The organism is Paenibacillus sp. J31R30, assembly GCF_059692115.1.
Genome location: NZ_JCAUAV010000008.1, coordinates 115,344 through 172,267 on the forward strand (window position 1 = coordinate 115,344; position 56,924 = coordinate 172,267).

Below are 56,924 nucleotides of genomic sequence, written 5' to 3' on the forward strand. Positions count from 1 at the left end.
TTGGAATTTTCGCCCGATGCCAAGCTGGGCGATTTGGTGCTCTTGGTGCTTGGTGAGGTCAATGGATTCCTTGAAAAAGACGTGACCTTGCGAAGGTTTTACTTTGCCGCAGATCACATCGAGCAATGTGGTTTTACCAGCGCCATTGGGGCCGATAAGGAACCGGAGCTCGCCATATTTTAACGAGAAATCTAGATTTCGCAAGGCTTTGAAACCGTCGAAGTTCACCTCAAGTCCCTTGACGCTCAGGATTGTCTCGTCAGTTGTCGGTTGTTGTTTCGCTAATTGTCCTAGCATTGAAATGTTCCCCTTTCCGGTTTACATAAGCGGAGTTTAAGTTTCTATTGCTTCTTGTGATGATGAGATCTGCTTAGGGAGACTGGTTTTTTTCCAATTCGAGAAATAGTGGGTCAGTGTGCCGACGATTCCCTTAGGCAGTAATAAAACGACAATAATGAACATGGCTCCTAACATGATGGGCCACCAAGCGGGATAGGCTTCGCTGAATGTTGTTTTTGCTGTATTGGTCACTAAGGCTCCAAGAATAGCGCCGCCAATGGTTGAACGACCGCCAATAGCTACCCATAGCACCATTTCAATCGATGGCACGATACCCATTTGCGCAGGAGAGATGATCCCTTCTTGCAGTACGAAGAGCACGCCGGCAAGTCCTGCTAAACCCGCGGAAACGCAGTAGATGAACACTTTATATGTGACGGGATTATAGCCAATGAAGCGTACTCGATTCTCGCCATCTCGAATGGCAGTAAGAATGTTGCCAAGGCGGCTGGTCACAAGCAGGGTGCTAAGGATTAAAACAACAAGTACGACGGCTAGCGTGAGATAGAAAAACAGCAGCTTCGTTGATTGCAGTTGCAGGTTCAGACCGAGAAAGGTTGTGAAGTTGGTCAAACCATTCGTTCCGCCTGTGTAGCCCTGCTGTCCGACGAACAGCGTCACTGTTATGATGACTAAGGCTTGGGATAAAATGGAGAAAAATGCGCCTTTGATCCGATTACGGAATGTGAAATAGCCAAGGATGAAGGCAACAATCATCGGTACAATCAACGCCAATAGGAAAGCGAGTGCGGCGCTATGGAACGGTAGCCAGAACCACGGCAAGCTTTTGACACCGCTCCAGGACATGAAATCCGGCAATTGATTAGGCGTGGAAGCAAGCTTCAAATGCATGGCCATACAATAGGCACCGAGTCCGAAGTAAACGCCATGGCCAAGACTTAAAATGCCGGTATATCCCCAGATTAAGTCAATTCCGATCGCGATAATGGCATAAGCCAGGAATTTGCCGAGTAAGGATAAACGAAAGTCAGACAAGAATAGGGGGGCAAGCGCGATGAGCAGTAAACACAACCCATAGATGGATAGCTTGAGCTTAGATTGTCTGGCAAAGAGCATAGAAGAGGTCACTTCCTTTCTTCAATCTAAGGATCTCGAACGCATCGTTACAAGACCCATTGGCTTCCATTGTAAGAAGGCGATGATCAGTGTAAAGACAAGTACTTTACCAAGTGTAGCGCTGGTCGTATATTCCAAGGCGGTATTGAATACTCCGATCCCTAATGCACCAGCTACAGTGCCGATCAACTTGCCGATCCCGCCGAGCACGACGACCATAAAGGCATCAACAATATAATAGGTGCCAATCGTGGGTCCAATCGGTCCAAGTAGGGAAAGGGCACAGCCGGCGATCCCTGCCATGGCAGAGCCAAATGCGAAGGATTGCGCATCGACTCTGCGAGTTGATATGCCTAAGCAAGAAGCCATTTCGCGATTTTGCATAACGGCTCTCATCCTTCTGCCGCCAGCCGAGTGGTACAGATATAGGTAGATGATGAAGATACATAGCGCGACAAGTCCGATGATGAAGAGTCGCTTATAGGGCAGAATCAAATCCGCCGTTACATGCCAGCCGCCTTCCAACCACTGCGGCGCTTTAACAGCGACATTGGGAGCACCGAAGATGGATCGTGCAATTTGTTGTAAGGCGAGAGAGACTCCCCAGGTAGCCAATAAGCTATCCAACGGTCTGCCGTACATGAAGCGGATGAGTACAACTTCGAGCAGCCAGCCGATGGCGAAGGCGACGACAAAGGCAACGCCAAGTGAGACGACGAAGTACCAGCCAAATGCAGAAGTGGGCATATAGGATTGGAACCCTTTCTGCACGAGATAAGCCATATAAGCACCGATCATAATAAATTCGCCATGTGCCATATTCATCACATTCATGAGACCGAAGGTAATGGCGAGACCGATGGCGATTAAGAGCAGAATGGAGCTTAAGCTGAGTCCGTTAAATATTTGAAGCAGCAGCAAACTCATGACAGCCTCTCCTTTAAAAGGTTTGAGTTGTCTATGCAAGCGAAGCGGGATATTGAAACCTCAAAACTCGCATCGGAAGCATAGGCTCTGAAACCGAAGTAAAATGATGAAATCCAGGACTGCGGTTAGGCAGTCCTGGTTTCTGAATACGAAGCCCGTTACTTCGTTACTTCTGCGCCCCAAGGGTATGTTTTGAGGAATGGATCCGGTTTGAGTGCTTTGCCCGAATTCCATATTTCTTTGATTTGGCCATCAGCTGTAATTTGCCCGATACGAGCCGTTTTGAAGATATGTTGATTCTCACCATCAATGGTGACTTTCCCTTCAGGTGAATTCCACTCGATTCCTTTGGCCGCTGCTTTCACTTTCTCTACGTCAAAGGAACCAGCTTTCTTCACGGCTTCAGCCCAGAGATAAACAGCTGTGTATCCAGCTTCAATCGGATCATCCGTTACACGGTCCTTGCCGTACTTGGCTTTGTAAGCTTCAACGAATTTTTTGTTTTCAGGGGTATCCGTTGTTTGATAGTAGTTCCATGCTGTGTAATGACCATCGAGAACGGAAGCACCGATACCGCGCACTTCTTCTTCGGCGATACTTACAGACATGGTAGTTAAATCTTTAGACGTAATGCCAGCATCTTTCAGCTGCTTGAAGAAGGCAACGTTACTATCGCCGTTCAATGTGTTGAAGACAACGTCTGGTTTTTCCTTTTTAATCTTACTAATGATTGTATTGTAGTCCGTGTGTCCAAGCGGTGTGTATTCTTCAGCCACCAGTGTTCCGCCATCTGCTTTCAACTGCTCTTTAATAATTTTGTTGGCCGTTCTAGGGAAGACGTAATCGGAGCCGAGGAGGAAGAATTTCTTGCCTTTGTTTTGCAGGAGCCATGTTACTGCGGGGATGATTTGTTGATTCGTTGTTGCACCGATGTAGAAGATGTTAGGTGAGGATTCTACACCTTCATACTGAACCGGGTACCACAGTAAGCCTTTGTTTTGCTCGACAACTGGAAGCACGGCTTTACGACTAGCCGATGTCCAGCAACCGAAAATCGTTACTACGCTGTCTTTTTGCAGGAGCTTCTTTGTCTTCTCTGCAAAAGTTGGCCAATCCGATGCCCCATCTTCGATCACGGGTTTAATCTTTTTGCCCAATAGTCCCCCAGCTGCATTAATTTCGTCAATCGCCATGAGTTCAGCATCTCTAACAGATACCTCACTGATGGACATCGTACCTGTTAGTGAGTGAAGAATTCCCACGGGTACAGTATCGCCAGATGTTGTCCCAGCCACAGGTGCAGTCGTCGTAGAGGTGGTAGATTCTGTCTTCGCACAGCCGGCCGCAACTAACATCAAAGCCATACTTAGTGCAACTGTAAGCTTACCCTTGTTTCTTATCTCTCTCATTCACGTCCCACTCCCTTGACTTACAAGATTTGGATTACATGGCTTATGATAAATGGCGATACAAGTCAATGTCAATATACATGACACCATTGGAATGTTTTTTGTTTACTATGCACAAAGATGATCGGAAACCTTGTGAAAATCACATGAAAACGAAATATGGATTTAAAAATTAAGCTACATATGTCACTATATATAACATTAAAGATTTACAATCATTAAATACACGAATATAATGAGTGTAAAGGATTACCATTATTCGGTTTTTGAAGAGGTGAGTGTGTGCATTTAACGGAAAGAGAAAAAGAGAAGTTACTCATAACCGTAGCTGCTGACTTAGCTAGACGAAGATTAGCCAGAGGATTAAAGCTTAATTATCCAGAGAGCATTGCATTATTGACTTCCGAAATCATGGAAGGAGCTAGGGATGGCTTAACGGTCGCGCAGCTCATGGCGTTCGGTACGACTATTCTGAAGGCGGATCAGGTGATGGAAGGTGTTCCTCAAATGATTCATGAAGTGCAAGTGGAAGCTACTTTTCCCGACGGGACCAAATTAGTTACCGTACATGAACCCATTACATAATGACGCATGAAAGGGGCGAGAACATGGTTCCCGGCGAATATCGAACAGCTAAGGGCTTTATCGAAATGAATGTTGGCAGGCAGACGATTGAAATTATCGTTACGAATACAGGGGATCGACCAGTTCAGGTCGGGTCGCATTTTCACTTTTTTGAAGTAAATCGAGGTTTGGATTTTCCGAGAGAGTCAGCCTTTGGCATGCGCCTAGACATTCCGGCAGGAACGGCTGTCCGTTTCGAGCCTGGTGAGCAGAAGCCGGTTCAGCTTGTCGAATTAGGCGGAGCGAAGCTGTCTTATGGGCTTAATAATTTGAGTCAAGGTTTGGCGGAAAAAGACAACATGTCAGTCGAAACGCGAGAAAGATGGCAGGCTTGGGAGGGGATGCTCGGTGAGTCGAATAGATCGTAAGAACTATGCACTGATGTTTGGCCCTACAACAGGCGATGCCATTCGGTTGGCAGACACAGAGCTGTGGGCGCAAATCGAGCATGATTACACTGTTTATGGGGATGAATGCAAATTCGGCGGCGGGAAAGTGATCCGTGACGGCATGGGACAGTCTAGCGGCGCGACCCGTGCACAGGGTGTTTTAGATACCTTGATAACGAATGCTGTCATTATTGATCACTGGGGCATTGTCAAAGGCGATATCGGTATTCGTGATGGTCATATAGTTGGTATTGGAAAAGCAGGCAACCCGGATATTATGGATGGTGTGCATCCGAATATGATCGTAGGTGCAAGTACAGAGGTCATTGCGGGTGAGGGTAAAATCGTAACGGCTGGCGGAATCGACGCGCATATCCATTTCATTTGTCCGCAGCAAATTGAAACTGCGCTTTCCTCTGGCGTGACGACGATGATCGGCGGTGGAACGGGGCCGGCAACGGGAACGAATGCCACAACCTGCACACCTGGTGCATGGCACATGCAACGGATGTTGGAGGCGGCTGAAGCGTTTCCGATGAATCTGGGCTTTACTGGAAAAGGGAATTCCTCTTTCCTGGAGCCTCTGACGGAACAAATCGAAGCAGGCGCTATTGGCTTGAAGCTTCATGAAGATTGGGGAACAACGCCTGCGGCTATCGACATGTGCTTGGAAGCGGCAGATCGCTATGATGTACAAGTCGCAATTCATACGGATACATTAAATGAAGCGGGATTTCTTGAAGATACTTTGGCTGCGATCAAAGGGCGTACCATTCATACGTATCATACCGAGGGCGCAGGGGGCGGGCATGCACCGGATATTATCCGAGCAGCATCTGAATTGAATGTCCTGCCTTCCTCGACAAATCCGACACGACCTTACACAATTAATACGATCGAAGAGCATTTGGATATGTTGATGGTATGTCATCACTTGGATAGTCGAATTCCGGAGGACGTCGCCTTCGCTGATTCTCGGATTCGCCCTGAAACGATTGCAGCGGAAGATATTCTGCATGATCTAGGCGTGTTCAGTATGCTGAGCTCTGATTCCCAAGCGATGGGAAGAGTTGGAGAGGTCATTATTCGTACGTGGCAAACGGCGGATAAAATGAAAAAACAGCGCGGACCGCTAGCTCCTGATACCGAAGATAATGATAATTTTCGCATTAAACGCTACATGGCGAAATATACAATAAATCCTGCCATTACACATGGCATCTCGCATCTAGTTGGTTCCATTGAACCAGGCAAATTTGCAGATTTGGTCGTTTGGAGTCCGATGTTTTTCGGCGTCAAGCCGGATCTGGTGCTCAAAGGCGGCAGCATCGCGTATGCGCAGATGGGTGATCCGAACGCATCCATTCCAACTCCGCAGCCTGTCTTCGGCAGACCGATGTTCGCTGCTTTTGGGAAAGCGTTGACGCAAAGCTCGATAACGTTCGTCTCTCAGGCTGCGTATGACAGTGGAATCGCGGAACGATTCGGGTTGCAAAAGCGGGTTGAGCCGGTGAAAGGCTGCCGCAGCATTTCCAAGAAAGATATGATCCATAACAATGGAACACCTTCTATAGAAGTGAATCCTGAAACCTACGAGGTGAAGGTTGATGGTGAGGCTGTGACTTGCGAGCCGGCGACAGAGCTGCCTATGGCTCAGTTGTATTTCTTATTTTAAAAAGAATGGAAGACAGTCCCGATTGAGGTGACAGCAATGACAGCAGTAGAACATCCGCCGTTCCATTGGTTAGCCTATCAGCAGCTATTGGATTCGGCACTTCCAATTGGCGGGTTTTCACACTCATTTGGTTTAGAGACACTCGTTCAGCAAGGGAGATTAACGACGATCTCGGAGTTAGAAGCTTACATTCGCTCTATGTTGGCCAACAGTTGGGCATCCTCGGATGCCATGGTCATAAAAGCGGCATATATGCATATTCCTCGCGGGGAGCTTGGCCAGCTTTGGGACCTCGACCATATGCTGCATGTGCAGCGGGTAGGGAGTGAGACGCGGATCGGTGTTCAGAAAATGGGACGCAGACTACTACAATTATCACGTTCGCTGTATCCAGAGCTGAATTGGCAGCCTTTCGATGATGCTGTGAGCGCTGGGAAATGCAGCTCCAATCATCCAGTCGTTCATGGGTGGGTGAGCTACCATTTAAGCGTTCCTCTGGATCAGGCAGTAGAAGGCTATTTATACACATGCATCATGACGTGCATCAATAGTGCGCTTAGGCTGATGTCCATCGGGCAAACGCAAGGTCAGATGCTGCTAGCGAAGCTAGTTCCATTGACCGGAAGCGAATGGCAGCGGGTTTCGCACATGGATCCGTTGGAGGCATACTCCAATTCACCAGCGGCGGATCTCGCGATGATGCAGCATGAAACCTTATACTCTCGTTTATTCATGTCTTAATTTGAAAGCAGCACAATCATAGATCTGAGGAGGAATGACAATGTGTCAAGGTAACGGTCATCATCATCACGAATGGGAGAAACCTTCAGCAGATCGCAGTCGCCCGATGCGAATTGGTATTGGAGGGCCTGTGGGTTCAGGCAAAACAGCGCTTGTAGAGCGCTTAGCAAGGAAACTTAACAGCCGCTACAGTATTGCGGTCATCACCAATGACATTTATACGAAGGAAGATGCACGTATTCTAATTAGCTCTGAAGCGCTGCCAGAGGAGCGAATCATTGGGGTAGAAACGGGTGGATGTCCGCATACGGCGATCCGTGAGGATGCATCGATGAATTTTGAAGCGATTGAAGAGCTGGAGAAGAGGTTTGAGAATCTCGATATTATTTTTATTGAAAGTGGCGGCGATAATTTGGCGGCTGCCTTCAGTCCGGAGCTTGTAGATCGCTTCATCTATATTATAGATGTGGCCCAAGGAGAGAAAATCCCGCGCAAAGGCGGGCCAGGCATCATGCGATCGGATATGCTGATCATTAACAAAATCGATCTTGCTCCTTATGTAGGCGCCTCTCTGGAAGTGATGGACTCCGATACGAAAAAGATGCGCGGCGAACGCCCGTATATTTTCTCTAACCTGATGGGCGGTACAGGGTTGGATGATATCGTGTCCTGGGTGGAGACGGAGTTCAGCCATGCCTAAGCTGACTGGGGAGATCTCCGCACAATTTGCGGTACGCAGCGGCCAGACGCGGCTCGTACACAAATATCATGCCTCCCCGCTCAAAATCGCCAAAACGTTCCGTTATGAGAACGAAACGTTCATGGATGATGCCGCCCCTATGGATCAATTGGGCGTCTATATGATGGATTGCTCGCCTGGACTTATGTCCGGCGATCATTACGCAATTAACGTGCGCCTTGAAGAGGGCGCACGTGTTTTTCTAACGAACCAGTCGTTCACGAAGGTTCATCCTGCCTCAGGGGAGCAAGGAAGCACGCAGCATCAGATACTTCGATTGGCGACAGACGCGCTGTTGGAGTATATCCCCGAGCCATTGATGCTGTATAAGGACGCCGAATTGTTCGCGGAAACGGAGGCGCATCTAACTAAGGGATCCGTTTTGATTTTCTCCGATGTGATCTGTCCTGGACGAACACAACGGGGGGAAATATTTCAGTATTCGCGGTATGTGAATCGGATGAAGGTAAGGTATGAGGGGGAGCTGATATTTTATCAGAATCAGCGAATTGAGCCCGCCACCATGTTCCTAACTTCCCCAGGTTGCTGGGAAGGGGAGACGCACATGGGGAATTTGTTTATTTTCTCTGATCGCCTCAAGCAGCGACATCTAGAGTCAATTGTGGAGAAACTGAGCCAATTGGACGGCGGCAAGGTGCGTATGGGGGCGAGTCTAACGTATAAGCACGGACTCGTTGTGACCGTCATGGGAAGACATGCGTGGGAGCTGCAAGATGTTCTGACGAAGGCATGGCATCAAATCCGCCGCAGCTTATTGGAGTTAACGCCTTTGCTGGTGAATAAATAGAAAGAGGAGGCAGGTTATAACCTGTCTCCTCTTTCTATTTATGTGGCACCAGGCGGGAGAGGACTTTAACTCCTAAGATTTGTGGACACTATTCCATTGGCTCAGAAATGGGGGACTCTTTCTGAACTGAGCGATGGGGATAGTGGCGATAGGTAGCTTGATGAGTGCATGGATATGGGCGTTGAGGGTGTCCGACGCGTTACTCCCGACAACTTTTTCACGTGATCCCAAATGGAATCGAATGGTAAGTTCATTTTCCACGCATACTGGAAGGGAGAATCGACAATATGATGACAACTGCCCGCGCTTCATTGTCAAATGATGTAGGGGTTGGTATGATGAGAATGTTCATTAAGAGGTAGGATCGGAAATTCTACATAGAGGAGGTCAATATACATGGAAAATCAAGTCACTTACGAAACCGTTTCGAAAGGCTCGTCCCAAGAGTCCGTTGGAAACGATTCTATACAAGCCAGCCTTACCCAAGGTGCGGCAGAACCTGTGACCCTGAAAGAATTTTATCGCCTGGTGAAGCCGGGTATTATTTATTCGAATCTTATGACGGCTTTTGCTGGTTATTGGTTAGCGGCTAAGTGGGATGTGGACTGGATTCATCTCATTATGACGATGCTGGGCACGGCACTGGTGATGGCTGGAGGTACGGTACTTAATAATTATCTGGACCGTGAGATGGATGCGAAGATGGAGCGTACGCAGAATAGAGCACTTCCAAGTGGAAGACTAAGCGCGAATTTCGTGCTCTGGTACGGTATTATTTTAGGCACAATCGGTTTAGGTGTTCTGTACTTTGGAGCCCAGTCACCTTTAGCAACGTTGATCGGTTTACTTGGATTGTTCTTATATGTTTGGCTCTATACGGCTTGGTTCAAAAGGACTTCTGTCTGGAGCACGTTCGTTGGCGCGTTTTCAGGTGCGACGCCACCTGTTATCGGATATTGCGCAGTTAGCGGGACGGTTGATTTAGGAGCGATTCTGATCTTCCTCTTCTTATTTCTGTGGCAGCCACCGCATTTCTGGGCACTTGGCATTCGTCGTATGGAAGAGTACCGTGCTGCGGGTTTTCCACTTTTGCCGGTAGTCAAAGGGACGTTCGTTACGAAAATCAGTATGGTACGCTACGTGGTTCTATTAGTACCGGTTACTGTTATGCTAACGGCTTACGGATATGTTGGAACGATCTTCTTGATCGTATCTACGATTCTAGGGTTAACGTGGGTTTTCATGAGCGTCAAAGGGTTCAAAGCAAATGGGGAAGCGGAAATTGTATGGGCTAAGCGTATGTTCTTGTTCTCCCTTCTCTATTTAACGCTGTTATCGATCTTGATGGTCATTGATACAACAGCGAAAATCTAGTTCGTCTGGGGGACAAAAACGATGGGGACGTTTTTCGAGAAAAACTGGTTTAAGCTAGCGCTGGGTGCGATTTTAATTGCGATGATCGCCTCATTTGCTTATAAATTGTGGGCGAACGGCAGTAAGCCGGATGAAAGACTTACAGCTATGAAGGCAGCGCCTGCGTTTACACTTCAGGATCTAGATGGTAAAACCGTTACCTCCCAAGATATGGAAGGTAAAGTGCGGCTTGTTTATTTCTTCTTCTCTTATTGCCCGGATGTGTGTCTGCCGACAAGCGCCATACTTTCAAGGGTACAAGATGAATTGAAAGAGAAGAATTTATTAGGTAACAAAGCTGAAATCTTATCTATTACCGTAGATCCGACGAGAGATACACCTGAGGTGTTGAAAGCATTCGGAAATCGCTTCGAATCGAAGCCGATACCAGGCGGATGGACGTTCCTTCGGGGAGAGGAAGCGAAAGTTCATAAGCTTGCTGAGGAGTTCGGAATCATGGTAATCAAAGAGAAGGATGGCAATTTCTCGCATTCCAATGCGATTTTGCTAGTGGATCCGAAAGGTCAGCTGCGAAATTACTATGATGCAAGCAATCCAGAGCTGGATGCAGAACATATCGTCAAGGATGTCGTGACGCTTTCTAAAGGGAAATAATTTGCAAATCGTTATTCATAAGCAGGGTTGGGCGCAGGGTAGATAATATACGCGTCCAGTCCTGCTTTTTCTAATTGCTGGATGATATATTCTTCAGGCGTTCCTTCTACACCAGCATAGCCTTTACGTGTGTAAATCTGTTCCGCGTCTGGAAACGTATCGCGCAGTAAATAACGGATTTTTTTGCCGGATGCATCATTATCGGTGAAAATATAAACGGGCAGATCACCCACTTTTTTTCGCAATGCATCTAGGGTTATTGAACTGGGCGTTCCGAACGTGCAATGGATGCTGACGGTATCGTCAACCACGCGTTTTAAACGGCTTTTATCATTTTTCCCCTCAACAATAATGGCAATGGACATGGGCTCACTTTCACTCCTCTTTAGAGTAGTATACCCCGTTTGGAGCAGTGATCCAAGTCTCTCGAAGCTGCGTTATTTCCTGGGAAATGACAAGGATTTACAGCGTGTGACACATGAAAAAAGGCTTGAGGACATCAAGCCTTTCCATGAAGCCTTATTTATGAAGTAATGACAGGTGATTTGAACGTACGAAGCGGCAATAGAGAAAGAGCTAACATGAGAATGAAGAACGCGATGAAGTACGAGGAAATATGATCGCGAAGCTGACCCGCCATCATGGGGCCGATAAAGGCGCCAACTGAATACGAAATCGATAACAAAGAGAAGACACGCCCATATCGAGAGCTGCTGGTTATACTGGCAAGCAACGCTGCAAGCGCCGGATAAATAACGCCTTTCGCCATTCCGATGATGAAGAGGGACACCGTAAGTGGAATCGGCCACTGGACAGCTAATCCGAAGAAAACGACGGCAAGCCCGATACTGCCGACTATGGTCCGAAGGAAGGGGGATATTTTATTCAAAAACCAAAAAGAGATACTAAGCAGTGCACCTAAGCTGACTAGCGTGAAAAAGACGCCAGAAGTAAGGATGGACTCTCGTGCGGACTTCATTAGAGGAAGCTCAAAGAACAATATTCCCTGGGAGCAAGAGAGTGCCATGGGAATTAAAAAGAAAAGCCAGGGGATAGAAACAATGTTTGAAATATCATTGCCGTCCTGTGAGAGATTATGGCCGTGAGGGTCTAGGATGGCGGTGGAGCTCCCTTGCTTCCCTTTATGGGCGAGTAGTTCCTTCTCCTTGACGCCGAAGATCGCAAGAACGCCTGTAATAATAAGGATCCAGCCCAGCACGGAAAAGGCGGTGGTAAAACCGATTTTGGCCACTAGAATAGCCCCTGCCGCAGGAGAAACAACAGATGCAAGGGTGTGAACGAGGCCATTGCCTGCCATGAGTTTGCTTTGATGGATGCGATCTCGCGCTATTCGTGCAAGTAAGGAAAGACAAGCTGGCGATAAGAAGGCAAGGACAAAACCGCTGATGGAACGAATGTAAAGCAGATGCCAGGGATCTTTGACGTTCGATTGAAATAATAAGATAATCCCTGCTACAATTAAACTTAAGACGATGAACATCTTGCTGCCGTATTTGTCCACACCGAACCCTGCGATCAGATTGCCAGGTAGATGCGTAAGCGAGTATACGCCCATAATGAGCCCTATGAATGAGGGAGCAGCTCCCAGTGATAAGGCGAAAGGGGATAAAATGGGGTATTGCGCGTGTAAATCAAAGAACGCAACAAACATAAATAAATACAACCATATGGCTGTTCGCACGGTCTCACCACCTCGATCAATTAGTCTTGTCTTCTTAAGTTTTACGCCGCTCGTCCCACGGATATGACCTTTCGGGGCAAATGACACAATTTCTTAGGTAGGAGGAAGCATGGACCCTATTGTTTTTATACTTTTGGCCGCAGTCGGCATCTTCCTTATTTTTCGTTTAAGACAATCCTTTCGCAGAACAGGAAAAAGCATCGATAAAACCAAAGAATTTGAACAGAAGCTAGCAGAGTTAAGGAAAAAAAGAGATGAAGATTAAGGAGTCCATGTAGTATGATAGGAAGGGACTTTTGGATAATGAGGAGGGGTTAGAGATGGATCAGTGGATTTCGTTTGCACAGGATCGTTGGTATTTAATTGTAGGGGCTATTATTGTTCTTTTTATCGTGATTGGGATTGTCAAAACCGTAGTAAAATGGGTAGTAGTCCTTGCCATTGTAGGAGCACTTATTGTTTATGGAGCTAACTATAAGGATAAAATAAAGGATATTGGGGCAAGTGTTGTAACCCAAGTCAGCGATGATATCAAGGATAAAGCGGTGAGTGCTTTGACATCTGAGGCCAAAGAAGCCAAATTTAAGGCCAATGCAGATGGTTCCTTTTTGATAACAACAAAAAGCTTGAAAGTAGAAGGAAAGACAGGATCGGACGAGGTTCAGGTCACCTTTCTCGGAAAAACATTTAAAATGCATGGGAATTCCGCTGTGAATGCTTTTATTGAGCAAGCAAAGAAAAATGCCTAGCGAGCAGCTGGAGTAGCCTACCAAAGGAAGGTGAGCACGCATGACGGATAACTCGTGGTTTTCAACCTCTTCAATTAATCTCATATCCATCTTGATTGTGCTCACGATTGCAGCTTCAGTGCTGCAAGGCTTCTTTCGTGGGGGATCCGGTTCCGCAAAGCATTTCGTCGCTATGCTGGTGGAGGCCGTGCTTGCCATCGTATCCATGTTTATTGCGTGGAAAGGTGTGCAGCTGGTATCACCATGGATTCAGACGTGGTTGAGAGGACAGGATTTGCAAATTCCGCCGGTTGAACTGAGCACGCTTAAACAAGCGTACTATACCGTCATTACTAGCCTGAGGGATTTTCCATTGCTTCGTTTCGGAGTTTTATTTATCCTTGGGTATGTCATTATCAAACAAATATTGAATCACTTGGTTGATGTTTGGCTTGGGCGTTGGTTGGCAGAACGGTATGCCACGACTAATCAGAGCCAATCCATTCTGAGTTCCGTTTCGGGCGGAGCGATTGGTTCCATTGCTGGATTTGTCAGAGCACTCATGCTAATCGCTATTTTATTCATCTATGTCTCCCTGTTCCCGCACTCGATGGTTACCCCTTATATTGAATCCTCGCAAATGTATCAAAAAGGTGCTAAAGAAGTCATTTCACCATTCACGGGTGATTTTATTGCAGAGAAGGCACCTGTTTTCACCCGTGCGGTAGAGCAGGAATTCACGAATATATTACAGCGTAAATATGAAGTGCTCGATGCGAAAATCCCAGGCAATATTGCAGATGCCGCCAAAGAAATTACGGCGAACGCGAAGACGGATGAAGAGAAGGCCAAGCTGCTGTACAGCTGGGTGGGAACCAGGGTCCAATATGATTGGAACAAAGTGAAATTATACGAAGAACAGCGGATTTGGAAGGAGCAATCGCCGGAAGACACGTTCAATACCAAAGAGGGCGTTTGTATTGATTATTCTAGGTTATACGCACAAATGGCGAGATCCATTGGACTCGATGTCAAGGTTGTCACGGGTCTAGGGTATGATGGACAAGGAGGATATGGTCCTCACGCTTGGAATGAAGTGTATCTTAAGGAAACCAATAAGTGGGTGCCTCTGGATTCTACTTGGGTTGCAAGCGGAGCGAATTGGTTCAATCCGCCGAATTTTGATCAAACCCATGTGAGGGACGTTTAGAGGAGAAGATATGCGAAAAGAATTAACGTCATACAAGATGATATACTTAGATGCGGGCGACACGTTAGTAACCATTCCTGCAGCACAAACGATTCTAAAGCAGTACTTGCAATTGCGCTCCGTTGACCGAGATGAAGCTCATATTCATGAACTTTTTACTGAGGCATTTCGTCTATTTTATTATGTTGAGAAAAAAGATAACTTCGTGGTGTGCACTCCAGAGTCAGATCGTGAATTCTGGGTTAACCTATATCACTATGTGCTGAATAAGCTAGGTGTTCATGAGGAATGGACAGAAGAAGAGATTTTCAACTGCTGTCACGAGTTATATGACATTTACACAGCACCTGAGTATTATGATTTGTTTGATGATGTGAAGCCATTTCTAGAAGATCTGCGAGCACGAGGCTTCAGAATCGGTATTATTTCTAATTTTGCTCCCACGCTGAAAGCCATTCTGGCGGACAAAGGGGTATTGCATTATTTTGACCCAGTACTCGTATCCACAGAAGTTGGCTTGGAGAAACCTGACCCGGCTATTTTTCGGCTCGCTTTACAGATTGCTGGCGTTGAGGCAGAGGATGTGCTGTATGTCGGGGATCATGAGACGAATGATATTTGGGCCCCTAATCAAGTAGGAATTGATGCTGTTCGTATCATTCGGTACCCTTATCACACGGGAGATGGGATCCATTCCCTGCTCGAACTGATTCAGGAGCCAGCCGGCGATTTAAGAGCTAAGTGAGAAAACCTCTATCGGTGCAAATTCAAGATGAGCGACCGCGTTAAGATGTAAGTTTTATCGCCAATAGGAAAGCAGTTTTCGGGGAACGAAAACATATTAGTTCCTATGTGGAGAGAAAGGATATGAACCGCATGAAATCATCCATAATGGATGATCCGAAGAAAAAAGAAATCACAAAAAAACGGCACTTTTCGTTTCGGATCAATATATTTTTCTTCGTTACCTTTTTATTGTTTTCCGTGCTAATCGTGAGGTTAGCGATTCTTCAATTTGTTCAAGCCAAGGATCTGAAGGCTGCAGAGAATACCAATACGAATCAAACCAACAAGATCGCCCCGATTCGCGGCAATATTTATGATTCAACGAAATCCCCGCTGGCGTATACGATTCCCGTACAGTCCTTATTTTTCCGTATTGAACCAGGTCAGCAGGATAAGGATGCCATTATTAATTTAGCGCATCGTCTCAAAACCGATGTTTTTGACAAATTTGCCAAGCCGAATACAGTCAGTCCGACCCCTGAAGAGATTGTCCTTGCGATGGATTTAGGTTACGACATTAATAAGAATAAAGTGAAAGATCCGAGCTACTACTATGTGCCACGCCGTATTAAGGCGGATTTATCCAATGGCGAAATTGCTTATTTACTCGAGCACCGCGATGAATTCAAGTGGTTGGAAGTGACGGAAGAAAGTATCCGTACCTACGAGATGGACGATGACAACAAGACGACAATTGCCACGCAATTGGTCGGGTATACGAATGCCTTTTCGACCCAAACAGCGAAAGAAATCTATAAGGATAATCCGAATAGTGAAGAATATTTAAGCAACGAGAATGTCGGTTTCGATGGCATCGAGCGGATGTATCAGGATGAGCTGCGCGGCAGGAATGGCAGTAAGAAATATCCGGTAAATGCCGCGATGAAAATCATTGGAAGAGCAGAAGTCACAGCCCCAATTAAGGGAAATAATCTGTACCTGTCCATCAACAAGGACATTCAGAAGACGACGGAGAAATTCATCCAGGATCATATTCAATATTTACGTGATCCCTCTCATGCCAATGATCTCTATATGAAAACGGGAATGAAAGCTTCTTCTGGCTTCGCGGTTGCCATGGAAGTGGATACGGGGCGTATCGTCACCATGGCTAACTATCCGGACTATGATGCCAATGTGTGGACGGGTGGTATTTCGCCAAGTATTTATAAGGAGATCAGCACCTATATTTCCAATGGTACGATTATGACGGCGAAATCAAGGTTTCCGGATGAGAAAGAAAATGCGAAGCATCCTTCCTCCATCGTTTTCATGGGTTCTACGATTAAGCCATTATCGGTGTTAATTGGTTTGAAGGAAAAGTTCTTTACAGCGGGGCAGACGTATTATGATTCTGGTTCATTCAGCTTCGGTAAGGATGGGAATAGTACCATCTCAAACTCAGGCAAAACCGCATATGGCTCCTTAAATGCAGCGGGAGCGATCGAGCACTCCTCGAATACGTATATGTCTGCAATGGTTGGAATCCCTTTCTGGAGCAAGTATGGAAGAGAGAATTCTAAAGTAACGGCCAAATGGGCTGAGTATCTTGCGAAATTCGGTATGGGTGTGAAAACAGGAAGCGGGTTGCCAGGCGAATTCGCAGGCTCCAATGACTTTATTAAAAATGCCGAGAAAGACAGTTATCAATCGGCGATGGTGTACGCATCTTGGGGTCAGAATGAGAAAACGACAACGCTGCAGCTTGCGCAATACACAGCAACACTGGCCAGTCGTGGTAAACGGATGAAGCCCTTGTTTGTCGATGAAATTAGAGATTTTCAAGGTGAATTAGTGAAAAAGGTTGAGCCAGAGGTTCTGGAGGATTTCTCGAAGGAGTTCGCTCAAGCCGATTGGAATACCATTATTCATGGCATGAAAAGTGGCGCCGAAGGCATCGAAGAGCTGCCGTTTAATGTCGCTCGTAAGACAGGTACTTCGACACAGGTAGTCGCTGGCGGATCTGTTGAGAATGCGGTGCTTATCGCTTTCGCTCCCGTCGAGAATCCGAAGTTGGCTGTTGCGGTCGTTGTGCCTGAAGGTGGATTCGGACGATACGGGGCATCCCCGATTGCTGCGAAAATCTTCCAAGCGTATGACGCGGCGAATGATGGTATTTTAACGAAACTTGGCGGCGGAAAGAGGCCGTGGTAATGGAGGGAAAGAGCTTGCTGCGGCAAGCTCTTTTTTTATGTGCGATTAAGCACCAGAAATAAAATCCACAGCGAATCTTGTCCTATTTTTAGCTGGAATCACCAGTTACTAGACGGCAGCATATCCTATCTCAAGGGGGAGAAATCTTCTTCACCCTAAATGTTGCCTCAGGTAAACTTTTGTGCGCGAAGGAAAGGTGGTCGAACCTCATGAAAAAAAGCCGGTTATCTGCTTCTTTAAAACGACTTCTCATTTCCATCATTTTTCTATAGGATACTGTGATTCTCGTACACTCATGGTATTTCCAGAATGACGGGCTGATATGGTATACTAATATATCGGTTGTCTAAGAGAAAGAATGATGAGAGTACGGAGGAGTGAGTCTCACCATGTGTGGTATTGCGGGTGTAATGTATTTTGAAGATAGAGAACCAACTGAGGCGATGCTTCAGCAAATGACAGATTTGATTGTGCACCGAGGGCCAAATGATGTCGGCTTCTGGACAGAGAATCGGATTGGTTTGGGCTTTAGACGATTGTCCATTATCGATATCAAAGAGGGCCATCAGCCATTAACGAATGAAGATGAAACCGTGTGGATTATTTTCAACGGTGAAATTTATAACTACAAAGAATTACGCACGATGTTGAAGGAGCGCGGTCATATTTTCCGTACGCAGAGTGACACAGAGGTCATCGTCCATCTGTATGAAGAATTCGGCGAGGATTGCGTGAAGCACATGCGCGGGATGTTCGGTTTTGTCATCTGGGATCGTAAGAAAAAGCAGCTGTTCGGCGCGAGAGACCACTTCGGCATTAAGCCGTTTTACTATCATGTGAGTGACCGTCAATTTTTGTTCGGCTCCGAAATTAAGAGCTTGCTTGCGGCGGAAGGCATGAATCGGTTGATCCATACGGACAGCTTGCTGAATTATTTGACCTTTCAATATGTGCCCGAGCCGAATACCATGTTCGAAGGCATCTATAAGCTGCCGCCTGCGCATTCGGTTACAATCACTTTCGACGGCAAAATGACCCTACATAAGTATTGGGATCCGATGTTTGAACCGGAAGAGAAGCCATTCGATTATTATGTGGAGGAAATCCGTGAGGGGTTAAAAGAGTCCGTTAAGCTCCACATGGTCAGTGACGTGGAGCGCGGATGCTTCTTGTCGAGCGGGATCGACTCGACGGCAATTGCAACGCATATGCGGAATATTGAACCGATCCGCACGTTCTCTGTTGGCTTCGAAGGCGCCAACAACGAGACGCCGATTGCCGCTCAGACCGCTGCGACGCTCGGTACAGATCACTACGACAAAATCATCACGCAGGATGATTTCTTTGCAACCCTGCCGAAGGCGATCTGGCACCAGGACGAGCCTGTCGCCGATCCTTCGGCCATCGCGCTCTACCACGTGGCGCAGCTTGCGCGCGAGCACGTGACGGTTGTGCTGTCCGGCGAAGGCGCGGACGAGCTGTTCGGCGGCTACCGCATCTATCGCGAGCCGCAGTCGCTCAAGCCGCTGGATCAGCTGCCGCCATCGGTGAAGCGCATGCTGAACCGCTTCGCACGCATACTGCCAAGCGGAGTGAAGGGTCGCAACTATGTGTTGCGGGGGACGACTCCGCTGGAAGAACGCTTCCTCGGGAACGCCAAAATCTTCTCCGAGGATATGAAAGCGGAAGTGCTCCGTCTCGATAGCGAGATGCTGCGCGTCTACAAGAATCCTGTGCAAATTGCCGGCGATTACTATAACAAAACGAAGCATTTGGATCCGGTAAGCCGGATGCAATACATCGACATGAATTTGTGGATGCCTGGCGATATTTTGATGAAAGCGGACAAAATGACGATGGCGCACTCTCTAGAGCTGCGTGTTCCCTTCCTAGATAAAGAGCTGTTCGAAGTGGCTCGCCGCATTCCAGCGAAGTATCGTATTGCGAACGGCACAACGAAGTACATTTTCCGTAAAGCGATGGAAGGAATCATTCCAGATCCAATTCTGAACCGTCCGAAGCTGGGCTTCCCAGTACCACTCCGTGATTGGATGAAAGGCGCCATGGGCGATATGGTTATGGAGCAAATTAAATCCAGCGGGATCGAAGATTATATTAATATTGCAGCGGTGGAGAAAATGCTGCATAAGCATCGTATTGGTCAAGGCGATTATGCAAGACGCTTGTGGACCCTCTATATCTTTGCGCTATGGCACAAAACATTTATGGAAGAGCTGCCTAAGAAAGTACTTACTGCTTACTAGGTCGACAAGACAAATGACGGCATAGAGACAGGAGTTGACGAGTTGTGGGAAACTATAAATTAATCGCGCTCGACATGGATGGGACATTGTTGAACGAGGACAAACAAATATCTGCTGAGAATCAAGCGGCGATTCGCGAAGCCACTTCACAAGGGAAAGTCGTAATCATGTCCACGGGTCGCGGTGCCATAAGTGCAATGCCCTACATTAAAGAGCTGGGGCTTGCAACGCCCCTTGTTGTGGTAAACGGCAGTGAAGTATGGGCCTCGCCAGATAAGCTGTTGAAACGAACCCTAGTCCCCCTGGAAACCATACGCGAGTTGCATAAGCTTGCGGTGGATAATGACTGCTGGTGGTGGGCGTATTCGGTACAAGGTGTGTTCAACCGTGAAAGTGAAGGATTAGATATCGATCAGCATGAATGGCTTAAATTCGGCTACTTCACTGAGAATGCCGCAAAATTGCAACGAATTCGTGAGGTGGTGTCAAGCTGGGGGACACTTGAAATCACCAATTCGCATCCGTCTAACCTAGAGCTGAATCCGCTAGGCATTAGTAAAGCAACGGGTGTTGAAGCGGTGTGTGACCTTCTGGGTATCTCGATGTCCGAGGTTATTGCTATGGGAGACAGCGAGAACGATATCGCCATGATACGCGAAGCTGGTCTCGGAGTAGCCATGGGGAACGCGCAGGATGAAGTTAAGCGAATCGCTGATGTCACGACTGTAACCAACAATGAGCATGCTGTCGCAGAAGTCATTCGTACCTACATGCTCGCCTAATGAAAGTTAAGCTTCACATTCTCATTTGGATGGAGGAAGAGCGAGCATGATTACCTTAGGTTGGTTTGTCGTTATTCTTTTATTTGTCGTTGGCATGGTCGGTGCTGTGTATCCGATATTACCAGGCGTACTGGCCATTTATGCTGCTTTTTTCGTTTACGGTTGGCTGATCAGCTGGGAGCCCTTCGGCTTCTGGTTCTGGTTGATTCAAACCCTGGTTGTCATTATTATTATCGTGGCGGATTATGCGGTAAGTGCGTTAGGTGTTAAAAAGTTCGGTGGCTCCAAAGCGGCAGTCTGGGGCAGCACGATTGGACTGATTATTGGTCCGTTCGTGATCCCAGCATTTGGGATCATCTTGGGCCCATTCATTGGTGCTGTAGTGGGTGAATTAATTGCCGGATCATCTTGGCAAAATGCAGTACGTACAGGAATTGGGTCAGTGCTTGGTTTTTTTGCCAGCTCTGTGGTGAAAATCGTATTGCAGCTTGGCATGATTATCATTTTCTTCCTCTGGGTCTTTTGAGGTATAGAAGGTCGTACGAAAACTGTAAGAGAGAGAAGGAACGGACTTGACGAAGGTAACCAAAGATTCCCTTGTAAAAGGGACGCTCATTCTCACCGTGGCCGCGCTTGTAGCGCGGTTTCTCGGCGTTTTCCAGCGTATACCGCTGGTGCATCTGCTTCACGAGAAGGGAATGGGCAGTTATTCCATTGCTTTTAATCTATATTCGATTCTGCTCGTTATCGCAACAGCGGGTATTCCGAGTGCATTAAGTAAAATGGTTGCCGAGAAGAACGCGATCGGTCGACCGCAGGAAGCGCGAAGAATTTATCGGGCTGCGATTTGGTTCGCCGTCATTGCTGGGGTCGGAATGACGGTACTGTTGTATGTCTTCGCACCCATTTATGCGGAAAATATTTCGCACGGTGGACCCGATGCTACATTAGCGACAAGAGCGATCGCACCTGCGATGCTGTTCTTCCCGCTGATCGCCATCATGCGGGGTTACTTCCAAGGCAGACAGCATATGATGCCGAACGGGATTTCGCAAGTTGTGGAACAAATATTCCGATTGATCACGTCGATTGCTCTGGCATATTTTTTGCTCAATATCTCACTTGGCTGGGGTGTAGCAGGCGCTTCCTTTGGAGGTGTAGCTGGGGGTGTTGCCGCACTTGCCGTGATGTTGTATTATGCGCGGAAGCTCAAGCGAAATGATGCCCCGACCTGCTCTGCCGCAGCCGCTTCGCAAGCCGCGGCAGAGCAGGTCGGGGCAGCTCGGACAGCAGATCTACCTGTGGAAATGTTCAGATACCGGGATATTTATCGAAGCTTGCTGAAGCTTTCGATCCCAATCGTCGTTTTCTCAGTCACGGTTACGCTTGTGTACGCCATCGATACCTCGATGATTATCCCCTTGCTTGAAGATTCTATAGGTGCCATTGAAGCCCTAGGCTTAGTGGGGATTATCGGTGGGCGTGCACAATCGCTTGCGGGGATTCCTATTATTTTGGCCATCGCGTTGAGTCAATCAGTTGTGCCTATTATTTCGGCTGCTTATTCGCGGAAGGATTTGAAGCAGGTCGGACAGCAGACGACACGTGTGATGCAGCTAGCTATTCTTTCAGGTCTTCCTGCCGTACTCATGATCAGCATTGCAGCTAGACCGCTCGATTTCTTCCTATTTGGTCTTGAGGACTCCGCCTACGGAATTGCGCATGGACCTGCCATGATTTCCTTGCTGACAGCTGGTGCCATGTTCCAGATCGTGATGCAGACCTCAGGAGCGGTTCTCATGGGCATGGGGCGGATGAAGCCATTGATGGTCCATGTAGCTGTCGGCATCGCTATCAAGCTGCTTGGCAGCTTCGTGCTGGGGCAGTTGTTCGGCATCTATGGCATCATCATCTCAACGGGGCTATGCTTCATCGCCATGTCGTGGCTGAACTTACGTTCCCTTCGCAAGGAAATAGCGTTCACGATTCTAGGACGTCGCTTCGTCGGGCTCATTGTGACGATCCTTGTCATCAGCGTACTTGGCTTTGCAGCGGAATGGCTGACGCACACGTATGTGCTGCCAACTCCTTGGTTCCGCTTGAATCAAGGTATCCAAGCGGTGTTGATTTGCGGATTTACAGTGGCATTGTACCCGCTTATGCTCATGGTAACTCGCGTGGTGACGAAGGATGATGTGACAAGCTTTCCTTCACCTGTACAGAAGATCATTGCGAGAGTGAGTCGTGTGTTGAAACGTTCTTAGTAATAATGGCTTTAGGGGATGAATTTCTTAATCGCCTGAGCGCCAACGACAGCTAATTCAATCTTGCTGAGCCCAAGACACATATCTTGTGTCAAGTCGTAAGCATCCGGAACGGAAATGGAACGCATATGCTTTAATGGTTCCTCCACACTAGTAAACCAATCACCTCGTTCTACTGGCGCTAGCGGCCGATCTGGCCACGCTGAGCGAAGAGGTGGACTATAGAACGGCGCTGCTCCTTTCTTAAGGCTGTAGCCATCGAGCCTCTCCTGATATTTAAGATCAGGAGGGGTTTTTCGTATGGGCGCGAATAGATGCGGCCAGTAATCTGAGCGTGATGCCGTATGAGGAGTTGAAGACGCAAAAGCAAGGACACCTTGCAGCATGCTTGGCACTCCGAAGAGAATCGCATACAAGGTTTTGCCGAATTCAATGCGTTCAGTGAGATTCTTGAAATTTTCAAGAATAAGACCAGCAAGACGAAGTTGAGGCAAGGGTGCATCCGTCGAAGTGGATCGAAAAGGGAATCCAACCTGATTTAACTGCAGCCAAGCCTGTGTTTTGAATAGCGGCGTGTCTAATACGGTTTGTCGATAAATAGGATTGTGCACAATACGTTCTTCAACGTAGCTCTGCTCATTGACAATTAGCCCTAGGGTAAGCAGCGCGGTATCTTGGAAATGCCAGAAATCCTGCCAGATCGGGAGCATCCAAGCGGAAATGTGCAAATAAGGGAGAAGATGAAATAAACTGACTTTCCTCCGTTTACTTTCGGCATACAGCAGCATTTGCGGATATGCATCTTGGAAGATAAGGGCATTCGCGCGTTCCAGAAAGGAAAATAAGTGATCTGTGGATTTATTGCTCATTAAGTGAGGCAGCAGTTCCCCGCGTAAATCCGTCATACACCACCCCCCATTGCGGGATACCATGTGAGCTAACAATGCCCAATGAAGCTCAGGGAAGTCGCGATAGCAAGCCCAATAAGCTTGTGTGCGTGTCACATTATTGCGATTATTCGACTTGGTTTTGGCGATGATCTGTTGAAGAATTTGTAGTTCGAGAGCGGTAGGAGAAGGAGGAATGACACCGCCTTGCTGTAAAGCTAGCTGTTGATCGAGCCCCTTTGCTATTCTTGCAATCGCTGTGGGGGAGATCTCGATTCGCATAGGCAATCCGTGAACTGGTTCCGAAGAGCTTGTTAACTTCGCGGTTTGCTGTTTAACAAGTTGAACAATTGCGCCAGGAAGTCCTCTGATTTTGTAATAAAGTCCCTTATCGTCCTCGTTATCGGGTGGAAGATTTACTCTCATCATGGCCTCCTTACTAGAGCGAAATCCTTCTTTCTATTATTTGCATGTTAGCTTAGGGGTATGTCAAATGGTTGGAATAAATGTGTTGATAGCGGAAAATGATTGATCAGCGACAGTTTTTCTATATAAATGGGGAGAAGCACCGAGTCTAATATCCAATTAAAGGTGAAATTTTTTAAGCTAAATATGTATCGAAAACTTTTTTACTATGTGATGTCAGATGGAGACAAGTCATTACTGCGCCAACGATTACGGTTACAACGTAAGAAAATGCAAAAACCATCTTACAGGCGGATGCCATGTAAGATGGTTTTCGTTATTTGTCCAAATCTTCGTTCGTTCGCTGTGCGGCAACAGATTTGGAGAGCCTTCCTGAACGGAGGAGCGCTTCGCGTAGTAGATATTCAATGTGTCCGTTAACACTTCGGAATTCGTCCTCAGCCCACTGCTCAAGAGCTTGGTGCAGCTTCGGATCTAATCGAAGCGGGAAGTTTTTCTTGGGAGCCATAACATAGCTCCGTTAGTACAACGATCCGGTATTAATGACCGGAGACGCTGAACGATCAGATACAATCGCCACGAGCAGATTGTTAATCATGGCAGCTTTACGCTCCTCGTCAAGCTGCACACCATTGGCTTCTAATTGCTCAACAGCCATTTGAACCATGCCAACGGCTCCTTCTACAATTATGGAACGTGCGGATAAAATGGCAGAGGCTTGCTGGCGCTGCAGCATCGCACTGGCAATCTCGGTGGAGTATGCCAGATGAGTCAGACGGGACTCAATCACTTCAACACCTGCGACGGAAAGACGATGTTGAAGCTCTGTACTGAGCTCAGCCGCAACCTCATCGGAATTGCCTCTTAGCGAATAGCCTTCCGTTTCGTAGCGGTCATAAGGATGTTTGCTGGCTACATGGCGAAGAGCAGTCTCACTTTGAATTTCAACGAATTTCTCATAACTATCTACATCAAACAAGGCTTTATACGTATCAACGACTTTAAACACGATCACAGCAGCAATTTCAATCGGATTCCCATCGATATCATTCACCTTTAATTTGACACTGTTAAAATTGCGAACACGCAGTGATATTTTCTTGTGTGAAGAAAAGGGAATAACGAGCCAGATACCGCTTTTGCGAATCGTCCCTAAATAGCTCCCGAAAAAAGTAATGACCGTGGCTTGATTCGGCTGAACAACAGTAAATGACGTTAGGGAGATAATGCTAACTACGATTAAAATAGCCCCAATCAGAAAGTTCTGTTGTGTGAAACTGTAAATGCCTAGCCCAAGAGCGGCGAAAAATAAGAGTAAGCCAATAAAGCCATTGAATGACCCCGCTTTAATTTCTTTCATGCATGTATTGCCTCCCTTTGCTGAAATATTACTTTGATATTTATATGATATCACTTTTTACTTTAATTGTAAAATTAAAAAAGGAGAAATACATAAAACGATACGATACTTGACACTCATTTTCACGCATGCTATAAGAGAGTAAATTCCAGAAGTGAAGAGGTGTCTCCATCCATGCGTAAAGTTTCAACGGAACAACAGTTTCAAGAGCAAATTTCACAAGATGGCGTGACGATTGCCATTTTCAAAACCACATGGTGTAAGGATTGCCACTATATTGATCCCTTTATGCCTGCAGTTGAACAAGCCTACGAAGGGCGTCTCACGTTCATCGAACTTGATCGCGATGAATTCCCGGATCTATGTGAGCAATTGAACATATTAGGTATTCCGAGCTTTATCGCTTTCCGCAGCGGCCAAGAGCTTGTTCGCTTCGTCAGCAAGCTGCGTAAAACGCGTGAAGAAATTGAGCAATTCCTTGATCGTGCGCTGGAAGTATCGAACGCGCTAGTCAAGTAGATTGGCCTATGGACACCGTCGTCGGATGAAATCCGATGGCGGTGTTTTTTTATTACATCACGCTCTAGCTCATCCCCCGATCAGCGTTAGTCCGATATAACCGAATTAAACGAGGATTACTTTCAAAAAAAGAACGGATAGTCAGACTGCCGAACTATCTAACCATTTTCCTTGTTTACGGGTTGTTTCGGACGATATAGTTCGGATTTTTAGGACTAATCACGTTTTAATGACACGGACAGTGAGATTATTTCGATAAAAGAGACTGTCGATTAACTCTATCCCTGATGCAACCATTGAAATATAGAAAAACAACCTGGAACTTCTGCAACTCCAGTTGACTTCTCGCTTCCATGACATAGAGCAGAGGCTATTTCGCAAAATTAGCGTTATGAAAACATCTTATTTGCTCGTCTGGTAGAGAGTTCGGAAGAATAGCGTTATCACATAGCGCTATTTCGGCCTAAATGGCCGGATTCGGCTCGTTTTGATCGAAATAGCGTTATTTCGTAACGCTATTTTTTTTCGTAGAACATGAATGTGGACCAAATAGCGTTATGGCAGACCCTTATTTGGAATTCGTATATGACCGCAACTATGTAAGTGGGGACAACCGCCTCTGAAATCGACCATTTGTATGAAATTTCACTAATTCATTAATCGACAGTCTCTAGAATCGGAGCCATCCATTCTGAGTAAGTCGAAGAAATCGAGTAACTCGTGCCAGATATTTTCATTTCCCGGCCCACGTACCGAATAAATGCTTCCGTACTGCACACACTATAATGTTTTTTCCATGTGTTGGGGATCTAAGCAATCAGCAAATAGCTGATTCCCTGTGGTTTCGGAGCTTTGTAACATTTGCGAATGGAAATGCCTTCATATTACAGCTATAATTGAAAGCGGAACAACAGTATTCGACAGATCCTCAGAAGATATGACATAAAGTAGGTGCAATCATGCAAAAATGGATCCAAAGATTAGCTAATTTATCCGCCATCGGCATGTTTCTTATTCTTGCTATGGGTGCCTTAGTAACCAAGGCTGACGCAGGTCGAGGCTGCGGAGATGAATGGCCGTTGTGTCATGGTAAATTCATTCCGGCGCATACCATTTCTTCTTTTATCGAGTACAGTCATCGCTTAGTTGTAGGTGTTGTAACGCTTATTCTTGTAGCAACGTTCTTCTTAGTTTTTCGTTATGTGAAACGTAAAGATGCTAAATTCTTTATCACAGCAACCGTGGTAATGACGCTCATTCAAGCAGCCATGGGTGCTTTGGCCGTAGTTTGGCCGCAATCTTCCCTTGTTTTGGCACTTCATTTCGGATTATCCTTACTTGCTTTTGCTTTTTCCTTGTTGCTTGCTCTTGTGTTTACGCCATGGGGACAATTTGTGCGGACAACGCAGATTCACACTAGCTTCAAAGTGATCGTCTGGTTTACCGCTATTTACAGCTACATCGTTGTTTATTTAGGAGCATTCGTGCGACATACCGTATCTTCAGGTGGCTGCTCGGGCTGGCCGTTATGTAATGGCGAAGTCATTCCAGAGCTCAGCGGTGCAACTGGGATTGTGTTTACCCACCGAATTGCTGCCTTGCTGCTGTTTGTCTGTATCCTATTCCTGTATCTACAAGCGCGACGCTACTATCAACCTACAGACAAGCTTTGGTTTGGGAGCAAATGGTCCCTCATTCTCGTGTCACTTCAGGTAATTAGCGGCGCTGTGGTAACCTGGTCCTTAGGGAATGAAGTCGCTTATTTATTTACAGGCATGATTCATGCCATTATTGTGGCTTGTATGTTTGGATTCTTATGCTATTTGTGTGTGCTTACCCTATATGACCGCAAAGCCTAGCAGCTGCCTGCGGCACAAGAAGGCCTTCTGACGGAAGGCCATTTCCTTTTTCATCCTCTCGAATGAATGGCAATATATCTCGCAGGTAAAGGTGGAAGTTCCAATGGTTCCAACGAATTTACGAGCGTTTCTTGAAATTTGGGGCAGCGAAAATGCTAGCCGACTGAAACAATGGCCAATGGTCATCCTTGTCGCAAGCGATATGTACGCGCAGTCTAGTGTGAATCGTCATCATATTGCTTATGAAGTTCCGATTGTGATTGATGCTCGGATGAAGCCTGGCTATCCTGATGAGCTGTTCCCACGCGAAGATATCGTAGAGCTCGTTGACCGCAGATGGAAGGAATACTTCGCGTGTTGAGCGCGGGACGATTGCGATCCCTCTATCCACATCTTGGATTTGTTCTTGTGTACCTGCTGTGGGGGATTAATTTGGCTTCTCTCAAAATTGGGGGCAGAGAATGGGACAGTCTCGTCTTCAATGGTCTACGCTTCGCGAGTATGATTCCAATCTTGTGGGTCTATACTTACTTTTATTATCGTAAACGGTCGCTTCGATTTCATATTGCGGGTCGAGATCTGCTGGTCATTTGTGGGTTAGGGATCCTCAATGCCGTAGGGATGGAAGCTCTGCTGCAGTATGCCTTGCAGTTCTCCAACACTGCGAATGGTGCCGTGCTTGGGCGAGGCTTTATGCCCGTTATTACGGTGCTCATTGCCGTCATTGCAGGCCAGGTGAGGGTGTCATGGCGAATCTTAATTGGGATCCCGCTAGCGCTTGGGAGTGTAATTCTCATTGTCTCAGGGGGAGCCGAAGGCTTTCATTTGGGCAATGAAACACTTCGAGGCGATATCCTGCTGCTGATGCGCAGCTTCATGGGTGCCATTTATCTGATTGGAATGAATCGATTAGTGAAGAAATATCCACTTCCGATCTTAATCTCATTTGAAATGACAGCGGGTGCCTTAGCCTTACTTCCGTTCGTGCTATTGCGGGCAGATGGTGCCTACTTCGCCGCCATCTCTCAGACGGGGTGGATGAGCTTAATTTATACTTCGTTGCTGGCAACAGCGGTTGGTTTCTCCTTACACAATTGGAGCTTGGCCAAGCTAGGACCTTTCAAATCATCCGCATATGGTTACTTACTCCCGGTTACAGCTGCGCTAGGAGGCTTCTTTCTCCTCGGTGAATCGATCTCGATGAGTCAGTATCTGGGTGGCGCTGGTGTATTGGCCGCGATGTATTTCGTACAGCGTGATCGAACATCTGAGGCCAAGAGATCACCCATGCCTGCGACAATGTCCAATTCATTTTCAAAAGTAACAAGGTGATCAGAGCATGATGTGAAAAGGAAGGTGATCTTATGCTGCGTGTGTTATTTAATGAGCCGAAACGTATCGACAGCGGACTCCTGCTGGAAGCAGGAAATGCGGTAAGAGCCTATATGAAACACATCGAAACAGAGCAGAGTTACCTATCCACGAAGTATTCGATCTTCCATCGTCAAGCGATTTGGAGTAAGGGCTTTATTGATGCGTTAGATGAGCTAGAACAGAGCAAATATTGCTGTGAGCGGTATGGCGAGCGTATTGTGAAAGCTTATCTGGAGGAAATGAATCCGCAAGAAACAGAGGCTTATCAACGATTTGTCTATTTCTACAAAAATGCGTTCATCCGTTTATTTTCCATTTTAGATAAGCTAGGAACCTTCATGAATGATCTCTTTGGGTTAAAAACAGAGACATTGAAATCGCGATTTTCGTATTTCACCGTGCTCCGTTATATGCATGAGAAGCATATTCATGGCTCGTTAGAGCTGCAGCTGTATACCCTCAAAATGGAGTATAAAGCGCCATTAGATCGACTGCGTAACTTACGCAACATGGAAATCCATTATATTAATGCAGAGATGCTGGATGATCTTTTGCAGAAAGAACCGATGCTTGGCGAGCGTATTCATATTGAGAATGTGAAGATGAATTTATCCGATTTGCAGCAGGGATTTGACATGGTTTGCCGAACCTTAACAATAGCATTTACTTACATTACGGCATATGTGACAAAGGGGTAGGGGACCATGCCATTAAGAGGTCGAACAGTGCTAGTTACAGGCAGTGCCAAGGGTTTGGGCAAAATGACGGCATTGACCTTAGCCAAGAAGGGCTGTCAGGTCGCTATCAATTATGTAACAAGTGAGAAGGAAGCGAATGAACTCGTTCATCAATTAACTGAAATGGGTGTTCGCAGTATCGCCGTGCAAGGTGATGTAGCCAAACGCGAGGATATCCTCCGAATGGTTGATGAAACCGTCTCAAAGCTGGGAACGATAGATATACTTGTGAACAATGCGGGGCCATTTGTACGTGAACGTCGCTTTTTCGCTGACTATAGCATGGATGAAATTGATTACTTAATGCGGGGAAATCTGCTCGGAGTGATGGAGCTTGATCATCTCGTACTGCCGATGATGAGAGCGAATCGCTGGGGACGCATTATCCATTTCGGCTTCGGCAAAGCTGCTGAAGCAAGAGGTTGGACGCATCGTGCTGCTTACGCGGCCGCGAAGGTAGGATTAGTCTCCTTTACCAAAACATTAGCCGAGGAAGAAGCCGCGCATGGCATCACGGTAAATATGATTTGTCCAGGTGATATTCGCGGGAAAAACAAAGAACGTACGATGGAAGAAGCGCGATTAGAAGTGGATGGCGAAACGCCGGTGGGAAGGCCGGGAACAGGGGAGGATGTGGCGCGCGTCATTGATTTCCTCTGCTCGCCAAACTCTGATTTTATAACAGGCAATATTATGGACATCTCCGGTGCGCTTGATCCGATCCAGCCCTTGCCGGTTCTCAAACAACGGAAGACAGAATAAGTCGCCGCACAGCCTAAACAGAAGAGGGTGCCCCACAGTCATTTTCATGACTTGTGGGACACCCTCTTACTAATTCCAATTAATAAACGTCGCGTTGGTAACGTCCTTGCTCTTGCAAGCCATTCAAATACGCTTCAGCTTCTTCGCGGCTCAACTTGCCTTCTTTTTCAATAATGTCAATCAGGGTGTTGTGAACATCCTTCGCCATGTTTTGTTTATCGCCGCATACGTAGAAGTAAGCTCCGCGTTCTAACCATGCGAACAGCTCTTGGCTATTCTCTTGCATTTTATTCTGCACATACACTTTCTGCGCCGAATCGCGGGAGAAGGCTACGTCGATTTTGGTCAGTGCTCCCGCCTGTTGATATTGCTCCAGTTCCTCCTGATACAGGTAATCTGTCGCGGAACGCTGGTCGCCAAAGAACAGCCATGCTTTGCCTGTCGCTTTGCTCACCGCACGCTCTTGAATGAAGGAACGGAATGGTGCGATACCTGTTCCAGGACCTACCATGATGATATCCTGCTCCGAAGACTCCGGCAGGTTAAAATGTTTGTTTACTTGAACAAAGACCGGAACGGTATCTCCATCGTTCAGGCGCTCTGCGCACATCACGGAACATACGCCTTTGCGCTCGCGGCCGTGCGCCATGTAGCGAACTGCGCCGATCGTAAGGTGAACTTCCCCCGGATTGGCTGCAAAGCTGCTTGCAATGGAATATAAACGTGGCGGCATTTTTCTTAGTAAAGCGACGATTTCGTGCGCAGTAGCTTTCCAAGGTCCAAATTCACTTAGTAAGTCAAGCACATCGCGGCCGTCCGTATAAGCCTTCAGCTGCTCCGCATCCGCAACAAGCTGCTTCAACGCTTCATTATCGGAAAATTCAGCTGCTTGCTGAACGATTTTCCTGGACAACAGCGTAAGCTCGAAATGCTTCAAAAGCGCTTCTTGGAGCGGGAGCGTTTCGTTCTGTTTATTAATGACAACCGCCGTGTCTGGATCCCATTTCATAGTCTCAAGGATAGAAGCAACCAACTCAGGATCGTTATCAGGAACTACGCCTAAGCAATCGCCAGGCACATAGGACAGGCCAGAGCCTTCGAGCGAAAGTTCAATATGGTGTGTTTCTTTGCTGGAGCCTTCCCCGTTTAAATTGATATTTTTCAATACTTTCGCTTGAAAAGGGTTTGTTCTGGAAAACAAGGACGGTACTTTTTCGACATCAGTAACTTGCATTTCTCTTCACTCCAGAAATTATTTTTTATTTAGAATATCACATGCCGCTCAACTTAGAAACGTTTTTTAATTGACCATATTATGAATTTTTAACTTATTCGAAAAAATTAAACAATTTGTCTTAAATAGAGGCCAAATGTTCATTCCACAAGCCTATTTGTTAGTTTAAAGCCAATATGAAAGGGGCCCCAGCAATGGAGCCCCTCATTGTTATTTTATTGTTCACTAACCATCGACACAGATTCTATCGTTAAATGACAAAGAGCTAAGCGCATAAAAACGCTTAGCTCGATATAAACAACTTCTAAACGCGGTCATTCTTCCTCGAAAGACTTCGATAAAAGTTTATCTCATGATATAGTCGTAATTAGAATACCTGTACGACTTCTGTGATGCCCTCTACCTCTTCAACCAATGCACGCTCAATACCAGCTTTCAATGTGATGGTTGAGCTTGGGCAGCTACCGCAGGCACCCATAAGTTTCAGCTTAACGATTCCGTCTTCCACATCAACTAGATCGACGTCACCGCCATCGCGTTGCAGGAAAGGACGAAGTTTATCTAAAACCTCAAGAACTTCATCGTAAATCGCTTCTTTGGTTTTTTCTGTCATTTGATTCATCTCCTTTCTTTATCTATTATAGTACAATACGCTTTAAATGAAAATGGTTTGTGGGCCTGAAACTATCAACATGGGGTGGAATTAATCAATGAGACCAATTATTGAATTTTGTGCCAGCAATATGCACACAGGCACAGATAAAGTGATGAAAGACCTAGAACAAAATCCGGAATTTGACGTCATGGAGTACGGCTGTCTCGGCAACTGCGGTCAGTGTTACATGGAGCCTTACGCGCTAGTCAACGGCGAAATCATAGCCGCAGAAAGCGCGGAGAGCCTCCACATTCGCATTTTAGAGAAAATAAAAGAGATAGAAGCCATGTACGACTTGCTTAGTGAATAAGCAAATATCGGAATCCTAACCGAAGTGGCGTTTGGATTTCCAGAGCACGCCGCTTTTCAGCATACGCGCAATTTTTCCTGTCATTAACGTACGTTTACCCATGATGCCGAAGCCGCTCTTTTTACCAAGTGAACCGAGCGTGCCTCGCAGCTTGATTTTGCCAAGACGCGGAGTATCGCCTTTCCAAATCGCTTGAATCGCTTCAGCAATTTGCTTGCCTTGCGCTTGTGCTGCTTGAGCGCTTGGCGAGAAAGGCAATGACGCACAGTCACCTACAACGAATACGTCTTCAAAGTCAGGAATTTGATGGTATTCATTTAATAGAATACGTCCCTGACGATCTTTTGGTACATTCAAAGCTTCGACAATTGGCGTAGGCTGAATCCCGGCCGTCCAAATTGTAGCATCCGTGCGAATAATTTCTTCCTGATTGTACAGATCGCCGCCGTCTAGTCGAACTAGAGTTACTTGTGGTCGCAGCTCGATATGATGCTCAATCATCCATTCACGTACGTACTGCTGAAGATTCGTTGGGAAAGCAGAAAGCAAGCTTGGTCCCCGGTCAATTAATCGGATATTCAGGTCAGGGCGACTTTCGCGAAGTTCAGAAGCCATTTCCACACCGCTTAGCCCTCCGCCAATAATGGACACTTGCCCATAAGGGGAGATGTTGTTAATTTTCTGATAAGTGGCACGAGTTTGAGCCAGCGTTTGGATGCTGGAAGAAAACTCCTGAGCGCCTGCAATGCCATGATAGCTATCCACACAACCAAGTCCAATGACTAGCCAGTCATAGGAGATTGGTTCTTTGTCATGGAAATTGATTTGTTTTTTCCCGAGATCAACGTCAGACACTTCCCCATATACAAGTTGTAGTCGCGAATCATCGGGATAGGCAACGCGAATATGCGTTTCAGCAATAGTACCGGAAGCGAGTGCGTAATATTCGGTCTTGAGGCCTTGAAATGGACTGCGATCAATCATAATAAGTTCTGTGTCGTCTGGTAGATCCTTTTCGAGCAAGTTTAAAGCTACGGTCAGACCGCCATAGCCTCCTCCAAGAATGACAAACTTTTTCATAGCCAACCAATATCCCTTCTGAACGATGATCTATTCTCTATTATCTCTCATACACTTTGATTTCATTATAAAAGGTGTCGCGTTCAACCGCGACGCGGCCAGCACCTTGAATGAGCCATACGAGCTCGTCACGTGTAAGACCTTCAGGAGAAAGCGCACCAGCTGCATGTGAAATTTTTTCTTTCACGATCGTACCATGTGCATCGGATGCACCGAACGTAAAGGATAGCTGTGTAAGTTTGGTTCCGATATTAATAAAATAAGCTTTGATATGCGGGAAGTTATCCAGCATTAAGCGGCTGATCGCAATCGTTTTGAGCTCGTCCCAAGCCGGAACGCGTCGTTTAAGACCTGCATTCTTAGATGCGGGCTGTACAGAATTTGGAATGAAGACAAGGAAACCGCCAGTTTCGTCTTGCAGCTCGCGCAGGAGCATCATATGGCGAATTCGTTCTTCCTTCGTTTCAATAGAACCGTAGAGCATCGTTGCATGTGTTTTCATGCCAAGTAAATGTGCTTGACGGTGAACATCCAGCCATTCTTCCGTGGATGCTTTTTCAACCTTCATTTTGGCGCGGTATCGTTCAGTCAGAATTTCTGCGCCGCCACCAGGAAGCGTGGAAAGTCCAGCATCCATTAACGTTTTGAGCACATCACGGTAGCTTAAACCGCTAATACGAGAGAAAAACTCGATTTCTGCAGCCGTATGAGCTTTAATCGTGACGTCCGGATAGGCCGTCTTCAATCGGCGAATGCAATCGACATAATACTCGAAAGGCAGGTGGGGGTTATGCCCTTGTGAGATATGGAACTCTTTAATTTCCGGGTTAAAATTCTCAGCAATATAATCTAACATTTGATCCGGTGTTAGGGTATAAGAACCTTCTTCACCTTCATCGCGGCGGAAATGGCAAAAAGAACAATGTTCTTCACACACATTCGTGAAATACAAGCTCATATTTTGTACAAAATACACCTTGTTCCCGTTTAATCGCGTATTCACTTTATTTGCTAATTGACCAATGGTTAGAAGATCGTCGGATTCATATAAGAATAGGCCATCTTCCATGGTTAGACGTTCACCGTTCTCAACCTTGTCAGCAATCTCAGCCATCCGTTTGACCGGGTCAGTAGTCGTAATACTCATGCTCCCATGCCTCCTATGAAAATATATTAAACCGCATAATGAAACGACGCAGCCAGAAGCTAAGACCAGGTGCGTTAGGTGGTGTGAGTTGCTCGCGTACCTGTCAACCAGTTCGGTTAAGGAATTCACACCTTGTTTTATAACGAGACAAGCTATCCATCCCTTTTATTATAAACCTCCTACAGAAGAGGGGCAACATCCGAACGTTGAAGATAAATCGACAATCTTATCCATGCCATGTTTTTTTTCAGTTAAAATGGCAAAATGTTATTCCCAATATTAACAAATTCCTGTATACTATTGCAATGTGATTACGTAAGGGCTAAAGGTGATAATAATCGTGCTACCATTATTCGTGACCGAACCGCAGGAACGACTTCATATCAAAATAGAACAGCTTCGAGGTAAAATGGTTAGTTTGGGAACCTCCTATGGTTTCCTACATCCTGACGTGCAGAAGTGCAGTCGAGATCTAGACCAGCTACTATTGCAGTATTATGCCATAAGACGTCCTAAACAGTGAACAGCTGCCCTTGAGCATCGAATGGATTAGGAGTATACTTAAAGCAAGCACTATGTATACCAATGCCAGGTTTCCTTCATATGTAGGGAAAAACCAAGGAGGGATTTCCATTATGATTAACATAAGTGAATCAGCAAGTGATAAGATTAAAGAGCTTTTGGCTTCTGAAGAATCAACTAAGCTATTCTTGCGCTTAGGCGTGAAAGCTGGTGGCTGTAGCGGCTTTTCTTATGGAATGGGCTTTGACGATGATCAAAAGTCTGACGATAAAGAATTTACCATTCACGGCTTGAAGGTCGTTGTAGACGAGGAAAGCGCGAAGTATTTATACGGCGTCCAAATCGACTTTGAAGACAAAGGCATGGGTGGCGGTTTCACGATTAACAACCCGAATGCAGTAGCATCTTGTGGATGTGGATCTTCCTTCAAACCAGCGGATTATGAAGGAACACCAGAACCTTGCGACGATAAGGTTGAAGCATAATAACGGATAACGAACCTTCCAAGCTTGTGTAGATGTTCATACACAAGAATGGGAGGTTTTCTTTTTGATTAAAATAAAAAAAGCCTTCATCTATTTTTTAGGTGAAGGCTTTTCGGTCATTTTAATAGATATAGTTAAAATTAGGTAGTAACTGTTGTGTTAGAAGTTGGTACAAAGTTTACTACTTCTAAAACGATCGGCGTTCCAGTTAGGATAGATTCTGTACCTGCAGGTACAGTGATCGCAAGACTTCCAACGCCTGTAGCACCAGGAGTATAGGCAGATATAGTCTGCATTTGTAACACGCCGTTAATGTAAACATTATACATACTATTACTTGCTGCTAATGGAGGGAGGGTAGTAGCAGCTGCGCCGGCATCGGTGAAAAAATCAGCCGTATCAATATCTAATGTTGCACCGGGCGCCGTTGGAGCAGTTGTTACATAGAAAAATTTTTGTGGAGTTGGAACCGTACTTATTGTGCTTGTTGCTGTAACTAGTAACTTCATAAGTTGAAGTGCCATATTCATAAACCTCCTTTTATACTGATGTATACTTCCATATCAATATATTCGAGAGAATAGGAAGAGGCAGGGTGAAACTTCCGGTTTATATAACTATTTAAATACTAATTTCGTGGTAAATCCAACAGATTCAATAATAATAGGAGTTCCTTCCGAAATATGTTGTCCTGTTGCAGCAAGCGTTAATGCTTGAGGATTCACCTGATACATCTCGCCTTCTTGCAATACAGCATTGACAAAAAGATTGAAATAACCTTCTTTACCGAAATCGGAAAATTCTTCGATGGTTTCGCCGCTATCATCGACAAACTGATTGGAAAAAATAACGGTTTCGTCTGTTAATTGGATAGTTTCGGTGGTAACAAAAAAGTATCTTTTTACACTAGGTCTAATGCTAATTGAGGGTTGTGTGGGAAAATCGTAGGAAGATTTTATTTTTATTCGTTTTACCAAATAGCAGGTCTTTAAGGCTTTATTTTTTTTTCTGCGGGTTCTTCTCTTAGGACACACATTTTTTGTGTGTTTAGCACGTGTGCGGCTAGGTTTCCTAATTTTCTCGCAGTATATTTTTATAATTATTTGGGGCATATAGGTCACCTCCCCTAACCACGATTACATTGGATTAGTATATGCTTCTAATTTAGTTGAAGAAATGGACAAACACCCGAGACTTGTACAATTATTAATTCGTCTGAATATCCACTGTATCACCCTCTACTAGCCGTCTCTTACTACCAATTTATGGAATACTATAAGTTATACAGCTAGTACGTGTAGTTGCTAGAGGGGGAGGGCGTTATATGGCTTCTAGGAAGGATTTCATCGAACTCATTGCACCGATTGCTGTGAAGCTTCGATTGGAAGGCTCACCGATTTTCCCATCGGTCCGAATTGCCCAAGCGTTGCTGGAGACTGGTGGTCAATTGAATGTGTGGAACAATATAGTGGGGTACAAAGTAGGAAGTGGCGTGCTGACGCCTTACTGGCAGGGAGATCGTGTGTCAGCAAGAACTTGGGAATTCATCAAGGGTGAGCAGGTAACTAATGTCATTGGGGATTTTCGTGCCTATGCCTCCATCGAGGATGGATTTCGTGATCAAGATCTGCTATTCCAAATAACTCGTTATACGACAGTACGGTCAGCGAGTAGTCCACAGGCTCAGACAGCAGCTTTACAGAACAGTGGATACGCAACTGACCCTGCCTATGCGAGTAAATTAAATGCGATTATAGCAACAGAAGGGTTAACTTTCTTTGATGGGGAGGTCATACGGATGCTAGAGAAACTACAGGAACAAATCGCAGAGTTAACGAAAAAAGTTCAATCGCTCGAGGAGCAGTCGGCACTTACCGTCATACCGGCTTGGGCCAAACCAGGCATTGATGCGGCGGTAAAGGCGGGACTCATCGACACCCCTGAGAGAGGGAGTTATGATTTCTATCGACTATTGACTGTTTTACATCGGAAAGGGATTATTTAATTGTGGTGAAGTAGTGGGGACTGAAGAGGAGTAGGCCGAGAGTGGTATGGATTACTTAGTACACGATTCGGCCTTTAATTCTTACGTTTTCACCATATTTGGCTTGCATAAGCTTCGTTTGCTCTTGCATGTAAGCATAAATCTCTTTCAAACGGTTCTTACGTGGTTTAATAGTTTCTTTGACTACGCCATTTAAAACGATATCGTATACGATCATACTAGTCAGCTCTCCTTTAGGATTGTCTTTCTAGTCTTATTGTAGACGATGATTATTAAGTGACGATTAAAATTTCTTTTCGATTTTGTGAAAAAGATGAAGGTTATGTTAAGAGAACGTGAAAAATGCCTAAAAAAGCGATCAATTTTTTTTATCAGCATTTGGGAAGTTTTGGATGTGTATAAGGTTATGCACATTATCCCCCTATACAAACCCTGCCTTTATGGTACATATTAACAATTTACCCACAGGATATGCACAGTTAACTGTGGATAACGGAACGCTTGTTCTATTAAAAACCCCATGATACTATATGTTTAAATTATAGAATATGGGTGATTTCAGTGAGACAAATTAGCGATGAGACGTTGATCGACTCTTATTACAAAGCACTAGATTTAAGATTAGAATCCGATTTTCTTGAACTTTTGCTCGCAGAAATTCAGCGACGTAAGTTAAAGCTATCTGTGCTAGTTAAGGACGAGACACCACTTAATTAAAGCTCACCAGCAGGTATTTGCAGGGTATAGCTGGAATGGCAATCGGGACAATTCAAGAGATGAAGGCACTGATCCTGGTGATCGCCGCCATCCTCGTTTGTCGAAGACATGTCGTTCATCTCGTAAGGCGAATAGGGACCGAGCAAGTCACTCAGCTTACCATGGTCACACATACGCTGCGAGCATACAGGACAGTTGGTTTGCAATTCTTGCAGGCCATTACAAACTGGACATATAGAAGACAAAGGGGTATTCCTCCTAATCCGTAGATTAGGTATAGAATACCCCATTTCGTTTCTGAAGATTACAATTTCAAGTTCGAGCTGTGTCCAGGTGAAAGCTTCGCACTAGGATCAATGTAAACTTTCGCATTATTAATTGCAGTAGGTGCTTCACCGAAGCCAACAGCAATCAATTTCAATTTGCCTGGGTAGGTTGTAATATCACCAGCAGCGAAGATACCTGGGACATTTGTCTCCATACGGGAATCAACTACGATTGAGCCGCTTTCGATGTCAAGGCCCCATTCCGAGATCGGTCCAAGAGAGGATACGAAGCCGAAGTTAATAATTACGGCATCGACATCATGGATGCTTTCTTCGCCTGTTTTAATATTTTTGAGCGTAATTTGCTTAATACGGTCTGTTCCGTGAAGCTTCGTAATTTCAGTTGGTGTAACAACGTTAACCTTGGAGTTCATTAGATTTACTACACTGTGCTCATGAGCACGGAATTTATCTCTACGGTGGATCAAGGTTACTTTCTCAGCAATCGGCTCAAGCATCAATGCCCAGTCAACTGCAGAATCACCGCCGCCGCTAATCACCACTTTTTGTCCAGCAAAAGCATTCAAGTCACTTACAAAGTAATGAAGGTTTTTCTTCTCGAATCGAGCAGCTTCCGGTAATTCAATACGACGCGGCTCAAATGCCCCAACGCCAGCTGTAATAATGACGGCATGGCTCAAATGAACACCTTTGTCTGTCGAGATTTCGAAAAGACGTTCTTCTTTCTTCACAACCTGATGTACCTTTTCTTCCAAGCAAATGCTGATAGGGAAATGTTTCATCTGTGAAGACAAATTATTTACTAGCTCTTGCGCAGTTACTTTTGGAAAGCCAGCGACGTCATAAATATATTTTTCGGGATATAACGCTGCAAGTTGGCCGCCTAGCTGCGGCATGCTTTCAATAATTTTCACAGAAGCTTGACGCATTCCCGCATAGAAGGAAGCGAACATGCCAGCGGGACCACCGCCGATTACAATAATATCAATGATGTCTTGATTTATTTCGCTCACGCTCATAATAGAACCTCCGATTTGGTCCGGATATGTGTAAGTATTCTGAATAAATCGATAATCATTATCATTATAAACGTCTCTTCTATTGAAGGAAACAGAAAAATTCAAATTCTTCCTACATTTCGCTTATATATTTCGCTTATAGATATGATAAGTAATGCTTACATTACCTGGACTGGCTAGAATGGCATTTTTGCCCGATTTTAAAGCAAAATAGCACTTGATATTTACTTATGAAAATTATATCATATCATGAGAATCGGTTTACACATGTTGTGACGAATTTCAGCCCGTTTCATCATAATTCACTGCGAAGACGTGCAAACTAGCAGCAGTATACTACTTTTGAAGCTGTTTGTGTAATTTTTCACAAGATAGAGAGACCATAGGACAAAATACGGATATGGAAGTGAGAGAGACATGAGTAGAATACCAAGAATCGTTATATTAGGAGCCGGTTACGGCGGAATCCTTGCTGCAATTCGTTTGCAAAAGGAATTGAACTACAACGAAGCTGATGTTACGCTTGTAAACAAGCATGACTATCACTACATTACTACACATCTTCACATGCCTGCAGCGGGAACGGATAATCCTGAAAATGCACGCGTGAACATTTTGAAATTGATTGATGAATTTAAAGTTGATTTCGTGAAATCAACAGTTACGCAAATTCGTCCACATGAGAAAAAGGTTATTCTGGAAGACGGAACTCTTTCTTATGACTACCTAGTTATCGGACTTGGTGGCGAAGCGGAAACTTTCGGTATTCCTGGCCTAAAAGAAAATGCTTTGAACATTCGCAGTATCAATAGCGTACGATTCATTCGTGAGCACATTGAGTACCAATTCGCGAAGTTTAAGCGTGAACCAGATCGCAAAGATTACCTGACATTCGTTATCGGTGGCGCTGGATTTACTGGTATTGAGTTCATTGGTGAACTTGCAGATCGTATTCCATTACTATGCAAAGAGTTCGATGTCGATCCTTCCCTTGTGAAGATTTATAATATTGAAGCTGCTCCAACAGCATTGCCAGGTTTCGATCCTGAGCTTGTTGAGTATGCAATGAAAGTTCTTACTGACAAAGGTATTACTTTCAAAATTGGTACAGCGATTAAAGAATGTACACCAGAAGGCGTTCTAATTGCTGGCGATGAGTTCATCAAAGCAGCGACTGTAGTATGGACGGGCGGTATCCGCGGTAACCATATGCTAGACGAAGCCGGCTTCGAAACTATGCGCGGCAGAATCAAAGTAGATGAGCATCTTCATGCACCAGGATTCGATAACATCTATGTTGTAGGTGACTGTTCGATCGTGATGAACGATGAAGGCAGACCATACCCGCCGACAGCACAAATTGCTATGCAGCAAGGTGAAGCTGTTGCACACAACTTGATCGCGTCAATCCGTGGATCACAAATGAAAACTTTCAAATACTCCAACAAAGGTACAGTAGCTTCCCTTGGTAAAGGTCAAGCGATTGGTATTGTTGGTTCCCGTAAATTAAAAGGTAATGTAGCCGCTATGATGAAAAAAGTGGTTGATATGAGATACCTTTACATTATTGGCGGAATTCCACTAGTTATACGTAAAGGGCGTTTCTAGTCTAATCTCGCTTACGGGGGAATTGCCATGCGACACTGCAGTGTCCAAGTACGAGGACTTCTGACCCGGGATGAACTGGATCGCTACAACGCCTTGATCGAGGTTGGTCACTTCTTAGAGACGGAGAAACGTTACGATCATGTCGCTGTGGTGCAAAAGGAAATTGACATTCTCATTCTTCCTGCGATTGAGCGTCTGAAGGAAAAAGGTCGTCAGCGTGACCGCGATACGGAAGCGTATCTGGCGCGTAAAGCACAGATGGAAGCGGAATTGGAAGCTGCTTTGCGAGACGACGAGGACGATGAATAAATAATCCAAAGAAGCATTGCTCTGTATAAGGGCAGTGCTTCTTTTTCTTTCGCATGCTTGGACCAAATGAAAGAGAGCAAAGGACAGGTCCTTTGCTCTTAGGCTATAAGTTATATTTGAATGAATGAAGCGAATTTCTCAGGAAGCATGATGTTCCCAACATAGAAATCTCCGAACTCGCCAAAGCGTGCGCTGACTTCATCAAAGCGCATTTCGTACACGAGCTTTTTGAAATGAAGCGGATCATCGGAGAATAGTGTAACGCCCCATTCCCAATCATCTAATCCAACAGAGCCTGTGATGATTTGTTTTACTTTACCAGCGTATGTACGACCGATCATCCCGTGGCTGCGCATCATCGTTTTGCGATCTTCCGCAGGAACCATGTACCAGTTGTCATTGCCTTCACGACGCTTGTTCATCGGATAGAAGCAAATGTGCTTGGATTTTGGAAGAATTGGCTTCAAGCGAGCTTGAAGTTCAGGATCTTGTGCAGGATCAACACCTGGCTTCGCAAGGTAACTGCTCAATTCTACGATTGAAACATAGGAATATACGGGTATAGTAAAAGCAGCAAAGCTAGACTTATTAAAAGCAGTTTCAAGCTCATTCAATTCTTCTAAAGTTTCACGCAATTGCATGAAAACAAAATCAGCTTTTTGCCCCACGATGCTATAAACGGCAGTACTGCCTAGTTTATCGTTCTCAACTTGCTGCCACTGGGACAAGAAGGATTGCAGCTCGTCCGCTGCATGTTTGCGTTCTTGTGGGGTTGCGGCATGCCATGCATTCCAATCCATTAGACGGAAATCATGGAGCGCATACCAGCCTTCCAGCGTTTGTACGGCTTCACTCATTGTTTTTCCTCCATTCAAGGGCTTAATATCCCCTACATTGTATCCAATTCATGGAGAAAGGGCAAATGCATGGAGGGGTGAAGTATAGGAAATGATTCAATTGTTCAATTTGTGTACACTTTACCTGTACCTTTTCCTAGATTACAATAATAAGAGCTACAGGAGCCAAAGATTTCAAGTGCTTCTTATATAATTAAGGGGGAACTACCGTGCTGCAAATGGTTATTGCCACCGTCTTAATGATGGTGTTATTCTTTGGGATCGGATTTATTCTGAACATGCTTATGAAAACAACGTGGTTCCCGTTATACGCATTCATCGCCTTGGTGATTGGAATTATCATCTATGGTTACACGGGTTCTTCATCCTTTCTATCCAGTGATGAGAGTTTCACCATTGTCGACATCATTCCTGCGATTGGCGGCTTAGTTGGCGCGATTTTGAGTGGCTCTGCAATCAAAGCACTGCGCATTCGAGGCTTCAAAATGTTTTAATTCGTGATAAAGGAAAGGCGATTGGGTCACGCTAAGAAGGAGTTATCTAAACTTCATTTACGGGGGAGACACGACCAGTGCCTTGGGCGAATGTGAATGGAACAACACTGCACTATGAGTTAACGGGGCCGGAAAAGGGTACTCCCATTCTGTTTATTCACCCTCCGTTGCTTACACTAGAAGCGTTTAAGTATCAGAAAGAACAATTAAGTGAACATTTCCGAGTGATTACCTTTGATATTAGGGGGCATGGGGCAAGTGCTTGCTCGGATCGGCCATTACGTTATGAACTTATTTCGGAAGACATGATAAGGCTTCTCGATTACTTAGGTATCGGGCAAGCCTTTCTGTGCGGCTATTCAACGGGAGGAACCGTTGCGATGGAAGCCTTGCTCTCGTACCCTGCGCGGTTTGTGGGTGGAATTATCGTTAGCGGGATGTCTGAATTGACGGATAGCTACAATAGGTTCAGAGTTTGGCTTGCCGTTCGGATGGCTAATCCTAGGCGATTTATGAAACTATTGATCGGAGCGATTACGTATGGCAATGCTGATAAATCGACAACCTATCAGGAGTTGAACAAGCATGCTTTGCACGATGCAGCTGTCAATGTGAAATCGTATTTCGAACAATCACTGCGCTACACCTGCACAAGTCGCCTTCCTAGGATTCAGCAGCCTGTTTTATTGATCTATGGTCAAAAGGACGTCGGATTCCACCCATACGCCCAATTGCTTCACAAGAGGCTGCCTCATAGCTCACTTTTTTTCATCAAAGATGCTAAGCATCCTGTGCCCATCCAAAGCGCAACGCGCATGAATGATCTTATTCATTTATGGGTGGATAGCCTTGAAGAGAATGAGCAGACCGAACGATGGAAGTTAGATCTTGCCATTGCACAGAAGCTTCATCCACAGATGTATGGAAACGTTGGAGATGATCCTGTAGACCGAGAAAACACCTTGTAGACTTCAGAAAATTTGAGACCAAGCTGAGATTCCATTGCTAGTGAGACGTTGCGATGGAATCTTTTTCTTGCCCAAAAGGTAAAATTATCTTTTCTCTTGTAGATACCAAGAATGTCGATTTTTGTGGTAGACTAAAGAGAGAGACTGAGGGACGGAGCAGCTAGACTAGTAGCTGTGACTCAGTTGAGCTGAGGCAGGATGGTGCTGTAACGGGATGAGAATGACGAATATGCTGCATTTCACCGAGAATCACAGGTTTTGTGTGAACCGTGAGTTTTCTTTGAGCAGTTTAGACTATAAAATGTTAGCGATGATGTATCAACCGATGATCGGTGGTTTGGCGATAAGTCTCTATCAAGCGCTCTATCAGCAGATGAGTGCTGAAAAGGTAGGCTATTCGCCGATGGAGCAGCAACGCAAGCTGTTCCTACTGTTGGATCTTGAGCATGGCGAGCGCGGCCGCAAGTACTTAATTGAACAATCCTCTAAGCTGGAAGCGATTGGTCTCCTTCAGACAACGCGTAAGTTTATCCCAGAGGAAGAGGATTATGTTTTCGTCTATACGCTATTCGCGCCGTTAGGGCCGAATGAGTTTTTCCGAAATCAGCATTTAACACTGCTGCTGCGCGACAAGGTCGGTAAATTCATGCTGCTGTCGCTGCGTGAAGATCTGCTTTCACCTGAACCAGAGGAGTGTCGTGAGGCGGCCGAGGAGAACTTGTCGGTTCCTTTCTATGAACTGTTTCGTTTGAATACACAAGTCGTGGATTATGAGTTGGAACAAGCGCTCTATGAGGCCTCTGCAAGCAAGCAAGGGGACGCTCGGATGGATGTGACGACCAAGGGCTTCAAGTACGCGGATATTATTATGAGGTTCCCGCGTGGAGCGAGTAACCGCGTGTTCGTTGAAGAGCTGAAGCACAAGCCTGAGCATATGGTCGCCATTAATATTGTGGCGAAGAAATACAACCTCTCTCTTCAAGAAACGTGCCGCTTGTTGGATGAGGACGGCGTGTTCACAGAAGAAGGTGAGCTTGTCATGGATCTCATGCAGTATAATGCAAATCTGTTCTACAGACAGAGTAAGAAGCGGGATGAGGAGCGGGAACGGACGACAACGAAACCCGAAGATGACGCCCAATCTACGGAGGAACAATCTGTTGAAATGGCGTTTTACTTAGAAGTTCCTCAACAGCTGCGCGGCGAATGCACGGATCATCAGTACAATTACATCATGCGCAATGAGCCATACACGGCCGTGCTGAAAATGTTTTTCACACAGGGCTCGATACCTGATGGCGTACTTAATATTTTCGAGAAAATCGATTTGAACTATAAATTAAAAGAGGAAGTCATCAATGTTCTGATTCACTTCCTGCACATTGATCGTCGCTCTTGGGCCAAATCCTCCATCGAGGCTGTGGCTTCCGATATGCTGGGCAAGCAAATTAATACCTACGAGCAAGCTGTTGAATACGTGCGTGAGAAAATCAATTATAAACAAAAGGCTGCTTCTAAAGTGGAATCTGCGAAAGCGGGTGGCGGCTCTGCTACGCGTGGACGTCAGGGTAAGACACAGAAGCCTCATATCCCTATTGTATTGCCTGATACGGGAACAACGGCGTCTACAAGGCTGTCTGCAGAGGAGCTAGAGGCTGCGAGACGTATGGCACAGAAGCTGGATGAGCGATTTAACCGTAAGAGCTAAGGCATAGCCGCGGATCTTAGGATGAGCACGATGGAACTGTATGGAGGTGCCGAATATGATGGAATCTTTGTCGCATTTACTTAAATCATTACCAGATACGGAATGGAAAAGAAAAGCAGAAGCGAAAATTCAAGGGGTTCTCGCTGACCCATTGATTGCAAAGTTTCGGCAGAAGTATCCTTTTGTCGATGATTATGCGATAAAAATCAATATGAACAAGCTGTATCAGCATGTTTCTGAATTTAAAATTTGCTCCAATTGCCCTGGTCTGGAGAACTGTCCGAATGATATGACCGGTCATTATACGATTCTGAGGGCCGAATCCGTGGAGGGTCAAACGCCTTTTATCCATGAAGAGAAGGTAGCCTGTAAAAAGTTTATTGCTAAAGGGCAGCAGGATGCGATAAGCAGCCGTATCCGCACTTTTCACGTGGATCCGGGCATGATTTCGCGCAGCTTCTCTTTTGGCGATATCTTGGAGACGGACCTCGATCGGGCGAAAGCCGTGTTACAAATTAATAACTATGTGAACTTGACCATCGAAGAGGGTCTCCAGACACGAGGGTTATATTTATCAGGATCATTCGGAACGGGGAAAACGTTCTTGATGGGCTATATGCTTCATCAGCTTGCCAAAGAAGGCATGACAGGGGCGATTGTTTATATGCCTGACTTTGCTGAGGACTTGAAGGGCATGTTCCAAGAACCGTATAAGCTGAAAGAGACGATTGATCTTTTGAAGGAAACGGACTTATTAGTCTTTGATGATATTGGGGCAGAGAATTTGAACCCATGGCTGAGAGATCATGTGATCGGCGCGATCGTGAATCATCGGATGAATCGCAAACCAACTTTTTTCACCTCCAATTACGCGTTATCTGGTTTGGAGAAGCATTTCAGCTTCACGAACAAAGACGGGGATGAAGAGTATAAGGGGCAGCGGATCATGGATCGGATTCGACCATTCGTTGATGTGGTTGAGGTAACGGGAACGAACAAGCGAGGGAGATGAGGTAAATATAAGAGGGTCCCAACAGCCTGTATATGGTGGGGAGCTCTCTTTTTTGCTTCGTGACGTGAATACAGATGTGAAAGATGCAAAAGCGCATCCTTTTGTATCGAGTTAACCTCAATAGCTGAAATGCTTGCGAAAGTGCAACTATTTCTGCCAGCACGTCTCAATTGGAACCTTTTCGGTGATAAAAGATGCACTTTCGCACTAATTTATCTTATTTGCCGATTGCACCGAAAATAGGTGTACTTTAGCATCTTTGAAGAAAATGGCAAGAAAAAAGCCGCTTCGCAATTGCGAAGCGGCTTCTACTTTGTAATGCTTGTTCAACCTATTTCATCACTTGGATGACGGTAGCAATGACTGCGATGACGAACAATACGCCAAAGAATGCGCCAAAGCCAATACCTACGTCCATGAAATCATTACGCGGTTCTTCGTACACGTGATGCTCAGGGTGTTGATTGCTCATGTGGTTACCCCCTAGTCCGACATTCTTATTTGTAAGCCTAGTATACCCAAATTCGTCGAAAGTTGTAAAGCTAATCAAAGTGACAATTGTGCAAACAATCGCAATAATGAGCAGAATGGGTAAAATACTACTTGACTCTGACATTAGTGTTATGGTTTATATTAAAGACATCCTTACATGCATGTAGGAACAGGAAAGAAGTGAAGTCCATGCGGATTAGTGAGTTATCCAAGCTTACCGGAGCAAGTATTCGGTCCTTGCGCTACTACGAAGCCAAAGGGCTGATCGCAACACAGCGAGAAGAGAATGGCTATCGAGTCTACAATCAAATGGTTGTTGAACGTGTGAAGACGATTCAATTTTATTTGAGCCTCGGCTTTACGACCGAGCAGATTGAGAGCTTTCTCAACTGCGTGATGAAGAATCAGGAATCCCAGTGCGATGATTTACTGCCGCTGTACACGGAGAAGCTTCAAGAAATCGAGAAGCAAATGGAGATGCTGCAGCTGCTTCAAGCTAATTTGAAGGATCGAATCTCCTACATTGAAGAGCAGCGACGCCAAGGATTACCTGTGGAATTACCTTCGAAGTAGACCAAAGGATACCCGCTTTGCTAACTAATGGCTTGGTTGAAAAGGTATCTGAGTGTGGTATACTTTACATGTTGACGTGATGCGAAGCAAGTTAAGTGACTAACTTAATCTTACTTTTCACCTTATAAATCAAATTCATTCTTAGAAGGAGGAACTATCATGGCAATCGTGAATGTTTCTGACAACAGTTTTAAAGCAGAAGTTGAAGGAGAAGGTACAGTACTTGTAGACTTCTGGGCACCTTGGTGCGGACCTTGTAAAATGATCGCTCCTGTATTGGAAGAGCTGGATAAAGAAGTTGAATCTTTGAAAATCGCAAAAGTAAACGTAGATGACAATCCGGAATCTGCTGCTCGCTTTGGCGTAATGAGTATCCCGACATTGATCGTTTTCAAAGACGGTCAACCGGTTGATAAAGTGGTTGGCTTCCAATCTAAAGACGCATTGAAAAACGTTGTTTCCCGTCATCAATAAGTCATAGCTGTTTCAATTTAGAAACAATTGTTCGTGAGAAAAAGCTCTTTTTCTGCTATGCTGAGAAAGAGCTTTTTCTTATGTGGTTTTTTTCTGAAAGGAGATTGGAAGGAATGACTGACTTCGAGCAAGAGGACGCTGACGTCCGCGAGATGAGCCTGGAAACGATCAGGCACAAGCTGTCTTTACTCCCGGATAAGCCGGGCTGTTATATTATGAAGAACCATCAAGGCACCATTATTTATGTCGGCAAGGCAAAAGTATTGAAAAATCGTGTGCGCTCCTATTTCACAGGGAGTCACAGTGCCAAAACGCAAAAGCTAGTTAGCGAAATTCGCGACTTTGAATATATCATCACATCCTCAAATATGGAGGCGCTAATTCTCGAGTGTAATCTGATTAAGCAGCATCATCCACGGTATAACGTGCTTCTCAAGGATGATAAGACATTTCCTTATATCAAGATTACATATGAAGAGCAGCCGCGTCTTGAAGTCACGCGGCGGGTGTACAAGGATAAGGGGAAGTACTTCGGCCCTTATCCGAATGCCTTCGCGGCACAGCAGACGAAGAAGCTGCTGGACCGGTTGTATCCGCTGCGCAAGTGCAAGACCATGCCCGATAAAGTATGCCTATACTATCACATGGGGCAATGTCTTGCGCCCTGCGCTTTAGAGGTATCCGCGGAGACGAACGAGCGGATGGTGCAAGAGATTAGTCGTTTCCTGAACGGGGGACACGATGTTATTAAAGAAGAGCTGACGACCAAGATGTTGGCGGCAGCGGAAGAACTGAACTTCGAGCGAGCGAAGGAGTTGCGCGATCATATCATGAGCATCGACGCGCTCATGGAGAAGCAGAAGATCACGACGGCCGACGCGCTTGACCGCGATGTGTTCGGTTATGCCGTTGACAAAGGCTGGATGGCTGTGCACATTCAGTACATGCGCCAAGGCAAGCTGATCGAACGGCACGTCTCGCTCTTCCCTTACTACGGCGATGAGTACAACGATTTCATGACGTATGTCACGCAGGTGTACAGCGATAATCCGGCGTTACCGAAGGAGATCTTTTTGCCGACGATGCCTGAGCCAGATGCGCAGCAAGAGGGATCGGAAGATGTAGTGAGACGCACTGAGGGTGACGAGAAGGAGATTCGCGAAGCCTTGGAAGGCTGGCTCAAGGTGAAGGTCCATATGCCGCAGCGGGGATTGAAGAAGCAAATGGTCGATATGGCCAGAGACAACGCGATTAACGCATTGGATGAGAAATTCCGACTTGTCGAGCGCGATGAACGACGTACAACGAAGGCGGTCGAGAATCTCGGCGAGTGGCTCGGGATTGGCACAATTCGCCGGATTGAGGCGTTCGACAACTCGAACATTCAGGGGACAAATCCTGTATCGGCGATGGTTGTATTCGTAGATGGTAAGCCGGATCGCAAGGAATATCGCAAATATAAGGTGAAAACGGTCGTCGGACCGGATGATTATGAAACGATGCGAGAAGTGATTCGACGTCGGTACGAACGTGTGTTGAAGGACAATCTCACGATGCCTGATTTGATTGTCGTCGATGGAGGGAAAGGGCAAATTTCTGCCGCGATTGACGTTCTTGAAAATGAATTGGGCTTATACATTCCGATTTGCGGGCTGGTGAAGGATGCTAAGCACAAAACAGCCCAGCTGATGATCGGAGACCCTGCCGAAATTGTTCCGCTGCCGCGGGACAGTCAGGAGTTTTATTTGCTGCAGCGGATTCAAGACGAAGTCCATCGCTTCGCCATCACGTTCCATCGAGAAACGCGCGCGAAATCGATGGTCGTTTCGCAGCTCGACGCCATTCCGGGCGTCGGTGAGAAGCGCCGCAAAGCGCTGCTGAAGCATTTTGGCTCCGTGCGCAAAATAAAAGAGGCCGAAGTCACGGACTTCAAGCCTCTGGGTATTGGTGAGAAATTAGCGAGCGAAATTATCAAGGCACTTCAAGGCGAGGCGGCGGCTCCCCAGGAATAGGGGGCTTTCGCCTTTTTCCATGCAACCAAGCTAATGTAACTCCAACCAATCCTGGTAGCAGGAGGTACACCATACCTACTAGAATATCGCCAATGTGCCCCATGTAGAAGAGAGACAGTCCCATCAGTATACTATCCATACACGCATGAGCGAATATGGCGGTAATGAACCCATATTTCAGGAAGACATAACCAAGGATGATACCGATAATGGTGACCTCGATGAGTCGGGTATATACGGGGTAAATCGGATACTGCGTATGGCTTGCTGCCCAGATCACACTAGGGAGTAAGATTGCAATGAAGTTATTGCGGAACAGCTTTTTGAACAAAATAATGCCTAGCAGTCGGAAAGTCGCCTCCTCTGAGATGGCCGCAACCCATGCCATGAGCGGGAACAATTTGGGCTCAAGCATGTTCAGGACGGAATCCGAGGGATCGTTGACGGACCACACATCGAATTTCACTTCTCCTGCGTAAAATAAGACTTGCTGGACGCCGAGGATGAATAGTGCGAGCAAATAACCGCGTCCCATGCCATCGTAAACTTCACGACCGAACATGCCATCTTTCCATGAGGGCCATTTGCGTTGACCGATGGCGTTCCAAAGTCCAATGCCAGCAACCAAAGAGAGATAAAGCGAGATGCCTAGCAGGACAGTAATAACACTCATAAAAACAATTGTGAACCATATGGCGAAATCACTATTCGTATCTCCGCTCATGGCTCGGAAAGCAGGATACATATTCACATTGTTCAGGATATAAATCACTAAGAAGATTGTAGTTAAAAATAGACCTCTACTAAATTTCATATGTTTCCGATATATAATAGCAAAAACAATTGCAGCTAACGTCATCAACAGCGAGAAGCCCATGGAAATCCATGTCATAAGTGAAGCTGATTCGTCTTGTTTAGTCAGCCAATCCAGGTGAGACGTAGGAAGCTGAAAGCTGACATTAAAACCTGTGAGGTTCGCTTCATCGAAATTTACTCGAACGTGAAGCTTAGCTTCGCCAATTGGTTTCGTGCGTTTTTCATAGTGAAGCGTAGTTTGTTCTTCATCGGATTCCTCGCTTGTCGCGTCCACTGAGCTGAAGTCCTCCGGATCAAATCCCATCTGGCGCAGTTCTAGCTTTGCTAGTGTATCTGCCTTGGTCTGACTAATCGGCGACTTCGTTGTGTTGGAGAAGGCTAGATTCTCGTGCCAGCCAAAGACTTTCGAGTTCATATAGTTCACATCGACTTCAAACTGCCGTTTGGTTGCTGGATCCTTAACTGTGACTTGGTAATAGTCGATCGGGAACCGTTCCCCATATTGCTTCGTATAAGCTTCTAGTAAATGTTCCTTTTGCAAGTAACCGTTTCGTTCTTTTTTCGATTGATAGACAACGTAGGTTTGCGGATTGCGCAGCTCGTAACGCTGCCGAATAAATGCCGCCGCACTTTCTGCAGCTTGCTGCTTGGTAATCGTGGGCATGTCAGTTGTTTGAGATTCCTCGTCACGCAGTCCGTACAACGCCGAAATACCGAAATAAAGGAGCAAGCCGATACAAGCCAAGAGGAGGAGGAAACGATTGGATTTCAGCCTTAGCATAGTCAGTTCCCTTCTGAATTCGCGATTCTTTATATTTTCTCAACGTTATCACAGATTAAAAAGAAAGCCAATTTGCTGGCAAACATTCGGAAACAATTATATAATACCTATCAATTGTTAGTTGGCGGAATGTCTAGATGTTAACGGGGAACTCTATCGGTAGAGGCCATGGGGAATGGCTGTCCTTCCTACATATCTTTTATATTCAAAATTACAATTATAAGAACTTTTTATTTAGATACCCTAAGGGGAAAATGACGATTGGATAGGGGTAAGTAAGATGAAAAAGAATCAATATGTTGTGGTGGGACTTGGACGATTCGGGTCTAGTCTTTCCAAAGAACTTATGAAACTAGGTCATGAAGTGTTAGGGATTGACTTGGATGAGGAAGTTGTAAACGAAATGAGCGATCAACTGACACATGCCGTTGTCGCAGATGCGACGGATGAAGATGTGCTGAAATCATTAGGTGTTCGTAATTTCGATTGTGCGGTTATCGCCATTGGGGATGATATTCAATCTAGCATTTTGACGGCTATCGTGATGAAAGATTTAGGGGTCAATCAGGTAGTAGCCAAAGCGTTATCGGAGCTGCATGGTAAGGTACTTACAAAATTAGGCGTTGATCGCGTCGTGTATCCAGAGCGTGACATGGGGATTCGCGTAGCGCACCAACTGGCAACGCCTAATTTGTTGGATTATATTGAAATTTCCAAGGACTACACGATTGTTGAGCTTTCGGTACCGAAGCGTCTATGCGGCTATACCATTCAACAGTTGGATCCGCGGGCCAAATATGGCTGCAGTGTTGTAGCGGTTAATAAGAAGTCTGGCGTAATCATTGCACCTCATGCAGGTGACATTGTAAATGAGAACGATATTATGGTCATTATCGGAACCAACTCCCAAATTGATGAATTTGAAAGTCAAGTTATCGGTTGATCTCAACAAATTCCATGTCCTGCAACAAGCGAATTTGAAATGAAGGTGGACGCAAGCATGCATAAGGTACTCATGATCGAAGATGATGCAATGATCGGTGATATGGTCACGATGTATTTGAAGGAAGAAGGATTTCATGTTATCCGTGAGGAGAATGGGATCGGGGGGATTGCGGCTATTGAGCAATTTCAACCGGATCTTATTTTGTTAGATTGGGTTCTTCCAGATATGGATGGTTTAACCATCTGTCGTCTGGTTCGAGAAACTTCTAGTGTGCCTATCATGATTGTTTCGATGAAAAATAAAATCGTTGAGCGCGTTAATGCTTTGGGAGCGGGCGCTGATGATTTCATGTGCAAGCCATTTAGTATGCATGAATTGATCGCAAGAGCACATGCGCTTATTCGTCGGGCACAGATGTATCAAGCGATGAATCAACAGCCTGTGCAGCAGTCGAACCAGAAAGAAAAGCAAACGGAGATCGTGCCTAAGTCTACTCGTATCGCGACTGTCATGGACAGGCAGGACAAAATAACGTTGAATCAGAACACACGGTCCATGAGCGTATATGGCGAGATTGTGGAGACGACCTATTCGGAATTTGAAATTATGAAATGCTTCATCAACAATCCCGGCCGCGTGTATAGTCGCGAAGATTTATTGCAAACCGTTCGCGGTTTCGATTCTTTTGTGACAGATAGAGCTATTGATGTACATATCGCAAATCTGCGTAAAAAGATTGAGGATAACCCCAAAGAGCCGAAGTGGATTCGGACCGTCTGGGGTGTCGGTTATAAATTCGTCCGCATGTAGCCGATTAGGCATTAGCGGTGTTTGGCAAAGTATTTGATCGCTTGGTCGACGAACTTCATGGATTCTGCATTATCCGCAGAGTGGTCGGAATAGATGAGCGAGGTCGTTCGTTTCGTTTGTTCCCATTCATGGAGTTGTCTTAGAATTAGTTCATTATTCTGAATTAAATCTTCACGCAAATAGGATTTGGGTAATAAGGTCGCTGTTTTGCAGGTAGAAACGAGCCGAATAATCGCTTCGAAGGAATCAATCTCCATTTGTACATTGGGAAAAATCATGAAACGATTGAATAGCTCGTCCATCAGAATGCGATACCATGTACCTTTTGAAAAGAGAATCATCGGCAGTTCATTCAAATCATTCATCGTAATCTCTGCGCGATCGATAAAGGGATGTCCTGATGGCAGCACTAGGCAGAGATGATCATCGAATAATGGCTCACAGTGAAGGCTTGTCGCATTAATTTGCGAGGCCACGATGCCGATATCCACTTTATTGTCTTTGACCATCGACACGATTTCATGTGTTTTGCCGGTTAGAAGCTTGATATCGGTCAGAGGATAGTGCAGCAAGTAATCCGTAATCAGATCAGGCAGCGTAGCTTGGAGAGTCGTTAGTGAAGCTCCGATTATAAGCGACGAAGGGCTGCCAGCGGCTTTATAACTATGAAGAGCTTGTTTGAATTTTCGCTCAAGATGACGCTTCTCTAAGGCGTGATCATAACAAATTTGCCCCGCTTTGGTTAACTCCAATCTTTTTCCTTTCCGGATAAAAAGCTCCACACCCAATTCATCTTCCAACTTCATTATTTTACGCGATAGCGCAGGCTGTGAAATGTTTAACAATTGCGAAGCTTTATTCAGGCTGACTTGTTCGACGACGATGGCGAAAACATCTAAAAGCTCCATACGTATACCTGCCCTCTATATGTGAAATAGTTATAAGTAGATATAAAAAAACGGCACTTCCATTATAAGCATGAAAGAGGTACGATGTACATGTCACAAATTAGCTATATTTCGTGAACATTCGTGTATAATCATTGATTGAATTGGCAAAATAGGCGTGGATGATTATGGGTTGACGCTCGTTTGCGGCGAGAGTACAATGATATGTGGCTTGTTTATGTCAAAACTTGTCGGATGTTAGTTGTGATTGAATTTTGTTGAGGGGGGAATTGGTTACATTATGAGTAATTCGTATTACTTTCGAAAGATCCACTCGTTACTAGGTGTCATTCCGGTGGGCTTCTTCCTTATTGAGCATTTGCTCACTAACTATGAAGCTACCAAAGGGCCTGAAGCCTTCCTGGATCAAATTAACTGGTTGAACGATTTGCCGTTAAGATTGTTATTGGAAATCGTGGGAATCTGGCTTCCGCTTCTTTATCATGCCGTTTATGGACTTTATGTAGCGTATCAATCACGTAATAACGTATCTAGTTACGGGTATTTCCGTAATACGATGTTTATGTTGCAACGTGTGACAGGGGTACTTACTTTCTTGTTCATTGCATGGCATCTTTTCGAGACTCGTGTTCAAGTTGCCTTAGGCAACGTGGCGCATGAAGCACTCGGCAATACGATGCATGATATTGCGACGAATCCTGTTGTATTTACGTTCTATCTGATTGGGATTGTTTCTGCAACGTTCCATTTCTGTAATGGTTTGTGGTCGTTCCTAGTTAGTTGGGGGATTACAATTGGACCGCGTGCGCAACGCTTTTCGACAATCATTACAATGGGCTTGTTCGTTCTAATGACGGTGATGTTTATCATGTCATTGACTGCATTTACAGATACACAATTTTCGGTTCCAGTAGAAGCGCATACGGGGCATTAAGGGAGGGTGAACAGAAGTGGCTAATTCAAAAATCATCGTCGTCGGCGGAGGCCTTGCGGGACTCATGGCGACAATTAAAGCAGCAGAGGCCGGGGTACATGTACAATTGTTCTCCTTAGTTCCTGTGAAACGTTCCCACTCCGTATGTGCGCAAGGCGGCATTAACGGTGCGGTGAATACGAAGGGTGAAGGTGACTCCACGTGGGAGCACTTTGACGATACAGTTTACGGGGGAGATTTCTTAGCAAATCAACCTCCTGTTAAAGCATTATGCGACGCGGCTCCAGGCATCATTCACTTGATGGACCGTATGGGCGTTATGTTTAACCGTACACCAGAAGGTTTGCTTGATTTCCGTCGTTTCGGTGGTACCAAATATCACCGTACAGCGTTTGCTGGTGCAACGACAGGTCAACAGCTTCTATATGCATTGGATGAGCAAGTACGTCGTTGGGAAACAGCTGGTCTCGTAACGAAATTCGAGCACTGGGAATTCCTAGGTTCGGTTCTGGATGATGAAGGCGTATGCCGTGGTATCGCCGCACAGGATTTGCGCAGCATGGAAATTCAAACGTTCCCATCTGATGCGGTTATCTTAGCAACAGGTGGTCCTGGTATCATTTTCGGGAAAACAACGAATTCCGTTATTAACACGGGTACGGCAGCAAGTGCGGTTTACCAACAAGGTGTTAAATATGCGAATGGTGAGATGATTCAAATTCACCCGACAGCGATTCCAGGAGACGACAAGCTGCGCTTGATGTCCGAATCTGCTCGTGGTGAAGGCGGTCGTATTTGGACATACAAAGACGGTAAGCCATGGTACTTCCTTGAAGAGAAATACCCTGCCTACGGTAACCTTGTGCCTCGTGATATTGCAACACGTGAGATCTTCTCCGTGTGTATTGATCAGAAGCTAGGTATTAACGGCGAAAACATGGTTTACTTGGATCTTTCCCATAAAGACCCGAAAGAGCTGGATATTAAGCTTGGCGGGATTATGGAAATTTACGAGAAATTCATGGGCGACGACCCGCGTAAAATTCCAATGAAGATTTTCCCGGCGGTTCATTATTCCATGGGCGGCATGTGGGTTGACTATAACATGATGACGAACATCCCTGGACTATTCGCAGCAGGTGAGTGTGAGTATCAGCATCACGGTGCTAACCGTTTGGGCGCGAACTCCCT

General features: G+C 45.6%; 63 protein-coding genes (2 of these 63 cut by a window edge). 41 read left to right on the forward strand and 22 right to left on the reverse strand.

What is annotated here, in order from left to right:
* The 4 genes from urtD to urtA all read right to left on the reverse strand — a co-directional run.
* Nucleotides 1–297 carry the start of an urea ABC transporter ATP-binding protein UrtD gene (gene urtD / locus AC58QO_RS23650; RefSeq protein WP_497269825.1) on the reverse strand. 495 nt of this gene lie to the left of the window's left edge, so 297 of the gene's 792 nt are visible here — the first part of the coding sequence; the start codon lies at nt 295–297; its stop codon lies beyond the left edge, outside the window.
* Nucleotides 298–333: 36 nt separating this feature from the next.
* Entirely contained in the window at nt 334–1,416 is a 1,083-nt protein-coding gene (urtC, locus tag AC58QO_RS23655) for an urea ABC transporter permease subunit UrtC (protein ID WP_497269827.1), read from the reverse strand.
* Nucleotides 1,417–1,437: 21 nt separating this feature from the next.
* Nucleotides 1,438–2,343 carry an urea ABC transporter permease subunit UrtB gene (gene urtB / locus AC58QO_RS23660; protein ID WP_497269829.1) on the reverse strand — a complete coding sequence of 302 codons (906 nt, stop codon included), beginning with the start codon at nt 2,341–2,343 and terminating at the stop codon, nt 1,438–1,440.
* 158 nt (nt 2,344–2,501) lie between these two features.
* Complete coding sequence (urtA, locus tag AC58QO_RS23665; RefSeq protein ID WP_497269831.1) at nt 2,502–3,752, reverse strand: urea ABC transporter substrate-binding protein; 1,251 nt, start codon at nt 3,750–3,752, stop codon at nt 2,502–2,504.
* A gap of 282 nt (nt 3,753–4,034) precedes the next feature.
* Between urtA and AC58QO_RS23670 the strand changes: the two genes are divergently transcribed.
* From AC58QO_RS23670 to AC58QO_RS23705, 8 genes are all read left to right on the forward strand, one after another.
* Nucleotides 4,035–4,337 carry an urease subunit gamma gene (locus tag AC58QO_RS23670; RefSeq protein ID WP_056613424.1) on the forward strand — a complete coding sequence of 101 codons (303 nt, stop codon included), beginning with the start codon at nt 4,035–4,037 and terminating at the stop codon, nt 4,335–4,337.
* Nucleotides 4,338–4,360: 23 nt separating this feature from the next.
* Nucleotides 4,361–4,744: an urease subunit beta gene (gene ureB / locus AC58QO_RS23675; protein ID WP_497269833.1), complete on the forward strand. Its 384-nt coding sequence runs from the start codon at nt 4,361–4,363 to the stop codon at nt 4,742–4,744.
* Nucleotides 4,725–6,440, forward strand: coding sequence for an urease subunit alpha (gene ureC, locus AC58QO_RS23680; protein ID WP_497269835.1), 1,716 nt, complete (start codon nt 4,725–4,727; stop codon nt 6,438–6,440). The genes ureB and ureC overlap by 20 nt, the downstream gene beginning before the upstream one ends.
* A 36-nt stretch (nt 6,441–6,476) precedes the next feature.
* Nucleotides 6,477–7,181 (forward strand): urease accessory protein UreF, encoded by a 705-nt coding sequence (locus AC58QO_RS23685; RefSeq protein ID WP_497269837.1) that lies wholly within the window; start codon nt 6,477–6,479, stop codon nt 7,179–7,181.
* A 40-nt stretch (nt 7,182–7,221) separates the two neighbouring features.
* Nucleotides 7,222–7,881: an urease accessory protein UreG gene (ureG, locus tag AC58QO_RS23690; RefSeq protein ID WP_497269839.1), complete on the forward strand. Its 660-nt coding sequence runs from the start codon at nt 7,222–7,224 to the stop codon at nt 7,879–7,881.
* On the forward strand, nt 7,874–8,728 hold the full coding sequence (locus AC58QO_RS23695) for an urease accessory protein UreD (RefSeq protein WP_497269841.1): 855 nt from the start codon (nt 7,874–7,876) through the stop codon (nt 8,726–8,728). The genes ureG and AC58QO_RS23695 overlap by 8 nt, the downstream gene beginning before the upstream one ends.
* A 396-nt stretch (nt 8,729–9,124) precedes the next feature.
* Complete coding sequence (gene cyoE, locus AC58QO_RS23700) at nt 9,125–10,102, forward strand: heme o synthase (protein ID WP_497269843.1); 978 nt, start codon at nt 9,125–9,127, stop codon at nt 10,100–10,102.
* A gap of 21 nt (nt 10,103–10,123) precedes the next feature.
* The gene (locus AC58QO_RS23705; protein WP_497269845.1) at nt 10,124–10,756 is read left to right on the forward strand and encodes an SCO family protein; all 633 of its coding nucleotides are present in this window, start codon (nt 10,124–10,126) and stop codon (nt 10,754–10,756) included.
* Between the two features lie 11 nt (nt 10,757–10,767).
* On the opposite strand, the gene AC58QO_RS23710 is transcribed toward AC58QO_RS23705, so the two are convergent.
* Together AC58QO_RS23710 and AC58QO_RS23715 are read right to left on the reverse strand one after the other, a co-directional pair.
* A complete protein-coding gene (locus AC58QO_RS23710) occupies nt 10,768–11,121 on the reverse strand; it encodes a toprim domain-containing protein (RefSeq protein WP_497269847.1) in 354 nt (117 codons plus the stop codon).
* Between the two features lie 158 nt (nt 11,122–11,279).
* Complete coding sequence (locus tag AC58QO_RS23715; protein ID WP_497269849.1) at nt 11,280–12,458, reverse strand: MFS transporter; 1,179 nt, start codon at nt 12,456–12,458, stop codon at nt 11,280–11,282.
* 109 nt (nt 12,459–12,567) lie between these two features.
* Between AC58QO_RS23715 and AC58QO_RS23720 the strand changes: the two genes are divergently transcribed.
* The 9 genes from AC58QO_RS23720 (at nt 12,568) to AC58QO_RS23760 (ending at nt 22,646) form a co-directional block, all read left to right on the forward strand.
* Nucleotides 12,568–12,723 (forward strand): hypothetical protein, encoded by a 156-nt coding sequence (locus AC58QO_RS23720; RefSeq protein ID WP_497269851.1) that lies wholly within the window; start codon nt 12,568–12,570, stop codon nt 12,721–12,723.
* A 55-nt stretch (nt 12,724–12,778) separates the two neighbouring features.
* The gene (locus AC58QO_RS23725; protein ID WP_497269853.1) at nt 12,779–13,207 is read left to right on the forward strand and encodes a hypothetical protein; all 429 of its coding nucleotides are present in this window, start codon (nt 12,779–12,781) and stop codon (nt 13,205–13,207) included.
* Between the two features lie 40 nt (nt 13,208–13,247).
* Entirely contained in the window at nt 13,248–14,396 is a 1,149-nt protein-coding gene (locus tag AC58QO_RS23730; RefSeq protein ID WP_497269855.1) for a transglutaminase domain-containing protein, read from the forward strand.
* Nucleotides 14,397–14,406: 10 nt separating this feature from the next.
* On the forward strand, nt 14,407–15,141 hold the full coding sequence (locus AC58QO_RS23735; RefSeq protein ID WP_497269857.1) for an HAD-IA family hydrolase: 735 nt from the start codon (nt 14,407–14,409) through the stop codon (nt 15,139–15,141).
* Nucleotides 15,142–15,272: 131 nt separating this feature from the next.
* Nucleotides 15,273–17,336 (forward strand): peptidoglycan D,D-transpeptidase FtsI family protein, encoded by a 2,064-nt coding sequence (locus AC58QO_RS23740; RefSeq protein WP_497269859.1) that lies wholly within the window; start codon nt 15,273–15,275, stop codon nt 17,334–17,336.
* 389 nt (nt 17,337–17,725) lie between these two features.
* Entirely contained in the window at nt 17,726–19,600 is a 1,875-nt protein-coding gene (asnB, locus tag AC58QO_RS23745; protein WP_497269861.1) for an asparagine synthase (glutamine-hydrolyzing), read from the forward strand.
* A 44-nt stretch (nt 19,601–19,644) separates the two neighbouring features.
* Nucleotides 19,645–20,382, forward strand: coding sequence for a Cof-type HAD-IIB family hydrolase (locus AC58QO_RS23750; protein ID WP_497269863.1), 738 nt, complete (start codon nt 19,645–19,647; stop codon nt 20,380–20,382).
* A 46-nt stretch (nt 20,383–20,428) separates the two neighbouring features.
* Nucleotides 20,429–20,908: a DUF456 domain-containing protein gene (locus AC58QO_RS23755; RefSeq protein WP_497269864.1), complete on the forward strand. Its 480-nt coding sequence runs from the start codon at nt 20,429–20,431 to the stop codon at nt 20,906–20,908.
* Between the two features lie 46 nt (nt 20,909–20,954).
* Nucleotides 20,955–22,646, forward strand: coding sequence for a putative polysaccharide biosynthesis protein (locus tag AC58QO_RS23760; protein WP_497269865.1), 1,692 nt, complete (start codon nt 20,955–20,957; stop codon nt 22,644–22,646).
* 11 nt (nt 22,647–22,657) lie between these two features.
* Here the strand turns inward: AC58QO_RS23760 and AC58QO_RS23765 are convergent, their stop codons facing one another.
* The 3 genes from AC58QO_RS23765 to AC58QO_RS23775 all read right to left on the reverse strand — a co-directional run bounded on the left by AC58QO_RS23765 (nt 22,658) and on the right by AC58QO_RS23775 (nt 25,319).
* Nucleotides 22,658–23,962: a DUF2515 family protein gene (locus tag AC58QO_RS23765; protein ID WP_497269867.1), complete on the reverse strand. Its 1,305-nt coding sequence runs from the start codon at nt 23,960–23,962 to the stop codon at nt 22,658–22,660.
* Between the two features lie 313 nt (nt 23,963–24,275).
* Nucleotides 24,276–24,467, reverse strand: coding sequence for a type II toxin-antitoxin system antitoxin (locus tag AC58QO_RS23770; RefSeq protein WP_497269869.1), 192 nt, complete (start codon nt 24,465–24,467; stop codon nt 24,276–24,278).
* Between the two features lie 12 nt (nt 24,468–24,479).
* Entirely contained in the window at nt 24,480–25,319 is an 840-nt protein-coding gene (locus AC58QO_RS23775; RefSeq protein WP_497269871.1) for an SPFH domain-containing protein, read from the reverse strand.
* A 162-nt stretch (nt 25,320–25,481) separates the two neighbouring features.
* On the opposite strand from AC58QO_RS23775, the gene AC58QO_RS23780 reads away from it, so the two are divergent.
* From AC58QO_RS23780 to AC58QO_RS23805, 6 genes are all read left to right on the forward strand, one after another.
* Nucleotides 25,482–25,838 carry a thioredoxin family protein gene (locus AC58QO_RS23780; RefSeq protein ID WP_497269873.1) on the forward strand — a complete coding sequence of 119 codons (357 nt, stop codon included), beginning with the start codon at nt 25,482–25,484 and terminating at the stop codon, nt 25,836–25,838.
* 959 nt (nt 25,839–26,797) lie between these two features.
* A complete protein-coding gene (locus tag AC58QO_RS23785; RefSeq protein WP_497269875.1) occupies nt 26,798–27,697 on the forward strand; it encodes a COX15/CtaA family protein in 900 nt (299 codons plus the stop codon).
* 103 nt (nt 27,698–27,800) lie between these two features.
* Nucleotides 27,801–28,058 (forward strand): hypothetical protein, encoded by a 258-nt coding sequence (locus AC58QO_RS23790; protein WP_497270040.1) that lies wholly within the window; start codon nt 27,801–27,803, stop codon nt 28,056–28,058.
* On the forward strand, nt 28,052–29,029 hold the full coding sequence (locus AC58QO_RS23795; protein ID WP_497269877.1) for a DMT family transporter: 978 nt from the start codon (nt 28,052–28,054) through the stop codon (nt 29,027–29,029). Before AC58QO_RS23790 ends, AC58QO_RS23795 begins: the two co-directional genes overlap by 7 nt.
* A gap of 32 nt (nt 29,030–29,061) precedes the next feature.
* Complete coding sequence (locus tag AC58QO_RS23800; protein ID WP_497269879.1) at nt 29,062–29,769, forward strand: Cthe_2314 family HEPN domain-containing protein; 708 nt, start codon at nt 29,062–29,064, stop codon at nt 29,767–29,769.
* Nucleotides 29,770–29,775: 6 nt separating this feature from the next.
* Nucleotides 29,776–30,570, forward strand: coding sequence for an SDR family oxidoreductase (locus tag AC58QO_RS23805; protein WP_497269881.1), 795 nt, complete (start codon nt 29,776–29,778; stop codon nt 30,568–30,570).
* A 79-nt stretch (nt 30,571–30,649) separates the two neighbouring features.
* Here the strand turns inward: AC58QO_RS23805 and AC58QO_RS23810 are convergent, their stop codons facing one another.
* Nucleotides 30,650–31,804, reverse strand: a complete 1,155-nt coding sequence (locus AC58QO_RS23810; RefSeq protein WP_497269883.1) for a sulfite reductase subunit alpha — start codon at nt 31,802–31,804, stop codon at nt 30,650–30,652.
* A 367-nt stretch (nt 31,805–32,171) separates the two neighbouring features.
* The gene (locus AC58QO_RS23815; RefSeq protein WP_028558591.1) at nt 32,172–32,417 is read right to left on the reverse strand and encodes a NifU family protein; all 246 of its coding nucleotides are present in this window, start codon (nt 32,415–32,417) and stop codon (nt 32,172–32,174) included.
* A gap of 97 nt (nt 32,418–32,514) precedes the next feature.
* On the opposite strand from AC58QO_RS23815, the gene AC58QO_RS23820 reads away from it, so the two are divergent.
* Entirely contained in the window at nt 32,515–32,769 is a 255-nt protein-coding gene (locus tag AC58QO_RS23820) for a YuzB family protein (RefSeq protein WP_497244355.1), read from the forward strand.
* A 15-nt stretch (nt 32,770–32,784) separates the two neighbouring features.
* Here AC58QO_RS23820 and AC58QO_RS23825 read toward each other — a convergent pair whose 3' ends face one another.
* Complete coding sequence (locus AC58QO_RS23825) at nt 32,785–33,849, reverse strand: NAD(P)/FAD-dependent oxidoreductase (RefSeq protein ID WP_497270024.1); 1,065 nt, start codon at nt 33,847–33,849, stop codon at nt 32,785–32,787.
* A 40-nt stretch (nt 33,850–33,889) separates the two neighbouring features.
* On the reverse strand, nt 33,890–34,996 hold the full coding sequence (mqnE, locus tag AC58QO_RS23830) for an aminofutalosine synthase MqnE (RefSeq protein ID WP_497269885.1): 1,107 nt from the start codon (nt 34,994–34,996) through the stop codon (nt 33,890–33,892).
* Nucleotides 34,997–35,351: 355 nt separating this feature from the next.
* Here mqnE and AC58QO_RS23835 point away from each other — a divergent pair, with 355 nt between their 5' ends.
* Nucleotides 35,352–35,519 carry a Spo0E family sporulation regulatory protein-aspartic acid phosphatase gene (locus AC58QO_RS23835; protein WP_497270026.1) on the forward strand — a complete coding sequence of 56 codons (168 nt, stop codon included), beginning with the start codon at nt 35,352–35,354 and terminating at the stop codon, nt 35,517–35,519.
* A 112-nt stretch (nt 35,520–35,631) separates the two neighbouring features.
* On the forward strand, nt 35,632–36,003 hold the full coding sequence (locus AC58QO_RS23840; protein ID WP_497269887.1) for a HesB/IscA family protein: 372 nt from the start codon (nt 35,632–35,634) through the stop codon (nt 36,001–36,003).
* 140 nt (nt 36,004–36,143) lie between these two features.
* Here AC58QO_RS23840 and AC58QO_RS23845 read toward each other — a convergent pair whose 3' ends face one another.
* Complete coding sequence (locus AC58QO_RS23845; protein WP_497269889.1) at nt 36,144–36,527, reverse strand: DUF4183 domain-containing protein; 384 nt, start codon at nt 36,525–36,527, stop codon at nt 36,144–36,146.
* A 93-nt stretch (nt 36,528–36,620) separates the two neighbouring features.
* A complete protein-coding gene (locus tag AC58QO_RS23850) occupies nt 36,621–37,115 on the reverse strand; it encodes a DUF4183 domain-containing protein (protein WP_497269891.1) in 495 nt (164 codons plus the stop codon).
* Nucleotides 37,116–37,327: 212 nt separating this feature from the next.
* On the opposite strand from AC58QO_RS23850, the gene AC58QO_RS23855 reads away from it, so the two are divergent.
* Nucleotides 37,328–38,008 (forward strand): glycoside hydrolase family 73 protein, encoded by a 681-nt coding sequence (locus AC58QO_RS23855; RefSeq protein ID WP_497269893.1) that lies wholly within the window; start codon nt 37,328–37,330, stop codon nt 38,006–38,008.
* Nucleotides 38,009–38,063: 55 nt separating this feature from the next.
* Here the strand turns inward: AC58QO_RS23855 and AC58QO_RS23860 are convergent, their stop codons facing one another.
* Complete coding sequence (locus AC58QO_RS23860; protein ID WP_497269895.1) at nt 38,064–38,225, reverse strand: mechanosensitive ion channel protein MscL; 162 nt, start codon at nt 38,223–38,225, stop codon at nt 38,064–38,066.
* Between the two features lie 344 nt (nt 38,226–38,569).
* Between AC58QO_RS23860 and sda the strand changes: the two genes are divergently transcribed.
* Nucleotides 38,570–38,725 (forward strand): sporulation histidine kinase inhibitor Sda, encoded by a 156-nt coding sequence (gene sda, locus AC58QO_RS23865; RefSeq protein ID WP_310502381.1) that lies wholly within the window; start codon nt 38,570–38,572, stop codon nt 38,723–38,725.
* Here sda and AC58QO_RS23870 read toward each other — a convergent pair.
* Together AC58QO_RS23870 and AC58QO_RS23875 are read right to left on the reverse strand one after the other, a co-directional pair.
* Complete coding sequence (locus AC58QO_RS23870; RefSeq protein WP_497269897.1) at nt 38,722–38,970, reverse strand: hypothetical protein; 249 nt, start codon at nt 38,968–38,970, stop codon at nt 38,722–38,724. The genes sda and AC58QO_RS23870 overlap by 4 nt on opposite strands.
* A 59-nt stretch (nt 38,971–39,029) precedes the next feature.
* Complete coding sequence (locus AC58QO_RS23875) at nt 39,030–40,031, reverse strand: NAD(P)/FAD-dependent oxidoreductase (protein ID WP_497269899.1); 1,002 nt, start codon at nt 40,029–40,031, stop codon at nt 39,030–39,032.
* 417 nt (nt 40,032–40,448) lie between these two features.
* Between AC58QO_RS23875 and AC58QO_RS23880 the strand changes: the two genes are divergently transcribed.
* Entirely contained in the window at nt 40,449–41,639 is a 1,191-nt protein-coding gene (locus tag AC58QO_RS23880; protein ID WP_310502348.1) for an NAD(P)/FAD-dependent oxidoreductase, read from the forward strand.
* A gap of 27 nt (nt 41,640–41,666) precedes the next feature.
* Nucleotides 41,667–41,948 carry a hypothetical protein gene (locus AC58QO_RS23885; protein ID WP_497269901.1) on the forward strand — a complete coding sequence of 94 codons (282 nt, stop codon included), beginning with the start codon at nt 41,667–41,669 and terminating at the stop codon, nt 41,946–41,948.
* A 110-nt stretch (nt 41,949–42,058) separates the two neighbouring features.
* Here AC58QO_RS23885 and hemQ read toward each other — a convergent pair whose 3' ends face one another.
* Complete coding sequence (hemQ, locus tag AC58QO_RS23890; protein ID WP_497269903.1) at nt 42,059–42,805, reverse strand: hydrogen peroxide-dependent heme synthase; 747 nt, start codon at nt 42,803–42,805, stop codon at nt 42,059–42,061.
* Nucleotides 42,806–43,014: 209 nt separating this feature from the next.
* On the opposite strand from hemQ, the gene AC58QO_RS23895 reads away from it, so the two are divergent.
* The 4 genes from AC58QO_RS23895 (at nt 43,015) to dnaI (ending at nt 46,987) form a co-directional block, all read left to right on the forward strand.
* Nucleotides 43,015–43,299 carry a YuiB family protein gene (locus AC58QO_RS23895; RefSeq protein WP_497269905.1) on the forward strand — a complete coding sequence of 95 codons (285 nt, stop codon included), beginning with the start codon at nt 43,015–43,017 and terminating at the stop codon, nt 43,297–43,299.
* Between the two features lie 77 nt (nt 43,300–43,376).
* Nucleotides 43,377–44,267, forward strand: coding sequence for an alpha/beta fold hydrolase (locus AC58QO_RS23900; RefSeq protein WP_497269907.1), 891 nt, complete (start codon nt 43,377–43,379; stop codon nt 44,265–44,267).
* Between the two features lie 214 nt (nt 44,268–44,481).
* Nucleotides 44,482–45,975, forward strand: coding sequence for a replication initiation and membrane attachment family protein (locus tag AC58QO_RS23905; protein WP_497269909.1), 1,494 nt, complete (start codon nt 44,482–44,484; stop codon nt 45,973–45,975).
* 58 nt (nt 45,976–46,033) lie between these two features.
* The gene (dnaI, locus tag AC58QO_RS23910; protein WP_497270028.1) at nt 46,034–46,987 is read left to right on the forward strand and encodes a primosomal protein DnaI; all 954 of its coding nucleotides are present in this window, start codon (nt 46,034–46,036) and stop codon (nt 46,985–46,987) included.
* A gap of 331 nt (nt 46,988–47,318) precedes the next feature.
* Here the strand turns inward: dnaI and AC58QO_RS23915 are convergent, their stop codons facing one another.
* Nucleotides 47,319–47,459, reverse strand: a complete 141-nt coding sequence (locus AC58QO_RS23915; RefSeq protein ID WP_477591058.1) for a YqzM family protein — start codon at nt 47,457–47,459, stop codon at nt 47,319–47,321.
* Between the two features lie 209 nt (nt 47,460–47,668).
* Between AC58QO_RS23915 and AC58QO_RS23920 the strand changes: the two genes are divergently transcribed.
* From AC58QO_RS23920 to uvrC, 3 genes are all read left to right on the forward strand, one after another.
* Complete coding sequence (locus AC58QO_RS23920) at nt 47,669–48,052, forward strand: MerR family transcriptional regulator (protein WP_497270030.1); 384 nt, start codon at nt 47,669–47,671, stop codon at nt 48,050–48,052.
* Nucleotides 48,053–48,211: 159 nt separating this feature from the next.
* Nucleotides 48,212–48,526: a thioredoxin gene (gene trxA, locus AC58QO_RS23925; protein WP_056613612.1), complete on the forward strand. Its 315-nt coding sequence runs from the start codon at nt 48,212–48,214 to the stop codon at nt 48,524–48,526.
* A 113-nt stretch (nt 48,527–48,639) separates the two neighbouring features.
* On the forward strand, nt 48,640–50,538 hold the full coding sequence (uvrC, locus tag AC58QO_RS23930) for an excinuclease ABC subunit UvrC (RefSeq protein WP_497269912.1): 1,899 nt from the start codon (nt 48,640–48,642) through the stop codon (nt 50,536–50,538).
* On the opposite strand, the gene AC58QO_RS23935 is transcribed toward uvrC, so the two are convergent.
* Nucleotides 50,498–52,135 carry a CPBP family intramembrane glutamic endopeptidase gene (locus tag AC58QO_RS23935; RefSeq protein WP_497269913.1) on the reverse strand — a complete coding sequence of 546 codons (1,638 nt, stop codon included), beginning with the start codon at nt 52,133–52,135 and terminating at the stop codon, nt 50,498–50,500. The two genes, uvrC and AC58QO_RS23935, sit on opposite strands and share 41 nt — an antisense overlap.
* A gap of 280 nt (nt 52,136–52,415) precedes the next feature.
* Here AC58QO_RS23935 and AC58QO_RS23940 point away from each other — a divergent pair, with 280 nt between their 5' ends.
* Entirely contained in the window at nt 52,416–53,078 is a 663-nt protein-coding gene (locus AC58QO_RS23940; RefSeq protein ID WP_497269915.1) for a potassium channel family protein, read from the forward strand.
* A gap of 57 nt (nt 53,079–53,135) precedes the next feature.
* Nucleotides 53,136–53,891: a response regulator transcription factor gene (locus AC58QO_RS23945; protein WP_497269917.1), complete on the forward strand. Its 756-nt coding sequence runs from the start codon at nt 53,136–53,138 to the stop codon at nt 53,889–53,891.
* Between the two features lie 11 nt (nt 53,892–53,902).
* Here AC58QO_RS23945 and AC58QO_RS23950 read toward each other — a convergent pair whose 3' ends face one another.
* On the reverse strand, nt 53,903–54,799 hold the full coding sequence (locus AC58QO_RS23950) for a LysR family transcriptional regulator (protein ID WP_497269919.1): 897 nt from the start codon (nt 54,797–54,799) through the stop codon (nt 53,903–53,905).
* Nucleotides 54,800–55,076: 277 nt separating this feature from the next.
* On the opposite strand from AC58QO_RS23950, the gene AC58QO_RS23955 reads away from it, so the two are divergent.
* Together AC58QO_RS23955 and sdhA are read left to right on the forward strand one after the other, a co-directional pair.
* Nucleotides 55,077–55,733, forward strand: coding sequence for a succinate dehydrogenase cytochrome b558 subunit (locus AC58QO_RS23955; RefSeq protein WP_497270032.1), 657 nt, complete (start codon nt 55,077–55,079; stop codon nt 55,731–55,733).
* A gap of 16 nt (nt 55,734–55,749) precedes the next feature.
* On the forward strand, nt 55,750–56,924 hold the 5' portion of the coding sequence (gene sdhA / locus AC58QO_RS23960; RefSeq protein WP_497269921.1) for a succinate dehydrogenase flavoprotein subunit. 589 nt of this gene lie beyond the right edge of the window; 1,175 of the gene's 1,764 nt are visible here — the first part of the coding sequence; the start codon lies at nt 55,750–55,752; the stop codon falls past the right edge of the window.

Bases quoted from the DNA above. Each gene is read 5' to 3' on its own strand.
- AC58QO_RS23905 (WP_497269909.1), top strand. From the start codon at position 44,482: ATGAGAATGACGAATATGCTGCATTTCACCGAGAATCACAGGTTTTGT.
- AC58QO_RS23755 (WP_497269864.1), top strand. From the start codon at position 20,429: ATGATTACCTTAGGTTGGTTTGTCGTTATTCTTTTATTTGTCGTTGGC.
- dnaI (WP_497270028.1), top strand. From the start codon at position 46,034: ATGGAATCTTTGTCGCATTTACTTAAATCATTACCAGATACGGAATGG.
- AC58QO_RS23730 (WP_497269855.1), top strand. From the start codon at position 13,248: ATGACGGATAACTCGTGGTTTTCAACCTCTTCAATTAATCTCATATCC.
- AC58QO_RS23775 (WP_497269871.1), bottom strand. From the start codon at position 25,319: ATGAAAGAAATTAAAGCGGGGTCATTCAATGGCTTTATTGGCTTACTC.
- AC58QO_RS23765 (WP_497269867.1), bottom strand. From the start codon at position 23,962: ATGATGAGAGTAAATCTTCCACCCGATAACGAGGACGATAAGGGACTT.
- AC58QO_RS23770 (WP_497269869.1), bottom strand. From the start codon at position 24,467: ATGGCTCCCAAGAAAAACTTCCCGCTTCGATTAGATCCGAAGCTGCAC.
- hemQ (WP_497269903.1), bottom strand. From the start codon at position 42,805: ATGAGTGAAGCCGTACAAACGCTGGAAGGCTGGTATGCGCTCCATGAT.
- AC58QO_RS23940 (WP_497269915.1), top strand. From the start codon at position 52,416: ATGAAAAAGAATCAATATGTTGTGGTGGGACTTGGACGATTCGGGTCT.
- AC58QO_RS23880 (WP_310502348.1), top strand. From the start codon at position 40,449: ATGAGTAGAATACCAAGAATCGTTATATTAGGAGCCGGTTACGGCGGA.
- AC58QO_RS23705 (WP_497269845.1), top strand. From the start codon at position 10,124: ATGGGGACGTTTTTCGAGAAAAACTGGTTTAAGCTAGCGCTGGGTGCG.
- AC58QO_RS23945 (WP_497269917.1), top strand. From the start codon at position 53,136: ATGCATAAGGTACTCATGATCGAAGATGATGCAATGATCGGTGATATG.
- urtA (WP_497269831.1), bottom strand. From the start codon at position 3,752: ATGAGAGAGATAAGAAACAAGGGTAAGCTTACAGTTGCACTAAGTATG.
- AC58QO_RS23740 (WP_497269859.1), top strand. From the start codon at position 15,273: ATGAAATCATCCATAATGGATGATCCGAAGAAAAAAGAAATCACAAAA.
- AC58QO_RS23850 (WP_497269891.1), bottom strand. From the start codon at position 37,115: ATGCCCCAAATAATTATAAAAATATACTGCGAGAAAATTAGGAAACCT.
- AC58QO_RS23725 (WP_497269853.1), top strand. From the start codon at position 12,779: ATGGATCAGTGGATTTCGTTTGCACAGGATCGTTGGTATTTAATTGTA.
- AC58QO_RS23875 (WP_497269899.1), bottom strand. From the start codon at position 40,031: ATGAGCGTGAGCGAAATAAATCAAGACATCATTGATATTATTGTAATC.
- urtC (WP_497269827.1), bottom strand. From the start codon at position 1,416: ATGCTCTTTGCCAGACAATCTAAGCTCAAGCTATCCATCTATGGGTTG.
- AC58QO_RS23805 (WP_497269881.1), top strand. From the start codon at position 29,776: ATGCCATTAAGAGGTCGAACAGTGCTAGTTACAGGCAGTGCCAAGGGT.
- AC58QO_RS23810 (WP_497269883.1), bottom strand. From the start codon at position 31,804: ATGCAAGTTACTGATGTCGAAAAAGTACCGTCCTTGTTTTCCAGAACA.
- AC58QO_RS23950 (WP_497269919.1), bottom strand. From the start codon at position 54,799: ATGGAGCTTTTAGATGTTTTCGCCATCGTCGTCGAACAAGTCAGCCTG.
- AC58QO_RS23845 (WP_497269889.1), bottom strand. From the start codon at position 36,527: ATGGCACTTCAACTTATGAAGTTACTAGTTACAGCAACAAGCACAATA.
- AC58QO_RS23695 (WP_497269841.1), top strand. From the start codon at position 7,874: ATGCCTAAGCTGACTGGGGAGATCTCCGCACAATTTGCGGTACGCAGC.
- ureG (WP_497269839.1), top strand. From the start codon at position 7,222: ATGTGTCAAGGTAACGGTCATCATCATCACGAATGGGAGAAACCTTCA.
- AC58QO_RS23935 (WP_497269913.1), bottom strand. From the start codon at position 52,135: ATGCTAAGGCTGAAATCCAATCGTTTCCTCCTCCTCTTGGCTTGTATC.
- AC58QO_RS23885 (WP_497269901.1), top strand. From the start codon at position 41,667: ATGCGACACTGCAGTGTCCAAGTACGAGGACTTCTGACCCGGGATGAA.
- mqnE (WP_497269885.1), bottom strand. From the start codon at position 34,996: ATGAGTATTACGACTACTGACCCGGTCAAACGGATGGCTGAGATTGCT.
- AC58QO_RS23840 (WP_497269887.1), top strand. From the start codon at position 35,632: ATGATTAACATAAGTGAATCAGCAAGTGATAAGATTAAAGAGCTTTTG.
- AC58QO_RS23785 (WP_497269875.1), top strand. From the start codon at position 26,798: ATGCAAAAATGGATCCAAAGATTAGCTAATTTATCCGCCATCGGCATG.
- AC58QO_RS23720 (WP_497269851.1), top strand. From the start codon at position 12,568: ATGGACCCTATTGTTTTTATACTTTTGGCCGCAGTCGGCATCTTCCTT.
- AC58QO_RS23855 (WP_497269893.1), top strand. From the start codon at position 37,328: ATGGCTTCTAGGAAGGATTTCATCGAACTCATTGCACCGATTGCTGTG.
- AC58QO_RS23685 (WP_497269837.1), top strand. From the start codon at position 6,477: ATGACAGCAGTAGAACATCCGCCGTTCCATTGGTTAGCCTATCAGCAG.
- AC58QO_RS23800 (WP_497269879.1), top strand. From the start codon at position 29,062: ATGCTGCGTGTGTTATTTAATGAGCCGAAACGTATCGACAGCGGACTC.
- AC58QO_RS23920 (WP_497270030.1), top strand. From the start codon at position 47,669: ATGCGGATTAGTGAGTTATCCAAGCTTACCGGAGCAAGTATTCGGTCC.
- AC58QO_RS23915 (WP_477591058.1), bottom strand. From the start codon at position 47,459: ATGAGCAATCAACACCCTGAGCATCACGTGTACGAAGAACCGCGTAAT.
- asnB (WP_497269861.1), top strand. From the start codon at position 17,726: ATGTGTGGTATTGCGGGTGTAATGTATTTTGAAGATAGAGAACCAACT.
- urtB (WP_497269829.1), bottom strand. From the start codon at position 2,343: ATGAGTTTGCTGCTGCTTCAAATATTTAACGGACTCAGCTTAAGCTCC.
- AC58QO_RS23710 (WP_497269847.1), bottom strand. From the start codon at position 11,121: ATGTCCATTGCCATTATTGTTGAGGGGAAAAATGATAAAAGCCGTTTA.
- AC58QO_RS23735 (WP_497269857.1), top strand. From the start codon at position 14,407: ATGCGAAAAGAATTAACGTCATACAAGATGATATACTTAGATGCGGGC.
- trxA (WP_056613612.1), top strand. From the start codon at position 48,212: ATGGCAATCGTGAATGTTTCTGACAACAGTTTTAAAGCAGAAGTTGAA.
- ureB (WP_497269833.1), top strand. From the start codon at position 4,361: ATGGTTCCCGGCGAATATCGAACAGCTAAGGGCTTTATCGAAATGAAT.
- AC58QO_RS23815 (WP_028558591.1), bottom strand. From the start codon at position 32,417: ATGACAGAAAAAACCAAAGAAGCGATTTACGATGAAGTTCTTGAGGTT.
- cyoE (WP_497269843.1), top strand. From the start codon at position 9,125: ATGGAAAATCAAGTCACTTACGAAACCGTTTCGAAAGGCTCGTCCCAA.
- AC58QO_RS23825 (WP_497270024.1), bottom strand. From the start codon at position 33,849: ATGAAAAAGTTTGTCATTCTTGGAGGAGGCTATGGCGGTCTGACCGTA.
- AC58QO_RS23820 (WP_497244355.1), top strand. From the start codon at position 32,515: ATGAGACCAATTATTGAATTTTGTGCCAGCAATATGCACACAGGCACA.
- AC58QO_RS23860 (WP_497269895.1), bottom strand. From the start codon at position 38,225: ATGATCGTATACGATATCGTTTTAAATGGCGTAGTCAAAGAAACTATT.
- AC58QO_RS23790 (WP_497270040.1), top strand. From the start codon at position 27,801: ATGGTTCCAACGAATTTACGAGCGTTTCTTGAAATTTGGGGCAGCGAA.
- uvrC (WP_497269912.1), top strand. From the start codon at position 48,640: ATGACTGACTTCGAGCAAGAGGACGCTGACGTCCGCGAGATGAGCCTG.